The sequence below is a fragment of the Arsenicibacter rosenii genome, assembly GCF_001870735.1.
GTDB classification, from domain to species: domain Bacteria; phylum Bacteroidota; class Bacteroidia; order Cytophagales; family Spirosomataceae; genus Arsenicibacter; species Arsenicibacter rosenii.
The window spans coordinates 1-57,671 of sequence record NZ_MORL01000007.1 but is presented as its reverse complement, the minus strand read 5'-3'; the positions used below and the strand labels follow the sequence as shown (position 1 = coordinate 57,671).

The 57,671-nt window shown below is 53.0% G+C and carries 47 protein-coding genes (1 of these 47 running past the window's edge); 25 read left to right on the top strand and 22 right to left on the bottom strand.

What is annotated here, in order from left to right:
* The 10 genes from BLX24_RS31710 to BLX24_RS14695 form a co-directional block, all read left to right on the top strand.
* Nucleotides 1-1,716: the 3' portion of a sensor histidine kinase gene (locus BLX24_RS31710; protein ID WP_083421993.1), read on the top strand. Its footprint begins 480 nt before the window's first position; the window shows 1,716 of its 2,196 coding nt (coding positions 481-2,196); its start codon lies beyond the left edge, outside the window; its stop codon occupies nt 1,714-1,716.
* Nucleotides 1,717-1,912: 196 nt separating this feature from the next.
* Nucleotides 1,913-3,199, top strand: coding sequence for an adenylosuccinate synthase (locus tag BLX24_RS14735; RefSeq protein WP_071503926.1), 1,287 nt, complete (start codon nt 1,913-1,915; stop codon nt 3,197-3,199).
* 138 nt (nt 3,200-3,337) lie between these two features.
* On the top strand, nt 3,338-4,192 hold the full coding sequence (locus BLX24_RS14730; RefSeq protein WP_071503925.1) for a fumarylacetoacetate hydrolase family protein: 855 nt from the start codon (nt 3,338-3,340) through the stop codon (nt 4,190-4,192).
* Between the two features lie 52 nt (nt 4,193-4,244).
* Nucleotides 4,245-5,069: an amidohydrolase family protein gene (locus BLX24_RS14725; protein ID WP_071504132.1), complete on the top strand. Its 825-nt coding sequence runs from the start codon at nt 4,245-4,247 to the stop codon at nt 5,067-5,069.
* A 128-nt stretch (nt 5,070-5,197) separates the two neighbouring features.
* Entirely contained in the window at nt 5,198-5,980 is a 783-nt protein-coding gene (locus BLX24_RS14720; RefSeq protein ID WP_071503924.1) for an L-fucose dehydrogenase, read from the top strand.
* A gap of 84 nt (nt 5,981-6,064) precedes the next feature.
* Complete coding sequence (gene fucP, locus BLX24_RS14715; protein WP_071503923.1) at nt 6,065-7,306, top strand: L-fucose:H+ symporter permease; 1,242 nt, start codon at nt 6,065-6,067, stop codon at nt 7,304-7,306.
* A gap of 74 nt (nt 7,307-7,380) precedes the next feature.
* On the top strand, nt 7,381-7,707 hold the full coding sequence (locus tag BLX24_RS14710) for an L-rhamnose mutarotase (RefSeq protein ID WP_071503922.1): 327 nt from the start codon (nt 7,381-7,383) through the stop codon (nt 7,705-7,707).
* Between the two features lie 151 nt (nt 7,708-7,858).
* The gene (locus BLX24_RS14705) at nt 7,859-8,329 is read left to right on the top strand and encodes a hypothetical protein (protein ID WP_071503921.1); all 471 of its coding nucleotides are present in this window, start codon (nt 7,859-7,861) and stop codon (nt 8,327-8,329) included.
* 23 nt (nt 8,330-8,352) lie between these two features.
* Nucleotides 8,353-8,841: a hypothetical protein gene (locus tag BLX24_RS14700; protein WP_071503920.1), complete on the top strand. Its 489-nt coding sequence runs from the start codon at nt 8,353-8,355 to the stop codon at nt 8,839-8,841.
* The gene (locus tag BLX24_RS14695; RefSeq protein ID WP_071503919.1) at nt 8,838-9,038 is read left to right on the top strand and encodes a helix-turn-helix transcriptional regulator; all 201 of its coding nucleotides are present in this window, start codon (nt 8,838-8,840) and stop codon (nt 9,036-9,038) included. The genes BLX24_RS14700 and BLX24_RS14695 overlap by 4 nt, the downstream gene beginning before the upstream one ends.
* Before the next feature lie 97 nt (nt 9,039-9,135).
* On the opposite strand, the gene BLX24_RS14690 is transcribed toward BLX24_RS14695, so the two are convergent.
* The 3 genes from BLX24_RS14690 to BLX24_RS14680 form a co-directional block, all read right to left on the bottom strand.
* Nucleotides 9,136-9,735, bottom strand: coding sequence for a DUF6624 domain-containing protein (locus BLX24_RS14690; RefSeq protein ID WP_071503918.1), 600 nt, complete (start codon nt 9,733-9,735; stop codon nt 9,136-9,138).
* Nucleotides 9,736-9,935: 200 nt separating this feature from the next.
* A complete protein-coding gene (locus tag BLX24_RS14685) occupies nt 9,936-12,962 on the bottom strand; it encodes a histidine kinase (RefSeq protein WP_071503917.1) in 3,027 nt (1,008 codons plus the stop codon).
* A 7-nt stretch (nt 12,963-12,969) separates the two neighbouring features.
* Nucleotides 12,970-13,746, bottom strand: a complete 777-nt coding sequence (locus BLX24_RS14680; RefSeq protein WP_071503916.1) for a LytR/AlgR family response regulator transcription factor — start codon at nt 13,744-13,746, stop codon at nt 12,970-12,972.
* A gap of 334 nt (nt 13,747-14,080) precedes the next feature.
* Between BLX24_RS14680 and BLX24_RS14675 the strand changes: the two genes are divergently transcribed.
* The 3 genes from BLX24_RS14675 (at nt 14,081) to BLX24_RS14665 (ending at nt 16,882) form a co-directional block, all read left to right on the top strand.
* Nucleotides 14,081-14,464: a globin domain-containing protein gene (locus tag BLX24_RS14675; RefSeq protein ID WP_229201808.1), complete on the top strand. Its 384-nt coding sequence runs from the start codon at nt 14,081-14,083 to the stop codon at nt 14,462-14,464.
* A 108-nt stretch (nt 14,465-14,572) separates the two neighbouring features.
* Complete coding sequence (locus tag BLX24_RS14670) at nt 14,573-15,658, top strand: GRAS family protein (protein WP_071503915.1); 1,086 nt, start codon at nt 14,573-14,575, stop codon at nt 15,656-15,658.
* Between the two features lie 72 nt (nt 15,659-15,730).
* On the top strand, nt 15,731-16,882 hold the full coding sequence (locus BLX24_RS14665) for a pyridoxal phosphate-dependent aminotransferase (RefSeq protein WP_071503914.1): 1,152 nt from the start codon (nt 15,731-15,733) through the stop codon (nt 16,880-16,882).
* A gap of 50 nt (nt 16,883-16,932) precedes the next feature.
* Here the strand turns inward: BLX24_RS14665 and BLX24_RS14660 are convergent, their stop codons facing one another.
* The 7 genes from BLX24_RS14660 to BLX24_RS14630 form a co-directional block, all read right to left on the bottom strand.
* Nucleotides 16,933-19,653, bottom strand: a complete 2,721-nt coding sequence (locus tag BLX24_RS14660) for a beta strand repeat-containing protein (protein WP_071503913.1) — start codon at nt 19,651-19,653, stop codon at nt 16,933-16,935.
* 275 nt (nt 19,654-19,928) lie between these two features.
* Nucleotides 19,929-20,453, bottom strand: a complete 525-nt coding sequence (locus BLX24_RS14655) for a phage tail protein (RefSeq protein WP_071503912.1) — start codon at nt 20,451-20,453, stop codon at nt 19,929-19,931.
* Nucleotides 20,454-20,518: 65 nt separating this feature from the next.
* Nucleotides 20,519-21,139 (bottom strand): leucine-rich repeat domain-containing protein, encoded by a 621-nt coding sequence (locus tag BLX24_RS14650; RefSeq protein WP_071503911.1) that lies wholly within the window; start codon nt 21,137-21,139, stop codon nt 20,519-20,521.
* 317 nt (nt 21,140-21,456) lie between these two features.
* On the bottom strand, nt 21,457-22,650 hold the full coding sequence (locus tag BLX24_RS14645; RefSeq protein ID WP_071503910.1) for a glycoside hydrolase family 88 protein: 1,194 nt from the start codon (nt 22,648-22,650) through the stop codon (nt 21,457-21,459).
* A 97-nt stretch (nt 22,651-22,747) separates the two neighbouring features.
* Nucleotides 22,748-23,929 carry an alginate lyase family protein gene (locus BLX24_RS14640; RefSeq protein ID WP_229201807.1) on the bottom strand — a complete coding sequence of 394 codons (1,182 nt, stop codon included), beginning with the start codon at nt 23,927-23,929 and terminating at the stop codon, nt 22,748-22,750.
* 129 nt (nt 23,930-24,058) lie between these two features.
* On the bottom strand, nt 24,059-25,795 hold the full coding sequence (locus tag BLX24_RS14635; RefSeq protein WP_071503908.1) for a DUF11 domain-containing protein: 1,737 nt from the start codon (nt 25,793-25,795) through the stop codon (nt 24,059-24,061).
* A 295-nt stretch (nt 25,796-26,090) separates the two neighbouring features.
* Nucleotides 26,091-26,585 (bottom strand): DUF4385 domain-containing protein, encoded by a 495-nt coding sequence (locus BLX24_RS14630; protein WP_071503907.1) that lies wholly within the window; start codon nt 26,583-26,585, stop codon nt 26,091-26,093.
* Nucleotides 26,586-26,699: 114 nt separating this feature from the next.
* Here BLX24_RS14630 and BLX24_RS14625 point away from each other — a divergent pair, with 114 nt between their 5' ends.
* Complete coding sequence (locus BLX24_RS14625; RefSeq protein WP_177225844.1) at nt 26,700-28,886, top strand: S9 family peptidase; 2,187 nt, start codon at nt 26,700-26,702, stop codon at nt 28,884-28,886.
* Between the two features lie 71 nt (nt 28,887-28,957).
* On the opposite strand, the gene BLX24_RS14620 is transcribed toward BLX24_RS14625, so the two are convergent.
* The 6 genes from BLX24_RS14620 to BLX24_RS14595 all read right to left on the bottom strand — a co-directional run bounded on the left by BLX24_RS14620 (nt 28,958) and on the right by BLX24_RS14595 (nt 37,129).
* The gene (locus BLX24_RS14620) at nt 28,958-29,290 is read right to left on the bottom strand and encodes a TonB-dependent receptor plug domain-containing protein (protein ID WP_143092688.1); all 333 of its coding nucleotides are present in this window, start codon (nt 29,288-29,290) and stop codon (nt 28,958-28,960) included.
* Nucleotides 29,291-29,493: 203 nt separating this feature from the next.
* Nucleotides 29,494-31,038, bottom strand: a complete 1,545-nt coding sequence (locus tag BLX24_RS14615) for an alpha-N-arabinofuranosidase (protein ID WP_071503905.1) — start codon at nt 31,036-31,038, stop codon at nt 29,494-29,496.
* Between the two features lie 92 nt (nt 31,039-31,130).
* Nucleotides 31,131-31,913, bottom strand: coding sequence for an SDR family NAD(P)-dependent oxidoreductase (locus BLX24_RS14610; RefSeq protein WP_071503904.1), 783 nt, complete (start codon nt 31,911-31,913; stop codon nt 31,131-31,133).
* A gap of 160 nt (nt 31,914-32,073) precedes the next feature.
* A complete protein-coding gene (locus BLX24_RS14605; protein WP_374755008.1) occupies nt 32,074-34,140 on the bottom strand; it encodes an alpha-glucuronidase family glycosyl hydrolase in 2,067 nt (688 codons plus the stop codon).
* 75 nt (nt 34,141-34,215) lie between these two features.
* Nucleotides 34,216-35,430: a mannonate dehydratase gene (uxuA, locus tag BLX24_RS14600; protein WP_229201817.1), complete on the bottom strand. Its 1,215-nt coding sequence runs from the start codon at nt 35,428-35,430 to the stop codon at nt 34,216-34,218.
* Between the two features lie 58 nt (nt 35,431-35,488).
* A complete protein-coding gene (locus BLX24_RS14595; RefSeq protein WP_071503902.1) occupies nt 35,489-37,129 on the bottom strand; it encodes a sodium:solute symporter in 1,641 nt (546 codons plus the stop codon).
* 1,014 nt (nt 37,130-38,143) lie between these two features.
* Between BLX24_RS14595 and BLX24_RS14590 the strand changes: the two genes are divergently transcribed.
* The 3 genes from BLX24_RS14590 (at nt 38,144) to BLX24_RS14580 (ending at nt 41,304) form a co-directional block, all read left to right on the top strand.
* Nucleotides 38,144-39,169 carry a LacI family DNA-binding transcriptional regulator gene (locus BLX24_RS14590; protein WP_071503901.1) on the top strand — a complete coding sequence of 342 codons (1,026 nt, stop codon included), beginning with the start codon at nt 38,144-38,146 and terminating at the stop codon, nt 39,167-39,169.
* 77 nt (nt 39,170-39,246) lie between these two features.
* On the top strand, nt 39,247-39,933 hold the full coding sequence (locus BLX24_RS14585) for a response regulator transcription factor (RefSeq protein WP_071503900.1): 687 nt from the start codon (nt 39,247-39,249) through the stop codon (nt 39,931-39,933).
* A gap of 3 nt (nt 39,934-39,936) precedes the next feature.
* Entirely contained in the window at nt 39,937-41,304 is a 1,368-nt protein-coding gene (locus BLX24_RS14580) for an ATP-binding protein (protein ID WP_071503899.1), read from the top strand.
* 4 nt (nt 41,305-41,308) lie between these two features.
* Here BLX24_RS14580 and BLX24_RS14575 read toward each other — a convergent pair whose 3' ends face one another.
* Nucleotides 41,309-42,400, bottom strand: coding sequence for an aldose epimerase family protein (locus BLX24_RS14575; protein WP_229201806.1), 1,092 nt, complete (start codon nt 42,398-42,400; stop codon nt 41,309-41,311).
* Between the two features lie 178 nt (nt 42,401-42,578).
* Here BLX24_RS14575 and BLX24_RS14570 point away from each other — a divergent pair, with 178 nt between their 5' ends.
* From BLX24_RS14570 to BLX24_RS14560, 3 genes are all read left to right on the top strand, one after another.
* Nucleotides 42,579-43,835 (top strand): TolC family protein, encoded by a 1,257-nt coding sequence (locus tag BLX24_RS14570; RefSeq protein WP_071503898.1) that lies wholly within the window; start codon nt 42,579-42,581, stop codon nt 43,833-43,835.
* A gap of 21 nt (nt 43,836-43,856) precedes the next feature.
* Entirely contained in the window at nt 43,857-44,942 is a 1,086-nt protein-coding gene (locus BLX24_RS14565) for an efflux RND transporter periplasmic adaptor subunit (RefSeq protein ID WP_071503897.1), read from the top strand.
* Between the two features lie 111 nt (nt 44,943-45,053).
* Nucleotides 45,054-48,173, top strand: a complete 3,120-nt coding sequence (locus BLX24_RS14560; RefSeq protein WP_071503896.1) for an efflux RND transporter permease subunit — start codon at nt 45,054-45,056, stop codon at nt 48,171-48,173.
* A 422-nt stretch (nt 48,174-48,595) separates the two neighbouring features.
* Here BLX24_RS14560 and BLX24_RS14555 read toward each other — a convergent pair whose 3' ends face one another.
* From BLX24_RS14555 to BLX24_RS14545, 3 genes are all read right to left on the bottom strand, one after another.
* Entirely contained in the window at nt 48,596-50,467 is a 1,872-nt protein-coding gene (locus BLX24_RS14555) for an alpha-amylase family glycosyl hydrolase (RefSeq protein ID WP_071503895.1), read from the bottom strand.
* A gap of 119 nt (nt 50,468-50,586) precedes the next feature.
* Nucleotides 50,587-51,402: a peptidoglycan-binding domain-containing protein gene (locus BLX24_RS14550; protein ID WP_071504127.1), complete on the bottom strand. Its 816-nt coding sequence runs from the start codon at nt 51,400-51,402 to the stop codon at nt 50,587-50,589.
* A 71-nt stretch (nt 51,403-51,473) separates the two neighbouring features.
* Complete coding sequence (locus BLX24_RS14545; protein ID WP_071504126.1) at nt 51,474-52,013, bottom strand: transposase; 540 nt, start codon at nt 52,011-52,013, stop codon at nt 51,474-51,476.
* 223 nt (nt 52,014-52,236) lie between these two features.
* On the opposite strand from BLX24_RS14545, the gene BLX24_RS14540 reads away from it, so the two are divergent.
* The 4 genes from BLX24_RS14540 to BLX24_RS14525 all read left to right on the top strand — a co-directional run bounded on the left by BLX24_RS14540 (nt 52,237) and on the right by BLX24_RS14525 (nt 54,563).
* Nucleotides 52,237-53,346, top strand: coding sequence for a D-TA family PLP-dependent enzyme (locus BLX24_RS14540; RefSeq protein WP_071503894.1), 1,110 nt, complete (start codon nt 52,237-52,239; stop codon nt 53,344-53,346).
* Nucleotides 53,347-53,417: 71 nt separating this feature from the next.
* Nucleotides 53,418-53,765 carry a hypothetical protein gene (locus BLX24_RS14535; RefSeq protein ID WP_229201805.1) on the top strand — a complete coding sequence of 116 codons (348 nt, stop codon included), beginning with the start codon at nt 53,418-53,420 and terminating at the stop codon, nt 53,763-53,765.
* Between the two features lie 14 nt (nt 53,766-53,779).
* Nucleotides 53,780-54,172: a DoxX family membrane protein gene (locus tag BLX24_RS14530; RefSeq protein WP_071503893.1), complete on the top strand. Its 393-nt coding sequence runs from the start codon at nt 53,780-53,782 to the stop codon at nt 54,170-54,172.
* A 76-nt stretch (nt 54,173-54,248) separates the two neighbouring features.
* Nucleotides 54,249-54,563, top strand: coding sequence for a GNAT family N-acetyltransferase (locus BLX24_RS14525; protein WP_071503892.1), 315 nt, complete (start codon nt 54,249-54,251; stop codon nt 54,561-54,563).
* Here the strand turns inward: BLX24_RS14525 and BLX24_RS14520 are convergent.
* Nucleotides 54,560-55,573: a threonine aldolase family protein gene (locus tag BLX24_RS14520; RefSeq protein WP_071503891.1), complete on the bottom strand. Its 1,014-nt coding sequence runs from the start codon at nt 55,571-55,573 to the stop codon at nt 54,560-54,562. The two genes, BLX24_RS14525 and BLX24_RS14520, sit on opposite strands and share 4 nt — an antisense overlap.
* Before the next feature lie 107 nt (nt 55,574-55,680).
* On the opposite strand from BLX24_RS14520, the gene BLX24_RS14515 reads away from it, so the two are divergent.
* A complete protein-coding gene (locus tag BLX24_RS14515; protein WP_071504124.1) occupies nt 55,681-56,457 on the top strand; it encodes an MBL fold metallo-hydrolase in 777 nt (258 codons plus the stop codon).
* A gap of 39 nt (nt 56,458-56,496) precedes the next feature.
* Here the strand turns inward: BLX24_RS14515 and BLX24_RS14510 are convergent, their stop codons facing one another.
* Nucleotides 56,497-57,567 (bottom strand): DUF4249 domain-containing protein, encoded by a 1,071-nt coding sequence (locus BLX24_RS14510; protein ID WP_071503890.1) that lies wholly within the window; start codon nt 57,565-57,567, stop codon nt 56,497-56,499.
* Nucleotides 57,568-57,671 lie beyond the last annotated feature (104 nt).

Genomic DNA, 57,671 nt, shown 5'->3' with positions numbered 1-57,671 from the left:
GAACCGTTCAGAATCTGGGTGGAGCCAAAGCAGTATACGCTCATTAACCGGGTAGTCAATGCTTCTGTCAACGCAGCAATCGGCGCAGGTCTGGCCGGTATTTTTGCGATTCTTGCCTTGTTACATTTCATGTTTTTCCGGGCAAACCCAAGGCAGAAGGTGAACGCCATGCTCAGCCTTTCTTCCTTTAGCCTGGCTGTTATGTTTGGCGCATCCGTATTTGAATACCTCAATGCAAACCTCAGACAACAATCGCTTATCGATCTGATTCAGGTTGCCGGACTACACATCGGGGCAGGTTGCCTGCTGACAGCAGTATATACCTATCTGAACCGGTCAAAAGGCTTGATATTTCTGCTTTCGATCACGCTGCTAACTGTCAATTTCGTATTTCAATGGCAAATCGGAAGTCCTCCGGAAGGGTTGGTCGGCGTTACATCCACTTTTTTTGGGTTTGACTATATACGGACCAGCTGGCTGGGTAAAAAGCGCGGACAACCGGGCGACAAATTACCGTGGAACTCTTTACGCTTTTCGCTTCTGGCGCTACTATTCGTCACAATATTGGCAATACTAAACGGCATTCTGACAGCACTTTATGACTGGCAATTCGAGAATCTGGTATTCTTACTGGCAGTTCTTATTCTCCTGTTTTTTTTCCTGCTGAGCGTGCCCATCGGATTATCCTTTTCGCTGGTGCAGGATTATACCCGTACGCATACCTCGCTACGGAAAAATCTCGACGAAGTCAAACGGCTTTCGGAGCGCTCACTGGCCCAGGAACAGGAGAAACAGCAGATTCTGGCCGCCCAGAACGAAACCCTCGAACGGCTGGTGCAGGAACGAACGGCGGCCCTGAATGAATCGATCGAAACCCTGAAAGCGACTCAGGATCAGTTGGTCCAAAAAGAAAAAATGGCCTCTCTCGGCGAACTGACTGCCGGGATTGCCCACGAAATCCAGAACCCGCTCAACTTCGTCAACAACTTCTCGGAAGTATCGGCCGACCTTGTTGCCGAAATCGAAGACGAACGGCAGCGCCCCGCCGACGACCGCGACGAGGGGCTCGTCGACGAGATTCTGGGCGATCTGCGGCAGAACCTCGAAAAGATTACCCACCATGGCAAACGGGCCAGCTCAATTGTGAAAGGCATGCTCGAACACTCCCGCACCTCGTCGGGCGAGAAGCAACCGACCGATCTCAACGCCCTCAGCGACGAATACCTGCGGCTGGCGTATCATGGCTACCGGGCCGCCCACAAAACCTTTAACTGCCAGCTCGTGACCGACTTCGACCCTGCCCTGCCGCCGGTCAATCTGGCCACGCAGGACATTGGCCGCGTTGTACTGAATTTGCTCAACAACGCCTTTTATGCCCTTGATCAAAAGCAACAAACTGCCCCGAAAGGCTTCCAGCCAACGGTCTGGTTATCGACCAGTGGCGGCATGAGCGGAGGGAGCGCTGCCGGTCGTTCCGCCACGAACGCCCCCGGTTTTGTCACGCTGGTGATCCGTGACAACGGTCCCGGCATTCCCGAAGACATTATCGGTAAGGTATTCCAGCCGTTTTTCACCACCAAACCCACCGGCGAAGGCACAGGGCTGGGTCTGTCGCTTTCGTTCGACATCATCACCAAAGCCCATCAGGGCGACTTCTTCGTGGACAGCACACCGGGCGAAGGCACTACGTTTACGATAAAGTTACCTGTCATGTAACACGGAATGATATTCCGTGTTACGCAGCGCCTGTAAACCAATCAGTGTATCAGAGGCGCCCTTCCGGCGAAACAGGACGCCTTATTTTACCATACGGAATATCATTCCGTACTACAGATTTTGGTTCCATAAGCGGCAACTTAGCGTATCTTTGTGTGAATTTTATCGGGAGTATCACCAATAAGTTAACAATCTAATGGTTGATGTATTATTAGGCCTCCAATGGGGCGACGAGGGGAAAGGCAAGATTGTGGATGTTTTGGCGCCACAATATCAGGTAGTTGCCCGCTTTCAGGGCGGCCCGAATGCCGGTCACACCCTCGAATTTGATGGTTTCAAACACGTTTTACACCAAATTCCATCGGGTATTTTCCGGAATGAGACCCTCAATATTATCGGTAACGGCGTTGTATTAGACCCAATCGTGTTCCGCCGCGAAATCGACGGATTGGCCAAATACAACCTCAACATCCACCAGAATCTGGTCATTTCTAAAAAAGCATCAATCATTCTGCCAACCCACCGTCTGCTCGACGCCGCTTTTGAGCAGTCGAAAGGCGAAGCAAAAATCGGTTCTACCCTGCGCGGTATCGGCCCGACCTATCAGGACAAAGTGGCCCGCCTCGGCCTCCGCGTCGGCGATATCCTGTCGGCCAATTTCCGCAAAAAATACGATACGCTGGTTTCACTGCACAAAACCACGCTTGATCATTACCAGTTCGATTACCAGTCGGTATTGCCTCAGGCCGAAGACGATTTTTTCGCCGCCATTGAGTTCATGAAGCAGTTCCAGCTGACCGACAGCGAATATGCCGTAAACGGTGCTCTGAAAAATGAGCAGCGTGTACTGGCCGAAGGTGCCCAGGGCTCTCTGCTCGACATTGATTTCGGTTCGTATCCGTTCGTAACCAGCTCTAACACCATGACCGCCGGTGCCTGTACGGGCCTTGGCGTAGCCCCACGTCAGATCGGTGAGGTATACGGTATTTTCAAAGCCTACTGCACCCGTGTCGGCAGCGGGCCGTTCCCGACAGAACTGCACGACGAAACCGGCGAAGCCATCCGCAAGGAAGGCCGCGAGTTTGGTGCCACAACCGGCCGGCCACGCCGCTGCGGCTGGCTCGACCTGCCCGCGCTGAAGTATGCGATCATGATCAACGGGGTGTCGCAACTGATTATGATGAAGGTCGATGTGCTGAACATCTTCGATACTATCAAAGTCTGTACGCACTACATCCTGCCCGACGGCACAGTAACCGAGCAATTCCCGTATGATCTCTGCGACGTAGACGTAACGCCGGTATATAAAGAATTTAAAGGCTGGAACACGTCACTCGACGGTATCCGCGCCTTCGACGACATTCCGGCTAAGCTGGCTGCCTATGTTAGCTACCTGGAAGGCGAGCTGAACCTGCCGATCAGTTTCATCTCGACCGGGCCCGACCGTGAGGCTATCATCCATCGTCAGGCTGTCGCGCTGTAAGTCATCAATTTCCTTTCTGGTTAAAGGGATGTGTTCGCGTCAGGTGACCACATCCCTTTTTTTTAGGGTCTCCGGCTAAAAGGGAATTATAAATCTGCTTTTTGTCTCTTTCCTTACTAATAAATTAACTCTCAAATTATGAAACTTCTTCGCTTCGGCACCCCCGAAAACGAAAAACCCGCTGTTGAACTATCAGAAGGCAAGCGTATCGACGTATCGGCGTTTGGTCAGGATTATGACGAAACGTTTTTCGCTACCGGCGGTCTCGACAAGCTGGCTCAGTGGCTGGACGCCAATGCCGCTTCATGTCCGGAAGTGCCCGCCGATGCGCGGCTGGCTTCGTGTGTAAAACGGCCGTCGAAAATCGTTTGTGTAGGCCTGAACTACGCCAAACACGCGGCTGAAACCAACGCGCCTACCCCCGCTGAACCGATTCTGTTCTTTAAATCGACAACGGCCCTGTCTGGTCCTAACGATAATGTAGTGATTCCGAAACGGTCGGAAAAAACAGACTGGGAAGTTGAACTGGCCATCATCATCGGCAAAAAAGCGACCTACGTCGAAAAAGACGAGGCGTTTGACTACATCGCCGGGTATGCTACCCATAACGATTACAGCGAACGGGCGTTCCAGATTGAGCGTGGCGGTCAGTGGGTAAAAGGCAAGAGCTGCGATACATTCGCTCCGCTGGGGCCCTACCTCGTTACGAAAGACGAAGTGGCTAACCCGAACAGCCTGCGCCTGTGGCTGTCGGTCAACGGCGAAATGTTGCAGGACTCGAATACGGACGACATGATTTTCGACGTACCGACCCTGGTCAGCTACATCAGCCAGTTTATGACCCTGCTGCCGGGCGATGTCATCACGACCGGTACGCCGGCCGGTGTAGGGCTCGGCCTCAATCCGCAGCGCTTCCTGAAACCGGGCGATGTGGTTGAACTCGGAATCGATCAGCTGGGCAGCCAGCGTCAGGTAGCCGTTGCCTATAGCTAATTACATGCATCCGGTACGGCCTTCGGAGCCGTACCGTTTTCTTCTTTTTCCCATGACCATTGACGCACATCAGCACTTTTGGCTCTACAATCCGGAACGTGATGCCTGGATTACCGAAGAAATGTCGGTGATCCGGCGCGATTTTTTACCGGCCGACCTGGAGCCGGTTCTGGCCGAAAACGGTGTCGACGGCTGCGTGGCCGTACAGGCCGATCAGTCAGAGGCCGAGACCATGTTTCTTCTGTCGATGGCCGACGCCTACCCGATTGTGCAGGGCGTTGTCGGCTGGGTCGATCTGCGGGCCGATAACCTCTACGACAAGCTGGAGTATTTTTCGCAGTATGAACTGCTGAAAGGTTTCCGCCACGTAGCACAGGCTGAAGCCGACGATTTTCTGGCGCGGCCGGAGATCATCAAAGGCATTCGTCAGCTGACTGCCTTCGACTTCACCTACGACATTCTGATTTACCCGACACAGCTCAAAGCCGCCCTGCATCTGGTGCGGGAGCTGCCCGACGTAAAGTTTGTGGTCGATCACATTGCCAAGCCCTATATCAAGGACCAGAAAATCAACACCTGGTCGAACTACATGGCCGAAATCGCGAAACAACCCAACGTTTACTGCAAGGTATCCGGCATGGTAACGGAAGCCAGCTGGCAGGGCTGGACAACCAACGACTTTTTCCCGTACCTCGACGTAGTATTCGAAAACTTCGGCCCTGACCGGATCATGTACGGCTCCGACTGGCCGGTTTGTCTGGTGGCGGGCAGTTACGGACAGGTGAAAAACATCGTGGAAGAGTACGTAGCGCCGTGGGGAACCGAGGTCCGCGATAAGGTTTTCGGCCACAACGCTGTGCAGTTTTATACTCTTTGATCACCCTGACAGTCATTCTGTTTTCGCTAAAGCCATTTCCGCTAAACTTCGTGTTCTCCGTGCAATACCTCTGTGAGCGCCGTGGTTAATGCAAACGGCTTTTTCAGAAAACATAACCCATTTAACGCATGAATCTGAACCTACAGGATAAAATCATCATTGTGACCGGTGGTGCCAAGGGCATCGGCGAAGGCATCTCAACCGCACTCGCTGCCGAAGGAGCCATTCCGGTTATCGTTGGCCGGAACGCCGCCGACAACCAGGTAGCGGTCGACAAAATCGTGGCAGCGGGCGGCAAAGCCTTTGCCATCGAGGCCGAACTGACCCAACCCGAAGCGTGTAAAAAAGCCGTTGACGAAACGCTGGCCCAATTCGGCCGCATCGACGGACTAGTCAACAACGCCGGTGTCAACGACGGTGTCGGGCTGGAAAACGGCAGCTACGAAGCCTTCATGGCCTCGCTGCACAAAAACGTGGTACATTATTACCTGATGGCCCACTATGCGCTGCCGGCGCTGAAAGAAAGCAAAGGCTCGATAGTGAATGTAGGCTCGAAAGTGGCCGAAACCGGCCAGGGCAACACCTCAGCCTATGCTGCGGCCAACGGTGGCCGCAACGCCCTCACCCGCGAATGGGCCGTTGAGCTCCTGCCCTATGGCATCCGGGTAAACGCGCTGATTGTGGCCGAGTGCTGGACGCCGCTCTATGCCAACTGGATCAAAACGCTCCCGAATCCGGACGAAAAGCTGAAGGATATTGTCAGCAAGATTCCGCTTGAAAAACGCATGACCACGGCCGAAGAAATCGCCAACATGATTGTATTCCTGCTGTCGGATAAATCAAGCCACACAACGGGTCAGCTGATCCATGTCGATGGTGGCTATACGCATCTCGACCGGTCAATTACCTAGTTTTCGTTTTCTGTTGCCGCGCCGGTTCACCTCCGTGCGGCAACCCATTCACAAAGCCCGTTAACCTTCTTATCAACGTACTCTATGGCCTCGATTTCACCGTCGGCATCCGCCAAAGCAACCTCCGCACCACAGGGGAATACCACCCTTGCGTTTGCGCTGGTTACCAGTTTATTTTTTCTGTGGGGTTTCGCCATCAGTATGCTCGACGTACTGAACAAAAAATTCCAGCTTGTTCTCAACCTGTCTAAGTCAGAATCGGCCTGGGTACAGGTTGTTACGTTTGGCGCGTATTTTATCATGGCCCTGCCGGCCGGCTACATGATGAAGCGGTTCGGCTATAAGCGCGGCATCATCATGGGGCTGCTGCTTTACGCCGCCGGTGGTCTGCTGGTGTATCCGGCCGGCGAAGCCCAGTCGTGGACATTTTTCCTGATTGCGCTTTTTATTCTGGCCTGTGGTCTGGCGTTCCTCGAAACCGCTGCCAACCCGTATGCTTCCGTGCTGGGCTCGCCCGAAACATCGGAGCAGCGGCTAAACCTGGCCCAGTCGTTCAATGGTCTGGGCGCCATTACGGGTCCGGTAATCGGTGGCTGGCTGATGTTTGCCGGTAGCAGCAATACGTCGGCCGAGGCGGGCTGGGATACGATCCAGCTTCCGTATATCATCGTCGGGATCATCGTACTGGTCGTTGCCGTTATTTTCTACCGCACACCGCTGCCCGAAATTCAGGAAGAAGCGCTGGTTACCGACGCCCATGCGCACTCGGGCAAAACGCTTTTCCAGCACACTCATTTTGTACTGGGTGTGTTTTCGCAGTTTCTTAATGTGGGAGCACAGGGCTGTATCTGGGGCTTTTTCATTAACTACGCCACCGAAACCGCCCGCATTTCGGATCAGGAAGCGGCGTATCTGCAAGGCATTGCCATGGCCTTCTTCATGGTGGGTCGTTTTGTCGGTACGTTTTTCATGCGTTTTACCCGCGCCAACGTGCTGCTCGGCATTTATTCAGTGATCATGGTGGCGCTGTTGTTTGTCGTGTACCTGCACCTTGGTCAGATTTCGCTGTATGCGCTGATGGCCTTCTTCTTCTTCCAGAGCATCACGTTCCCGACCATCTTTGCGCTGGGCGTGAAAGATCTGGGCCAGTTTACGAAGCAAGGGTCATCGTACATCATCATGGGCATTGTGGGGGGCGCTGTCTTCCCGCCGATCATGGGTATGATTGCCGACAGCAGTAACACTGCCACTTCATTCCTGCTCCCTGCCGCCTGCTTCGCCTTCATCGCCTGGTACGGGTTTAAGGGGTCACAAGTTAAAAATTGAGTGGTTGGGTGATTGAGCGATTGAGTGAACAGCAATTGCTCAATCACCCAATCACTCATTCACTCAATAGCTATATGCGTTATTGTCTTGCGCTTGATCTGAAGGATGATCCGGCATTGATTGCTGAATATGAGCGCTATCACGAAAAAATATGGCCGGAGATCGACGAGAGCATCCGGTCGGCGGGGATTACCAACATGGAAATCTACCGCATCGGGCCACGGTTGTTTATGATCATGGAAACCGACGACACGTTTTCTTTCGACCGGAAAGCGGCAGCCGACGCCGCCAACCCGAAAGTGCAGGAATGGGAAGCCCTGATGTGGCGTTACCAACAGGCCCTGCCGATGGCGAAGCCCGGCGAAAAATGGCTCCTCATGGACCGCATTTTTGCCCTGTAAGCTCTCTTGTTGCTTCATTGTTACCAAAACCGGACAGCTGTCCGGTTTTTTTATGCCGTTTACTCAAAAGGCACACGAAAAAAAAGACCACTTCGTTTGACTATATGTAAAGCAAGCTTTACTTTTGGACAAACAAACTTATACTAATCGCATGAACACAACACTCTTATTCCCCTATTACTTCCGGTTTATCGGCTGGGGCCTCATCCTTGCTTTTTTGGGTACCTGGGCCTATCTGGAGCTAAATCCGGATTCCGGCGTTGAGGATTATCTCACGGTCCATATCAGCAATAACTGGTTATCGGATTTTTATGACACCACCAGCCTTAATTTTACGGACGAAATCATGTGCATTGCCCTGATCACCGGCCTGCTGTTTGTTGGTTTCTCCCGCGAGAAGCTTGAAGACGAGATGATTAATCAGTTACGCCTGAAAGCCTTACAGGCCAGTGTGTACCTGAACTACGCCTTACTGATGCTGGCCATCGTACTGATTTACGGACTGGAATTTTACAACGTACTGATGTACAATATGTTCACCGTACTGCTCTTCTTTATCCTGTATTTCCAGCTCACCTTACGTAAAAACCGGCGCAGTGTCCGACGCGTACTGGCTTTTTAACCTTGCTACCAACAGTAAACATCATGAACACGAACCTCTTATTTCCTCATCGCTACCGTCTGATTGGCTGGCTTATTTTTCTTCCGTCGGCGGTATTAGGCCTTTTCTACACCTATGCTGAGTTTAAATTTGCGTTTCTCACGCTTCAGGCTCCTGACAAAAAATCATCAGTCTATGGGCTCTATCAATTCTTTTTTGATAATCTTTTCGGGAATACCAATTTTACGGATGAGGTAGCCGCCATCGGAATCATTACCGGCCTTTTATTCATTGCCTTTGCGCGGGAGAAACACGAAGACGAAATGATTCAGCACCTGCGGCTGGAATCGTTACAGTGGAGTGTCTACGCCAATTACATCATCCTGAGTCTGGCCATTATTCTGATTCATGGCAGTCCGTTTCTATCGGTCATGATTTATAACATGTTCACGATTCTGCTGGTGTTTGTGATCCGGTTCAGGCTTTTACTGTATAAAAACAGCCGTGAGCTGGAGAAGGAGGTTGGCGTATGAAGAACCGCATCAAAGTTGCCCGGGCCGAAAACAACTGGTCGCAGGCCGATTTAGCCGAACGCATCGGGGTGAGCCGGCAAACGATCAACTCCATCGAAACCGGCCGCTACGTTCCCTCCACGATCCTTGCCCTGAAAATGGCGCAGGAGTTCGGCAAACCGGTTGAGGAGCTGTTTATGCTGGAAGAAGGTGAATAGATAAGCCGTTGACCATCCGGATTTAGCTTACCCCACGACTGCATCAGAAACAACTATGTTTTCGGATATAGTCGTGGGATAAATCCATTTTTAAACCTCATGCCAGCCAACCCACAGACCGGCGCCACTCGTCGGCTTCCTGCCGCCGTTTGGCAGCATCGGCGGGCGGCGACTGGTTTTCGCGCGCGGCCTGTTTCCTGATCAGAGCCGTTTGCTCGTCGAGGGAGTTCAGGCCGATGGCCTGGCGCCGGTTGTTGACGCTGGCGAGGTCATCATACAGGTTGGGGCTTAACCTGCCGTTTTCGTCCCAGTCAAACTGGGTTCCGTAGCGTTGCGGTTTGCCTTCGAGCGCCGCAATCCGGTCGGTGAGATAGGCAAGGTGGATGGGATTAGCCTGCTGCGCCAGCACGGCCTGTTCGAGCAGGGCGCAGCACTTTTTCATAAAGACCGGTTGCCCGATGGCGTGCTGCATTACCAGCCACGCCGCCTCACTCGCTTCCTTCCCGACAGCGTCTACAGTCGGGAAGCCGATGCGGTCGATGATGTCGTCCAAGACGGCCGCATTGTGGTTATGCAGCTGCGCCATGTCCGGGTGATAGCCCTCACCCAGCTGCCCGGTCCGGATCAGCTGGTCCCGCATCGCCAGATCGGCGTCTTTTAAGGCAATGATTTGTTGAGGGATGGAGGTTTGAGGCATAGAGAGGGGCTGATAATAGTGGTCTAAACGCTGCTGATGTACCGCTTTCAGACCCCAATTTAGCTTTTTAACCAATTCATAAGTCGGTCATGAAGCAGTAAACAAGTCAGTTCAGGCAGGAACTAAACAGCGCCGCGTCGGTAGATCAGGGCGATTCCCCGTTCAGGCGGCCAGGCGCAACGGGCGGTTCGGCAAGAGGTCTACAAAAACGGGACCATGACGGTAAAGGTATCGGGTCCGTCGAGGATCCGGACGGGCTTATCGCTGAGGTAACCGTAGAGCGTTTTCAGGCTGTCGAGGCCCTGCTTGTTGGAGGTCTCGACAAAGTGTTTTTTCTGTAAACTGTTTTCGACGCACAGGTAGTCGCCGTCGGCATAGACGCGGATATAGAGCGGCTTTTCGTCTTCGATGGTGTTGTGCTTGATGGCGTTTTCGAGCAGGTTTTGCAAGGTCACCGGCACCACGCCCCGCGTGAGGCACCCGGCCGGCACGTCGAGGGTAATGTGCAGCCCGTCCTCAAAACGAGACTGCTGCAGGTCAATGTAGTGGCGCACAAAACTGAGCTCGTGCTCCACACTCACCGTTTCCTTTTCCTTATTCTGGAGAATGTAGCGGTAAATCGCCGAGAGTTTCTGCAAAAACCGGGAAGCCTGCCGTGGTTCGTTCACAATCAGGCTGTTGAGCGAGGTCAGGCTGTTGAACAGGAAATGCGGGTTGAGATGATTAATCAGGTTCTGGTATTGTATGTCGGTTTTGTCCCGTTCCAGGCGGGTGGCCTGCATCTGGAGATGATGCAGTTTGGCCGTCTGCTGCGTGCGGTAATGCAGAAATGCCAGCGTCAGACCTGCTACGGCGAGCAGGAGCAGCAGCTTAAACCAGGTCTTTTTGTAGAACTCCGTATCGACCACGATTTTCAGCGTAGCTTCGGCCGTCCCGGTATCATCATCAATGGCTTTCACCCGAAATGTATACGTACCACCGGGAATCTTGGTATATCCCGCCATGGTTTTGCGCCCCGCTTCCCGCCAGTTGTCATCGTAGCCGTCAAGTTTAAACCGGTATTTATGGATGGGGTGCGGCGTTATGACCGAATAGTCGATGGTGAACGTGTTTTCGTCAACGCTCAGCGCCATCTCTTTTGTCCGGTTGCCCACCATGTAACTCGTATCAGGCGGCGACACGCTGTTGATCAGCACCTGCGGCGCGGGCATGGGCTTCCCATAACGGCCGGGCATAAACGCCACGAGATACCCCTTCAGCGAGGCCAGAATGTTGCCGTCCGGGAGCTTGATCAGGTTATTGGCGTACTGGTATTCGCTTTCGTTGATCTGTAACGTAAACGAGCGGGCGTGCTTTTTCTGCGGCGAAAACACCCAGAACCGGTTATAGAACGGCACCCACACCTGCCCCGCCTCATCGATACTCCCCATTCCGTAGTTGTTGGGGTCCACTCCCTCCTTTGCTCCCCACAACCGGAACGTATCCGACGCCGGTATGTACCGGGCCAGGCCTGCCCCGTCGGCCGGCAGCCAGAAGGCATTTTGCCGGTCGATCATAAACGACCGGCAGCGCTTGTAATAATCAGGCAGCGGGTTGCGGGTGTGCAGTTCAAACCGGTTGCGGGACGTGTTGAGCCGGTAAAAACCATTCGGGAAACCATTCAGCCAGTAGGTCCCCTGCCGGTCAGCGGCGGCCCAGGTAATGTGAAAGTGTTCGGCCGGCTTCGGAATCGGGATTTTCTCCCAGGTATGGCGTTGCAGGTCATACCGGAGCCCGGCCATAAACGTGCCGTAGAGCCACAGGTATGGTCCCTGCACATCCATGTACGACAACCACGTATCACCATCCGGTTTCAGCATGCTTTCAGGAATGCGAAAGGGCGAAAACGTCTTTCGGGTCATGTCGAACGTGACAATCTGCCGCCAGAACCGGATAAACAGCCGGTTCCGGACGGGGTCACGGATAACCTGCGGCAGGTTGGGGGTATAGTTGTTTTCTTCCTGCACCGGCAGCAGATACCGTTCAAACTGATTGGTGATCCGGTTGAACCGCATCAGGTATTTGGGCGTCGTCAGCCACCAGGTATCCCCGTCGGCGGCCATCGACGAAATACCGAAATAGTCGTTGATGGTCGGATCGAAGCGTTTGAGGTCGTAAATGGTATAAAACGTCCGTTCGGGATTCGTAATCGACAGTCCGTTCATGGTCGCCAGCCAGATTGAGCCGTCGGGGTGTTGCCAGGCATCCCAGAAAAAATTAGCGGCTACAGACGTCTTTACGGCCTCATCGTGAAAAAACTCCGTAGCCTTACCTGTTCCGCCCTCAATAAAAAACAGGGTAAACGACCACGAACTTACCCAGAAATTATGGTTCCGGTCGATGAAAATCGTCCCGACCGGAAACGGCTCACGGTTGCGGGTAGCGGTCAGCCGGATTGCCTGCTGCAGGCGGCGTGTTCTGGCGTCAAACACCCTGATGGCCTGTGCCTCATTGTCCGAAAAAATCAGTCTGGAGCCATCCATCGCCAGAGCCGATGTGCTGTGCTTTGTAAAAACCGGCAGCGCTCCGGGATTATGCCGGTGGCTGTAGAACGTGTTTGTACCGGTATCGAGGTAGTGGAGGCCTTCGGGGGTAGTCATCCAGAGCCCGTTGCGGTACGGGTCTTCGAGCAATCCGTTGCGGGTAATGTGGGCCGTCAGCATTTTCGGATCGGTCGATGAAACCGGATACAGGTCATACCGGCCGGTCTTTACCCGGTAGCACACCAGACCAATGCCACCGTCGGAAAACCAGACATCGCCCCGCCGGTCGCAAACAATACTGTAACAAACGCTGAGCCGCCGGCCGTTTACCGAATCAATCCGGGTAATCTGCTGCGTTGCCGGATCAACGTAATTGATACCACGGCGGGTGCCGATCCAGATGTAGCCCCGCTTATCTTCACAGAGTGAATGAACCCGGTTGTTGCTGAGTGACTGTTTGCCGGTCAGGCCGCTTTTAAATACGGTAAAATGGGTGCCGTCGAAGCGGTTCAGGCCGTCGATTGTACCCAGCCAGAGAAACCCGTTCCGGTCGCGGAGAATGGCGCCCATCAGGTTATGCGATAAGCCCTGCTGCTCCTGAATGTGTTCAAACTCCAGCGGCAGCGTGTTCGGCTGCGCGCAGAGGCTGCCACCTGTCAGCAACCATAACAGGGTAATCCCGATAAAGGCGAGGGCCGTTCTCATAGGCGGTCTACCGGTCTAACCAGCGCTTAAAGGCCGGGGCTTTCTGCCGGCTGATGTCCACATCAACAGCTTGATGGGGGGATCGCAGGCGCAGCACCAGTTTGGCGTTTTCAAGACTTTTCACGCTCTGTATGGCATCAATGTTGACAATAAACTGGCGGTTAGCACGGTAGAACTGCGCCGGATCAAGTAATTCCTCGATCTGTTCCATCGTTTCGTAGTCCAGTGTGTAGCGTTCATTGGCCTTCGTAACCATAAAATTGACCAGCTCATACTGAAAAAACGCAATATCGGCCGTTTTTACCGGCACCCACCCGCTCCGCGAATTTCCCAGAAAATTTTCCTTATAGACCGCCTTCGCCGCCGCGCCCGGATGCTGAAGCGCCTGCATCAGTTTCTGCAAATCGACCGACAATCCCGCTTTCTGTTTATGGATGCTCCGGGCTTTGGCAATTGCCTTTTCCAGATCATCAGGATCAACCGGTTTCAGCAGGTAATCGATGCCATTGACCTTAAAGGCCTGAATGGCGTATTCGTTATACGAGGTGACGAAGATGATCGGACAGTTCAGCGTAAACTTTTCGAAGATTTCAAAGCTGACCCCATCTGCCAGCTGAATATCGGCAAACACAACATCGGGTTCGGCGTTTTCGCCAAACCAGCGCAAGGCGGTTTTTACACTGGGCAGTGTTTCAACAATGCAGATATCGGCATCAATTTCAGCGATCTTAAAGGCAAACTCTTTGGCAACGAGTTTTTCATCTTCAATCAGAATAGCGTTCATAGCCTACCAGACAGCGAGTGATGGAGAATGATTTTCGTAAACCTTCACATAAAGATGCGATTCTGCAAAAAAAGTAAGTTGAACGGTATCAAATCACGAAAGAGGCAGCTTAAACACCGGTTAAATGGCATGCCACTCAGCGGACAACTTTACCATTGAGCCCGTTTCCGGCATCCGTTCAATGGAAAGTTGCTACCAGTCGGCCCGAAAAATTTGGCCACCCTACCGGTATATGTCAATTTTATCAATTAAGGAGAGAGGAGACGTTATGGTTTTTGAATGCCCTATGATGACCGGAGAGCAAATACAATTAGTAAAAACAACGTGGAGACTGTTGCGGGAGATTGACCCGGTTCTGTTGGGTGATGTGTTTTACGGCCGGCTGTTTATCGACAATCCGGCCTTGCAGTCCCTGTTTAAATCTCCGATGGATGAACAGTATAAAAAGCTGATCGATACGATCAGTGTGGTAGTCGCACGGCTGGAAAACCTGCCTGAGCTGATACCCGATATTCAGGCACTGGCACAGCGGCATGTGCAGTATGGAGTGAAGCCCGAACAGTATGATCTGGTGGGTGCAGCCCTGCTCTGGACCCTCGAAAAAGGCCTTGGCCGTGACTGGACACCCGCTGCCGCCGAAGCCTGGAGCCGCTGCTACCATACCCTGGCTCAAACGATGATCAATAGCCCTGCCTCTGTCGATTCACCGGCGGTTTAACTACGCTTCGACGGAAATTACCGGCAACTCAACCTTTAAATTTTGGAGGCCGCCTCTCTGCCGCCTTAGCTTTGGTCAATAATCAACAACAACCCCGACACTAAATCAATGGAAGCGATTGACACAAATGCCCTGCTGCAACTCCGGAACCTGGCCAATCGGATGCCGGATGCGCTGACCGAAACCGACCAACAGGTACTGGAGGCGATCTACTACGAATCGGTTGAAGACCTCGACAATCCGGTATCCCTCTTTGCCTATACCCTGGCCAAAGCCATGCGGAAACAGGTTGCCGGCGGGCAATCGCAGGAGCACATTTACCTGCAACGGTTTGATATTCCGCAAATCCGGCTGTTCGAATTGCTGATTCAACAATTCCCGCTGGCCAACCTCAGTCAGCATTGCACCAATACTTTGCTGATCGATGCCCTGGCCGATTGCGAATATCCGGTTCTCATGGATATCGGTATCGGCACCGGCTTTCAGGTGGCTACCATCATCGGCGGACTGGCCGCGAAAACCGGCAGTCAGGTAAAACAACTCCATGTAGCAGGGATCGAACCGTTTGCCGATGCGCTGGTTGCTGCTGCGCAAAACATTCAGCAAGCGGCCACCCGGGCGCCGTTTGCCGTTACGCTGACCACCCGGACTGACTTTATCGAAAACCTGTCGATAAACGACCTCCGGCAGATGCTGCCGGCAGAACACGACGGGATTTTTGCCAATGCGTCGTTTGCGCTGCATCATATTCAAGGTGCCGCGCAGCGAAAAGTGGTATTTGAGACGCTGAAAGCCTTACCGGTGCAGGCGCTTGTGCTGAGTGAGCCAAACTCGAACCACTATACCGCCGATTATGCCGAACGGTTTACTAACTGCGTGCAACATTACGGCGCCCTGTTCCGGATTATTGATACCTTACCGATAACGGCTACCGAAAAGACGGCCCTGAAGCTGTTCTTCAGCCGTGAGATCGATGATGTTCTGGGGAATGCCGAAACGGTGCGGGTCGAAAAGCATTATGCCACGGAGCAATGGGTAGCCCTGTTTGCCGAAACCGGCTTTCAGCTCCGGAAACGCGATGCCTCATTTTCTTACACCACGCTGAACGGCACACAGCTGGAAACGTATCTACCCGACCGTTACGCTACTGTCTTCAACGGTGAAGAAATCACCAGCCTGTTCTGGGCAGAGTAAACGTGTCATTCTCTTTTTTTCTGCCATCCTGCATCCGTCTTATCTTCTTAAACCAATCAATTAAACACAGACATGACTATCATTACCAAACAGGCTGCTACGGGCGAGCCTCAGCTTACCTATGCCTCAATTGAACCATTGCTGTGGGAAAACGGCCTTGCACCCGAACCAATGCGTTTGCACTGCAACGAGCTTCCATTCGATATTCCGCAGGCCATTAAGCAGCAGATTGCCGAAAAAATGGCACAGCTCGCCTGGAACCGCTACCCGGATTTCTACAATACGGAACTGACGGCCCTGCTGGCAGCCCATAGCAAGGTTCATCCCGATCAGGTTGTTCCGGGTAATGGTTCGTCTCAACTGATTCAGCAACTTATCGGGTGTTTTTCGAAAATCATGTCTCTTGCCATTATCGAGAAACCTACCTTTACTTTCTACCATCAGGTTTGCGATAACGAGCAGCTGGCCTACCAGGAATGGGAACTGACCCGCGAAGGTAAACACGATCTGAGTACGTTCCCGCAACTGGCCGAACCGGCATTGATCATCCTGACTTCACCTAATAACCCGACCGGCACAACCTTACCGCTCAGCGATCTGCAATGCCTGCTGGACCAGCATCCTGAATCGATTTTCATCGTCGACGAAGCCTACGCCGAATTTGGCGGCGACACGGCACAGGAGCTGATTGAGCAATATCCAAACCTGATTGTCCTGAAAACCCTGTCGAAAGGCTATGGGATGCCAGGCATCCGGTTCGGGTATGCGCTGGGCAGTAAGCCGGTTATGCAACTGCTGAAAAAACACACCGTACCGTTTACCATCAATATCTTCACCGAACTGATTGTCCGCGAACTCCTGACCAATCCGGCATTTGGTCTGGCCTTGCAGCAAAACCGGGAACGGGTCAAAAACCTCCGCGATTTTGTTCATTACCTGCTGAACGATCTGGCTGTCAGGGGCGACTTCACGGTTCATGCTTCAGCCGCGAACTTCCTGCTGCTCCGTTTTCAGGACCCCGGCCTGCTCGAACACGTCCGCACTATGCTGGCAGCCCGCCGGATACTGGTAGGCTACCCGATGCCGATGTGTCTGCGGCTAACGATTGGTGACGAAGCACAGATGAATCTGGTCGTGCGGCTCATTAAACAGGCTATTGATACCCGCAACGGTGCAGGCATCCCCGGAGACCACAAACAAATCGTCCGGAATAACCCGCGCTAAGGCGGCTACTCCGGACGACGTACCCTTGTTATACCCTGTCAGCTCCCCGATCAAGGGCAGGCGGTACCGGTAACTACGTAGGTAATGGTATCCATGCTCTCCTGACCGCAGGCATTGGTTGCTTTGGCGGTTAAGGTATACGTCCCCGGCTGTCTGACCCCTGTGGCATTCAGTGAATAGGTTCCTGTACGCCGGTAAACCGTACTGAACACATACCCGTTAGGCCCCGAAAAGACAAAGGCCGAGCCGGTACCCTGCCCCTGAAGATTGACCGAACAATTTCCCGGGCCCAAAACGCTCGTCATCGTCACCGATATGGCTTTCGAAACAGGGTCGGCACAGCTCACGGATACGGTTATACTCCCCTCACCGACACAACCATTCTGCGTACCAGTCACCGAATATACCGTCGTTGTCGCCGGCGAAACGGTCACACTGGCCGCCGTTGTATTCAGGGGTGCACCCCATAAATAGCTTGCGGCACCGGAGGCCGTCAGAACGGCGCTCTGTCCGCCGGTTAACGCTGTTGAGGAGGCACTGACGGTGACCGTGGGCGACGTGTTTACCGTGACAGTAGCCGTTGCCGTTGCTGAACAAACGCCGTTGCTGACCGTCACGGAGTAAGCCGTTGTGCTGACCGGACTAACTATGTTGGCCCTGCCGGTAAAGCCATCTGACCAAAGGTAGGAAGTCCCCGCTCCCGTCGTCAGGGTGGTGCTCCGCCCCGAACAGATCGTCAGGTTGCCGCCGATGGTAGCTGTCACGGCCGGGCTGACCGAGACAGTGACCGTCGTAGTCGTGAAACAGCCCGTTGCCGTGTTGCTCAAGGTTACGGAATAGGCTGTCGTACTGACAGGGCTCACCACATTAACTGCGTTGTTTGTGCCGTTGGACCATTGGTAGGCATTACCGCCCGTACCTGATGCCGTCAGGGTCGTACTGCCCCCCACACAGATTGACAGGTTGCCACTGATACTGAGTGCGGGCACAGCCGTATTGCTGCTGACCGTGACTGCTGCGGTTGTCGAACAACCGCCTTCAAGGGCCGTCACCGAATAAACACCCGATGTACTGACGACGCGGGTAGCATTTGTACTGTTATCATTCCAGGTAAAGGTGCTGCTGCCGGAAGCCACTGCCGTCAGCGTAAGGCTTGTCTGGTTGCAGGTAAGCGTTGGCGAGCCGGAAGCGGTAATACTGACGGAGGTTACGCTCCGTACCGTTACAGACGTACTGATTGCCGAAGACGAGCAAACGCCATCATTGACGGTCAGGCTGATAACGGTACTACTGGTTGGCACAAAGCTGGTCGAGCCCGTGTTACTGCCGGTTGACCAGGTATACAATACAGGCGGAGGCGCGGCCAGACTTGCTACGCGCGCGCCCGGCGCACCGGCCGTCCCATTGGCGGTCAGCATAACACTTTGACCAGGACACACCGTTAAACCAGGCACTGCGCTGACGGTCGCATCCGGCAGCGAACGGCGGACGGCCGTTACGCTGGTGGTCGACCAGCATCCGCCCGCCGTAACAGCGGTTACGGTATAGGGCTGGCCCAGGCTAACACTGATGGCAGCGGTATTTTCGGTTGTGCTCCAGCGGTAGGTTCCTCCGCTACCGGCCCCCGAAGCACTCAGCGAAATGGTGCTCCCCAGGCAGAACGTCAGCGAAGGGGTAGCCGTAATCACTGCCGTCGGGTTGCCATTAACAGTCAGGCTAACGGTAGTGGTGCTGGCCGGACTTCCACCCGAACCAGCGACGGTCACCGTAAAGGTTTTGACACCGGTTGTGGTTGTACTGACCGAAGCCACACTGCTGCTGCCACCCGCCGTAATCAGGGCACCGGCCGGAGCGGTCCATGTGTAGCTGAAAGGCGTAACCCCACCTGAAGCCGTTACCGATAGTGAGGCCGTACCGCCGATACAAACGGTTGTGGGGTTAGCGCGCGTAGTCAGCGTAACGGGTAAAATACAGGTTGATACCGTACCGGTAACGCCCACCGTTTGCGGGCTTGCCCCTGACGAGCTGAGCGTAACACTCCCCGAAATTGACGTGGCCGGTGCCGAGGCCGACGCACGGACGTAAACCGTTGTGACCGAAACCGTGCCGCTCGTTTGCGGGAAGCTAAGCGAGCTACCGAATCCGGCGCTGGCATTGGTCGAAATCTCAAAATTAACCGGCGCATTAGCAATCAGACTGGCCGTCAGATCACTACCTGCCACGGTAAACGACTGGGTATTAACAGACGCCGTGCCCTGGCATGCCGTAATGGTACCGGTGGCCGTCCCGGCCGTGATAGCAGGGCTCCCACCACAGGAACTACCAAGTGTTGTTTGCGTACCTGTCCCGTCAAATTTAATCATCGGTCCGCAAGGCACTCCCGCATCAACCCAGGACCCCGTGCCCAATGCCGGCGGATTAGGCGAAGACGCAAATGTATTATACCACGCCAGGACCGTGTATGCTTTGGAACCTGTTCCTGACCAGTTTGGGTCTGCCTGCATTTCCCAACGGTTATTACTGGTACTCCAGATTACCCGGAAAGGAATATTCCCGTTACCGGATGCCCCTTCAAAAGTGTTTCGGCAACCGACGGTGCCCGTTTGTGTTAATACATCAGCGGTACCGCTACCCGAACAGCCGGTATCTTTCCAGTTAATCGTCTGGGCATAAGCCAGTTGAGATAAGCCAACCAGCCATAACATCACAATTACGCGGCATGACAGCCACAGCAGCCGGTTATAAGTCAGACTTAATGATACATTGATCATAAACAATGGTGTTATTTACAACATAAACAGGCATCTGGCTGGTCACAGAGTATACGGACCTACTTATTCGCGATGCCTTGAATGAGAAAAGAGAGAAACAGAATGCGTACGACAAGCCGGTTCAGTTGCCCATGAACCGGTAATGGTGTTTTGAATCAACCGGAAAGCGCAGGTCATAGCCTCGCCAGTACGGAAAAAAAAAGCCGGTCAGGAACCGGATACACCAACTCCTGACCGACTGTCAGTGATATTCAGTAAACGTCATTTACTTCATATCAAGGTCTTTGAGGCCAGATTCCCTGTATAGCAATACAAAAGTTCAGGGCAATATATGGCGGGATATTGCTGAATGGTGTTGCGCTGCCGGTCATCCCAACGCCCTGAGGCGACATTTGCACCAGCGTTCCCGATGTACGATACTCAGGGTCGAGGCCACCGGTGTTGGCAGGCAGCGCATCTTTCGGGCCGGCTACGTTACCGGCAGGGCCTTCCGCGTAGGCATTCAGCGCATGTGTGTGTGCCGGCAGGTTATTCACTACCAGCGTTGACGTTTCAGAGCCGCCTTTTTGCGCCCATACATAGTTTGACAAGCCGGGCCCCTGTCCCATGCCAATGGGCGTACGCCCCCGCAGATCAGGCAGGTTAAATACGGTCCTGCCGTCACCGCCATAGGTATTCCCTATCAGCGCAAACAATGGCTGATTTTGTGAAATACTCAGTTGCTGGCCATTACAGAGCCCCCAACCCTGAGGCGCATAGTTAAAGCCGAAAATGCAAATCTGGCCAATAAATGGTTCCATCGTCGTAAAATGTCAGGAGTTAAGGATGAGAAAAATATATAATCAGTTTTGTACTGATCCAGGCGTTACATACGCTGACACCGGATACCCAGACGCTGCTCTACCCGGATAATTTCACGGTCGGGCAGGCCGTCATTGGGCAGGCATACCAGCTTTTTAAGCTGTTTTGCGTGAGCAGAGGTAAGACCCTCCAGCGATGTCAGGGCATTATAGCACACATACAGTTCGCGCAGTCGGGTCAGACTCCGGAGAGGAGCTAAAGTCTGAAGCCTGTTGATGTGGGCGTACAGTAATTCCAGTTGGTTGAGCGATTCGATGCCTGCCAGACTGGTCAACAGATTATTATTAACAAAAAGGCTTTTCAGGTTGGTGAGTGTACTTAATTCGGGTACGCCCTCAAGACGATGATTCATCACAACCAGAGTCTCCAGATTCGTCAGGCCGGTTAATCCGCTGCAATCCGTTAACTCAAACGTCATGTTAGGATACGGGGCCCGGGGACCGGCAAAACGCAGGGCCGGCGACTGCCAGATTTTGCATAAATCCTCGTCGGCAGGCGATTCGTTATGATTAAAAACAACTTGTTGAAAAGCCGCTCTCCACAATGGTGTCAGATTGATCCACCAGGTATATCGCCTGGCAACTGTATCAGCATGGGGTGGGCATGAGGGTAGACTATTCATCATTTAGTTAACTTATGTTGTGGCTTGGTCTCAAAAATGAGATTTTTAATCATTAAATCAAAGAATTACTTCACATAATGACATATTTTTTTAAAAAAATATATTTATAGTATTTAATTTTCTTATTTATATATATAAATTCAATTTTTCCGGTTTACTTTTTTCATAATCAACAATATTTTATTTAATCATTCCGGACAAAAAGCTACGGAGGTAACTGCGTCATTTCCGGACGTTTTCATAAACGAAAACAGGCTGACTTTTCTTAAGTCAGCCTGTTTTCGTTTATGCTGTTTCTTTAGTTTTGCCTTCCTTCAACCTCATTTTATCTCTAGCTTCTGTTTCCTCAGCAACGCCTCCAGATAATAATAATCAGCATACGACAGCGGCACATCTACTTCACTGTTAGCCGGTTTAGAGCCCGTACTGTGCAGCAGAATGAACCCGTGGCTCCCTCCTGCCGGAGACACATAATGTTTGGCCAGATTGTCTAGTATCCGGTCGGCCTTTGAACGGTACCATGCTCCCTGTTTGCTAAACGTTGACAATTCGTACAACGCCGACGCCATTACTGTGGCCGCCGACACGTCGCGGGGCTCGTTCGGGATCTGCGGTGCATCAAAGTCCCAGTACGGAATCAGGTCGGCGGGTAACCGGGGATGCCGCAGCATGTAAGCAGCTATTTTATCCGCCTGCTCCAGAAACGCCTTGTCGCGGGTTTCGCGGTAACACATCGTATACCCATACAACGCCCAGGCCTGCCCGCGCGCCCACGCCGACTCGTGACTGTAACCCTGATGGGTATTTTTCTGAATTACCTTACCTGTCAGCGTATCATAATCCACGACATGATAACTGCTCATATCGGGCCGGAAATGGTTTTTCATTGTCGTCTGCGCGTGTTTCACCGCAATATCGGCAAAGGTTTTATCGCCCGTCAGCCGGGTGGCAGCAAAGAGCAGTTCCAGGTTCATCATGTTGTCGATGATAACGGGGCACTGCCAGACCTCCTTGTGGTGGTCCCACGACCGGATGATGCCGGCCGCCGGTTTATAGCGCTTAATGAGCGTCCGCGCCGACTGAATAATCACGTCACGGTACGCCGGATCGTTGGTGAGCCGGTAGCCGTTACCGAAGCTGCAATAAATTTTAAAACCCATGTCGTGGGTACCGGCATTCAGTTTTTCGTTTTCGATCTTTGCGGTATACGTCCGCGCCTGCTTCATCCATTCGGGATCGTGGGTATATTCGTAGAGGTACCACAGTTGGCCGGGGAAAAAGCCGCTGGTCCAGTCGCGGGCGGGAACGAGTTGCAGCGCCCCCGTCGGGTTAAGCGTACGCGGCGATACCGGTACCACCCTGGCGTTGGCCGGTGTGGCCGCCGGTATATCGGCCAGCATCACCCTGGCCTGTTTTCCGGCCAGGTCAAACTGGCTTTTAATCAACGCCTTTTGGCACAAGCCGTTCCCGCTGAGGCCCATCAGAGCGAGGAGGGTAAGTGTATACGTTTTCATGTGTGTTGGGTTATATCGTATTTATTTTCCCGCTTTACCCCCTGGTTCGGGAGAGGACCTGTTTCTGAAAGATCATTTGCGGGCTGCTGATTACCAATCATAACCAGATGACCGGGTTCCGAACGGGCAGGTTCCGAAGCACTTCCTCCACCTGAGGGGCGTGTTCCAGCTGCTGCCAGGTATTCAGCCAGGCCGGCTCCTGAAACTCCGCGGCTCCCAGCACCAGAAACGGATGCGCCACCGGCCAGTCGTTCCAGTACATAACATCCGGTTTCAAGGGCCATTTTGATTTGTCAGCCACAAACGGGTAGAGGTAGCCGATGCCCTTCCGGATCGACCGGCCATCGGCAGTCTGGTAGTGCCAGAGATTATCGGCAGGCGTCGACAGAATCTGACAAATCATGGTCATGGCGTCGAGGTTAAACAAGGCGTAACCATAGGGCTTGGTGCGGCGCATTTCCAACGGGAAACTGCCATCGGCTGCCATCTGATTGGGTAACAGAACGGTTTTGTACCGCTCCCGGCAAAAATCCATCAGCGCACTATTGCCGGTCAGCCGGGCAAACGATGCCACCTGCATCACCCAGCAGGTACCGTGGTTGTTTTTGGCCTCCATTTCGTCTTTGCTGTAAGAATGCGTCGTCAGCCAGTTCAGATAATCAGCAAACCACTGCCGGATAGCCGCCACCTGCCGTATATCGGCCGACTTTGCCTTTTCCATCACCAGTACCCCCTGCGCCACTTCTATCAGGTGAATGGTGTCAATAATGCCAATGCCGCGGCCGGTAAACCGCCCTTTGATTGCCTGGGCATATAGCAGGGACGGGTTCATCCGGGTGGCAGTATCCACAAACCAGGCATTCAGGTGGCGAAACGCCTGCCGTACATAGCGTTCATCGCCGGTCAGCTTCCAGGCCGATGCCAGTGCGCCCACAATCCGGCTGAAACGGATCATGGCCTGCCGGTGGGCCACAAAATTATCCGGATTGGTCAGACCGTCGCGCTGGATATAGGGGCCGTTCAGGTTTGTCGAGTCAGGCCACCAGTAATCGCCCTCCGAAAAAAAGTCATGTTTACCTCCCGCCGACCGCGAACTGGTTTGAGCGGTTACCGTAACAGGCTGCTGCTGCATTGCCCATGCGGCTTCGGTGAGTATATGTTGTTGCAGCGTTTGGGCGACGCTGCCGGGCTGCGCATATGTACGGCACAGGCAACCGATAATCATCAGCAAGGATGGCAACAGATCTCTACGGATAAACGGGCGATTGAGGGCAAACACGGTACGTTGGTTTTAAGGAGAAAAGAACAGTCTTCTGCTCTACATACTCATACGGGCATGACCAGCCGGCATAAAAAAAGCCTGGCAAGGTGCCAGGCTTTTTCAAACTACATATAGTATGGACGACTATTATCTCCTTCTTGTTTTCTTGATAATGAACGGTACACAAAGGTTTGCCGGACAGCATTCACCTGCAAATACAATGATCGGGCAGCAGCCTTCGGCCGGACAGGTTCCGACGGTTGTCAGGTAAGTATATGTACCTGGCTCTCTGATCGTATAGGTACGGCCCTCCGCTACCTTAACTCCGTTCCGGAACCACTGTACACTGGTGACACTCGACGGCGTTGATACCTCATATTCATCACCGGAACATATCGGAATCGGTACGGTTACACAAGCGGTAGCCAAATCATCTTCCAGATAAGAACCATTGTTCGGAATCGAATTCGGATCCCTCTGATCAACTCTGGTTATCTCAGCTTTATTAAAGAGTGGTCCGTAAGCCAGTACTCTTGCCTGCAGAATCAGCGATGTGGATGTGTTCGCCGACAGGCTGCTGACTTTCCACTGCGCAATGCCATTGACAACCGTAACATTCGGTGTTGCACTGACAAACTGCAAACCGGCGGGCAGCGTATCGGTCACCACCACATTTGTTGCGGTATTCGGTCCCTTGTTGGTCAGCGTCAGGGAGAAGCTTACAATGCTATTCAGCGTAACCGGTCCGGTAGACAGCGCCCTTTTAGCCAGTGCAAGGTCGGTTGTTACCGGCGGGCATAACTGTTGCGGACATAGCTCCAGGTTATCATAAACTGTACCCGTTGGCACCGTTATGAGCGAGAAGGTGCTTGCTCCGGTAATGGCTACTTTATTCATGATCGTAACCGGAATCGGATCCGATGATCTACGCCAATCGACCGTAAAACAAGGGGCCGTACTGCTGCCGATATAGTCAAACTGAATACACGAAACCGTTGTCCAGTCCGTTGAAACAGCCTTTGCAACAGTTGCACTCGCAGGCGGGCTGAACTTCACATTCAGCGAAAGAATTCCCGCAGTTCCTGACACCGCCGATCCATTCAAATCCTGCGGGGTATATCCGTTATTCGACGCCGGTGCGTTGCTTGAGTAATTTTCTTCCAGTACAATCTGCGGGTTTGTCAGCATCGCAGCACTGTAGTTAAACCGGAAGTTGGCATCGCCTAACAGGAACGTACTTGAGGTCGGCGATGTCGATTTCACCTGCACCCGCATGGTTACTTTCTTTGTCACACAGTCGAATGATTTCAGGTTGAGCCGTACGCCGTAACTGTCGCTACAGTATTGATTAGGACATACATTCTGATTGTTGAACGTAACCGGCCTGACATCACTGGTTGTATAAGAAAATGACGTTGCGTTGGCCACAATCACTTCATTCATACCCGTTGCCGGAAACGTAGTATCCCACCGCAGATCGAAACAGGTAACCAGTTGTCTCAGCGTAAACTCAATGCAGGCAACCGTCATGTATGAAGTTCCGACACGGGTTGGATTTGGTCGCCCGCCATAAATGTTGTTCAACACAACCCTCCCTGTTGTCGGGCCTTCAGTTGACCCGTTCAGGTTCTGACTACCGTAGGCACTCTGGTTGGCCGGTGCGTTTCCCGAAAAGTTTTCCTCCGAAACGATTCTGGGATTCGTTAAGATAGTCGACGGGTAGGTAAACCGGAAATTTCCATCTCCCATCAGAAACGTGGAGTTTGCATCCGTAGCTTTCACTTCTACCCGGATAACGGCTTTCATGGTGGCGCAATCCAGCGATTTTACAGAAAAGCGCACATCAAATTTACCATTCTGCGCAAAACCAGTATAACCTACCAAGGTTAGCAAACTAAGTAATAATAATCGTAAACTTGTTTTCATGGTCACAACATTAAATGCCTACGGTGTTCTTTTTCAGAATTTTCATACTTGATCTTTGGACGTACAACCCAACCGATTGGTATCAATTAAGCGACCATTTTTTCATTTATTAATATGCCTTTCACCAATGGTACAATTAGTTCACTCACTTATCACTTTCACATAATAAAACTGCCTTTTTTTCGCATTAATGAATTTTCTGGCATAATCAGCTTTCCAGCTTTGGTACAGTTGTTGCGAAATCAGGAAACGCTTATCCCAGCGTTTTCTGCCAATACTTCTTTTGTTGCCTGTACGCCTCGTCTTCCCTGACTTTCAGATACATACCATAAAAAATACGGGCACTTTCAGCCTTAACCGGATCTTCGTCACGCGGTAGCTGCTCCCGTCCATGTGCACCGCTCCGGCCTTTCTGATCATCCGGAACCGGTCCGTCGTATTTCTGCCCTGTCCGGTGGTTGGCATACCGGCGCGCACGTGTATAGCCCATCTGCAGAAACTTACGGGCCATATCCATACCGATGAAATCCCCGTTCTTTTTGTACTCCAGAAATAATCCGTAAATCGTTTCAGCCGATTTACGGGCGATATCCGGCGTCTTAAACCGCCAGTGGGGCAGAATTTCAGATTTATACGGCTCCACCAGCAACACCCCCTGCTCGCCCTTACCGACCCGGTACAGCTCAGGTTGTTTACGGAAATCGGTATGCTTAAAATCAAGACTATAGTCAAACGGCTCTTTTCCCATCTTTTTATTAGTAATCCGGTTACTCTTCTCTTAACCTGAGCGCAGCGCAACACGCACAAACTATTTATTTACTAACTTGTCCCCCTTATTCGTCTTAATCAGATCACTTCACCAATGCGCAAGCTGCTTTTAGTAGGTGCTTTACTAGTTGCCTACCTTTCGGGTTCGGCCCAGTCGGGGCAAGGAATCCGCTGGTCTGCCGACGGGAACGCGTATACACAGGTCCGTAATGCCGGCCTCGTGAAAGTCGACGTTGCTACGGGCCAGGAAACTCCGCTCATCACGCGTGACCAACTCAAAAAACCCGGCACTGATACGCCGCTTCAGATTGCCGGTTATTCTTTTTCGGCCGACGACAATACGGCGCTCATTTTCACCAACACCGCCCGCGTATGGCGCTACAACACCCGTGGTGACTATTGGGTCCTCGACCGTAAATCAGGACAACTGCGCCAGCTGGGCCAGGGAAAACCGGCTCAGTCCCTGATGTTTGCCAAACTTTCACCGGATGGCACCAAAGTCGCCTATGTGAGTGAACATAATATCTTTGTGGAAGATGTGGTGTCCGGCCAGATTACGCCGCTGACCACCGATGGTACCCGTAAACGCATCAACGGGACGTTTGACTGGGCCTACGAAGAAGAATTTGACTGCCGCGACGGTTTCCGGTGGAGCCCCGACAGCAAGCAGATTGCCTACTGGCAGGTCGACGCCAGCGGCATCCGCGATTACCTGATGCTGAACACCACCGACTCGATTTATTCGTATACCATTCCGGTGGAATACCCGAAAGTCGGCGAGAGCCCGTCTCCGGCCAAAATCGGCGTCGTGAGCGTAACCGGCGGCCCCACCAGCTGGATTCAGCTGCCCGGCGATCCGCAGCAGCATTACATCACCCGTATGGAGTGGTTCCCGGCCGTCAATGACATCATTCTGGAACAACTCGACCGCAAACAGCAGGTCAGTAAGGTGTTTGTCTGCCAGCCCGCCACCAACTCGGTAAAGGCCGTATACGGCGATCTCGACAAAGCCTGGCTAGACGGTAAGCACCGCTGGGGTACCGGCGATCCGTCGGGCTGGGAATGGCTCGAAGGGGGTAAAAGTTTCCTGTGGGTGTCGGAAAAAGACAACTGGCGCCACCTCTACAAAGTGACGCTGACCCGCGACGGCATGAAGGAAGTGCTGCTGACACCCGGTCAATACGAAATCGGGACCATCAGCCACATCGACGAAGCGACCAACTACGTGTATTTCATCGCCTCGCCCGACAGCCCGATTCAGCGTTATCTGTACCGCGTGAAGATGGACGGCAAGGGTAAACTCGAAAAGGTAACCCCGGCCGGCCTGAACGGAACTCACGGCTACAATATTTCGCCGAACGGCAAGTGGGCCATCCATACCTTTACCAGCCATACCGTACCGAATGCACGGGAATGGGTAAAGCTTCCTGAACACAAAGCAATCAAGGAAACCGAAAGTCTGGCGGCAACGATGAAACCGGTAGCCAACCGCAACATCCAGTTCTTTAAACTGACAACCGACGACGGGGTAACGCTCGACGGCTGGATGGTAAAACCAGTACCGTTCGACAGCACGAAAAAATACCCGGTTGTTTTTCACGTATACGGCGAACCGGCTGGCTCAACGGTCAACGATGTGTATTCGACCGGTTTCAACAATCTCTTCAACGGGGATATGGCTAAATCGGGGTATGTGTATGTGGCGCTCGACAACCGGGGCACACCAAACCTGAAAGGCACGACCTGGCGCAAGTCGATTTACCGGCAGATCGGCCGCCTCAACATCCGCGATCAGGCGATGGGCGCCAGGAAACTGTTTCAGCAACATGCCTGGATCGATACAAGCCGTGTGGCCGTCTGGGGCTGGAGTGGCGGCGGCTCAACGACCCTGCACCTGCTGTTCCAGTATCCGGATATTTACAAAACCGGTATCTCGATTGCCGCCGTTGGCAACCAGCTGTTTTACGACAACATTTATCAGGAGCGCTACATGGGCATTCCGCAGGAAAACCGCGAAGATTTCGTCCTGGGCTCCCCGATCACGTATGCCAAAAACCTGCGCGGCAACCTGCTGTATATTCACGGCACCGGCGACGATAACGTGCATTATTCCAATGCCGAAGTACTAATCAATGAGCTGATTAAACACAACAAGCAGTTCCAGGTGATGCCATACCCGAACCGCTCGCACAGCATTTCGGAAGGGCCTGGCACCAACCTGCATTTACGGACGCTGTATACCAACTACCTGTTGCAGCACTGCCCTCCGGGTGCCCGTTAATCGGGGTGTTATATCATAAAAAAAGGGGCTGGCCATTGTCAGTCCCTTTTTTATATCGGATCATAGCTGTTTTATTTTCCCGGATCTTTTTTGACGACAGCCGTTTTTTTCAGCGTTACAAATACGACCCCGTTTGCAGCTTCAGGACCATAGGCAAGCACCAGGGCTGGTTCGTTTTTACGGACATCGACACGCTCGATCGTATTCGGATCAATCGCCTTGTTCTTCTTTACCTCATCCATCGTCATCACCTTACCATCGACTACCATCAGATACGCTGGCATCGGCGCAGACTGTACACTGGCTCCAGCCACAGGCTCCGGTGTAGTTTTAGTGTTATTCGGGCTACACCCGGCCAGTGCCCCTATTAGGGTCACGGCTAAAAGAGCGTGTACGTTTTTCATACGGTGATTGGTTAACTATGTGTGATCGGTATGCCTGTAAAGATAAATAGATTCGCGAATAAGATCTTTATCAATATTGCACCAAACCCGGTTCCCGTATCAAAATCGAGTAAAACGGGCTGAAGCCCTGCCTGCCTGACTATAGGTCAGGCAGGGCCAGTGCTCCGACTTTGCAATGGAACGGAATGCCATTCCGTTCTACATTAATTCAGTTCCAGAACCGCTACTGAGGCGGCAGGCAGCGTTACGGTCAGCTGATCGCCCTTGAGGGTTGCGCCGGTAAACGGAGCCGGTTTAATTTTAGCCGGATTCTCAAACGTGTTATGATCCCGGACATCGCCCGACGCCAGGATACGGCCGGTAACGCCCGTCGCCTTCACCGATCCCAGCGACAGTGTGATCTGCTGCGGCTGCTTCGGATCAATGTTGGTCAGCGAAATATGGACACGGCCGTTTTTGTCCTTTGAGGCCGAGGCCGAAATGGCCGGCAGTTTAATATCGCCCAGCACATAGTCGTTGGTTTTCACCTCAACCGGCAACATCAGCGCGTCCTGATGCACGTTATACATCTCCAGTACATGATACGTCGGCGTCAGAATCATCTTTTCTTCGTTGGTCAGAATCACCGACTGAAGTACGTTGATTGCCTGGGCGAGGTTGGCCATTTTCACCCGCTCACAATGCTTGTGGAAAATATTGAGCGTTGCCCCGGCCAGTACGGCGTCGCGCATGGTGTTCTGCTGATACAGAAACCCGGGATTGGTGTTGGGCTCGACGTTGTACCAGCCGCCCCATTCATCAACCACCATCGCCACTTTTTTCTGCGGATCATACTTGTCCATGATCGCAATGTGTTTGGTCAGGTAATCGTCCATCAGCAGGGCCTGCTTCATGATTTTGGCATATTCTTCGTCGGAATACTGCGTGGCGGAGCCTTTTTTACCATCATCCCAGGTCAGTACCGAGTAGTGGTGGAGTGCAATCCCTTCCATCAGACTCGTCGGGATATCGCGCATCATCACCTCGGTCCAGTGGTAATCGTTTGAACTGGCCCCCGACGCCACCCGGAACAGCTTCCGCGTTGGCGAGTAGTTGTACATAAACGTAGCATACTGGCGGTAGATGTTAGCGTAGTACTCCGGCTTCATATTACCGCCGCACCCCCAGGCTTCGTTCCCTACACCCCAGATCTGCACATCCCACGGTTTTTCGCGGCCGTTTTGCCGGCGCAGGTTCGACATCGGACTCTCCTTTCCGAAGTTGACATACTGCACCCAGTCGGCAAGCTCCTGCACGGTACCGCTGCCCACGTTTCCGGCCAGATACGGCTCGGTACCAATGAGTTCGCACATATTCAGGAAGTCGTGCGTCCCGAAGCTATTGTTCTCCGTAACCCCGCCCCACCACGCATTCACAATCGACGGACGCTTTTCTTTCGGGCCAATGCCGTCTTTCCAGTGATATGTATCGGCAAAACAACCACCCGGCCAGCGCAGGTTAGGAATTTTGAGCTTCTTCAACGCATCGACCACATCATTCCGCACACCGGCCGTGTTAGGAATCCGCGTATTGTTCTCTCCGACGTAAAAACCGCCGTAGATACAGCGGCCCAGGTGCTCGGCGAAATGGCCGTAAATGTGCCGGTTTATGGTGTGCTTCGCCTCTTCGGCCTTGAGCGTCACCTGATTCTGGGCGATGCTCAGACCACTGCTCAGCGCCAGCCCCAGGAGTAAAAGTGTTTTTTTCATGGTAACATGTATTTATCTGACAACCACTGAGTTTATATAAGTTTTGCACGGAGTTATTCATGCCGGATAGTGTGTAACTCCGTGGTTAAGTTTTAAAAACCAATCGAATTACCTCCATCTACCGGCAGCGAGGCGCCGGTGATGTACCGGGCGGCTTCTGAGGCCAGAAACACAGCCGCGTAGCCAATGTCGGCAGGCTTACCAAACTTCGCCATCGGTGTCCGGCGCATGGCCCGGTCACGGCGGTCAGGATCGCTGTTGAACGCTGTACGGCTCATGGCCGTTTCGATAAAGCCCGGCGCAATGGCGTTTACCCGCACATTTTTACCCGACCACTCCGACGCCAGAATTTTAACCATTCCCTCGACCGCCGATTTCGACGCACCATAGGCCGCCACCCGGTCGATCCCGTAATAGGCCGCCATCGAGGAAATCATGATGATCGACCCGCTCTGCCGTTCCACCATCCGGCGGGCACAGGTACGGGTCAGGGCAAAAACCGCGTTCAGGTTGGTTTGAATAATGCGGTTGAAGTCGTCGTCTGAGACCTCCAGGGCGGGCTTTTTCATGTTGATACCGGCATTGTTAACCAGAATATGGATCGGTCCGTGGGTAGCTTCAATGGTTTCAACCAGCGCCTCCAGTCCGCCAAGGTCGGTTACGTCGTTGGTCAGGTAAAAGGCATGTTCGCCGGTCTGATTCAGTTCGGCAACGGCTTCCTGTAGCGGCGGTTCGCGCCGGCCGGTGATGACTACGCGCGCGCCGGCCTGCACCATGCAATGGGCAATGGCCAGGCCGATGCCGGTGCCGCCACCGGTAATTAGTGCCAGTTTACCGGTGAGTGAAAACGGGGTGTCTATTGTTATGTCTTCCATGTTGTTTTAGTTTTGGGCGACCATGTAATATTTCAGCAACCACGCGGGGATTGGGTGACCACGGCATGCATCAGATTGGGCGACCACGGAATGCATCAGATTGGGCGACCACGTGGGGATTGGGCGACCACGTGGGGTCGCCCGTACGGGGCGGGGCGAATCAGCGCATTTGATAGATGTCGACAAGGCGCTTAACGTCTTCCAGTGTCCGGTCGGGTTGCCTGAAGGGCGCGGGTATCGGTCGTTTGGCAAACGTCTGGAAATAGAGCACACAGGCATCGCGCCACCAGATGGCTTCGCGGTGCTGGGTGGCCAGACGACCGGCCACGTCGGCATAAAGTTCGGGATCAATTGCCGGTTTGGCCTGTGCCCATTGCTGCTGCATCCAGCCAACCGCATCCGCTCCGGTGTAGTAGCGGGTGCAGATTTCGTCCCACAAGGTCCGGCCGGTCGGCAGTTTCTTCGTCCAGGCCACATGGTGGAACCACAGCAGATACGGCAACGGACAGCTCTCCGGATTATTCCATTGCGCCTGCACTTCCGGTTTGTACTGACTCAGGGCGTTGCTGCCACTGGCTGTCCGGTCGAAGCCAACCCCGATGGAGTCCGCACGATGGTAGTAGGTATGTCGCCAGTCGGGGCGGGGCGCGCGGTCCAGCCACGGCTCGGGGCCGTAATGGATGCCATAGCCCATGATGTGATGCAGCCCCAGCGGATTCGTGTAGTCGACGTAGATTTCGCGCGACCGCAGCATCATATCAGTAATAGCTTGTGCAGCCTTGGGTTCGGTGGTCAGCGTCATATTCACCCATTCACGGGCAAGCGTTTCCGACGCCAGGGTATGATCCCAGGTCAGCCGGCCAAACGCATACCAGTTTGCCTGCCCCATCGGGTTGCCCGTCCAGTTGCGGTCAGAACCCGTGTTGGCTACCCCTGCCATGGCCGACAGGGTATAGTTCCCCACCGACCCATCGATGACCTTCGCCACGGTTGAGCCTTTGCCCTTCTGCCACGTATCCGAATCCAGGCATTCCTTAAACAGCGGTGCTTCAAAGACCGAATGGGTCGCAAAGCCTAGGTACTCCTGCGTAATCTGGAACTCCATAGCCAGCGGAGTACGGTCCATTGCGCCGAACAAAGGCGAAAAGGGCTCCCGTACCTGAAAATCAATCGGACCGTTTTTTACCTGAACAATTACTTTTTTATGAAACTGACCATCGAGTGGTTTAAACTCTTCGTAGGCCGCCTTGAAGCGGTCACCTTTGGGGTCAGCCTTGTACACAAACGACCGCCATAATACAATGCCATCGTGATCGCCCAGGGCTTCGGCCAGCATATTGGCGCCGTCGGCATGCGTCCGGCCGTAGTCCTGCGGGCCGGGTTCGCCCTCGGAATTGGCCTTCACCAGAAACCCGCCGAAGTCCGGAATCAGCTTGTAGATTTCGGCGACTTTATCGGTCCACCATGCTTTTACCTGCGGATCGAGCGGATCAGACGTTTTCAACCCGCCAACTACTTTAGGCGCCGGGAAATACACCGACAGGTAGACACGAATGCCGTACGCACGGAATACATTTGCAATGGCTGCTACCTTTTGCAGGTACTCAGCGGTCATGAACCGCGCACTGGCATTAACGTTGTTCAGCACCGAGCCATTGATGCCCAGCGACGCATTGGCCCGCGCATAATCGCGGTAGCGCGGATCGACCGTTTCGGGCAGTTCATACCACTTCCAGAGTGTGCCGCCGGCATACCCTCGCTCGATGGTACCGTTTACGTTATCCCAGTGGTTCAGCATGCGGTAACGGACTTTCGGGCTACTGCTCTGCGGCAAATTCCTCAGCGGCTGACGGGTCTGCAAATGCCGCAGCAACGCAAACGCCCCGTACAGAACGCCTGCCTCGGTTTTGGCCGAAATAACCACGTTGCCACCCTGCTGCGTCAACTGATACCCTTCGGCATTGGGCAACGCCACCGCCTGCGAAACGGTCAGTACAATGCCGCCGGTTTTACTCCCCGACGATACCACCGGCACCGGTTTGCCCAATAAGCCCTGTAAACCAGCCTGCAATTCACCGGCCGCCGATGCGAGTATACCACTCCGGCCCGTAACCTGAATAAATCCGGCCTGCGACGCATAGGCTGTCCGCAATCCGGCGTCTTTGATCAGATCATATTTAAGCCAGAGCCGGTAGCCGTCGTCGGCATTGGCCGCGACTGACCACATCAATCCTGCGAGCAGGCAAAGCCAGCTGCCCACCCGTTGTACGTATGTTCGCATAAACTATAGGAGTTTCGTAAATTATGGGTTCAGAGAACGGGTAATACCCAGCTCCAGCCCGCGTAGCTCGGCCAGGCCGCGCAGCCGCCCGATGGCCGAATAACCGGGATAGGTTTTCTTTGTCAGGTCGTCCATCATCTGATGCCCATGGTCGGGGCGCATCGGAATCGACGTGACGCCAGCACCTGCTGCTGCCCGCCGGTTCTGTTCTTCCACAATGGCCTTCACGACGGCATACATGTCTACATCGCCGGCCAGGTGATCGGCCTCAAAAAAGGACTCATACCAGCCACTGCGGCCGGTGGGTTCCCGTTTCGTGGTCCGGAGATGGATAAAGTGAATCCGGCTGCCGAAGCGCTGAATCATACCCGCCAGATCGTTATCCGGCCGGATGCCGAGTGAGCCGGTACAGAAGGTAATGCCGTTGGCGGTCAGTTCACAGGCGGCCATCAACTGCGCCAGATCGGCCTCCGTACTGACCACACGCGGCAGACCCAGCAAGGGCATCGGCGGATCATCGGGGTGAATACACAGATTAATGCCCGCTTCGGCTGCTACCGGTGCTACCTCCCGTATGAAGTAGTACAGGTTTTCGCGCAGCCGGGCATCGCCGATTCCGGCGTATTCATCCAGCAGACTCTGAAAGGTTTCCAGGTCAAAGGCCTCTTCGGAACCGGGTAAGCCCAGCAGTACCGTATTACGCAGGCCCTCAATATCGGCGGGTGTCATCGCCGCGAACCGGGCCCGTGCGGCCTCCTGAACGGCCGGTTCATAGTCGGCTCCGGCATTGGGCCGTTTCAGAATACACAGATCGAAAACAGCAAAGTCTTCCCACACAAACCGGAGCGCCCGCGAGCCGTCCGGCATCACATAGTTCAGGTTCGTCCGCGACCAGTCGAGCACCGGCATGAAGTTGTAACAGACAGTGGTAATGCCACAGGCGGCCAGATTCCGCAGCGATGTTTTGTAGTTGTCGATACAGCGCGTACGTCCCGGCCGTGCTTTTTTGATGTCCTCGTGAACGGGCAGGCTTTCGACAACCGCCCAGTGTAAGGGCGTAAACCGGTCGTTCCCGGCTTCAATCAGGCCAATTCGCTCCTGAATGGCCTCCACCGGCCATACGGCTCCGACCGGAATCTGATGCAGGGCCGTTACCACGCCCGTACAGCCAGCCTGCCGGATATCCATAAGTGAGACGGGATCGTTCGGCCCGAACCACCGCATGGTCTGTACCATCATATGGGTAATAAAAAAATGCGGTCAGAGTTCCCCACCCTGACCGCAGTATGAAAAGCTAGAAGAAAATAATCCAGAGTACGAGAAGCATGATACCCAGAATGACCGATGCCACGAGGTTTTGCCGGCGACGGGCCGGGTTCTCAATCTTGTAGTCCTCGCTCATGTCAACGTTACCGGCATATTTGAAGGTAAGGCCGTTTAGTTTTTCCTGCGATGGCTTCTCCGTCATCACACTGACTACAATCAGCAGGAAAACCGAAATCACAAAGAGGATAATCGCAAAGTGCATGAAGTTCATCTCAACCATGGTCTTGATGAAGGGGTTGGTAAACGGATTGGACTTGTGAATCACCTCCAGTACGAAACGGAGCAGACCCAGTACAAAACCTGTCCAGAGCACCACGGTAGCACCTTTGGCGTTGGCGCGCGGCCACAACAGACCTACCAGGAACACACAGGCAATCGGCGGGCTGATATACCCCTGTACACTTTGCAGATACACATACAGCTGATCCGACAGCACCGTCACGAGCGGCACCCATAACAAGCTGACAGCCACCAGCACTATCGTTGACACCCGGCCAAAGTTCACCAGTTGTTTTTCCGATGCCTGCGGACGGAATTTCTGGTATACGTCAAGTGTCATCAGCGTTGAGGCCGAGTTGAAGCATGCGGCCAGAGAGGCCATCAGGGCAGCCAGCAGGGAGGCCACCACCAGACCACGGAAACCGGTTGGCAGCAGGTACTTCACCATTACCGGATACACATCGTTTGGTTTCAGCTCCTGACCCGGCAATAACAAACCTTTCTGATGCAGGGCATAGGCAATCAGACCTGGCAGCACGAGAATAAACACCGGCAGAATTTTCAGGAAACCGGCCATCACCGTACCCGACTTGGCATGGTCGATGTTTTTGGCCGCCAGCACCCGCTGCACGATACTCTGGTCGGTACACCAGTACCAGATCCCGACAATGTAGGGGGCTATAATGACCCCCGTCCATGGAAATTCAGGGTCTGACATGGGCTTGAACATGTTGAAGTGCTCGGCCGGTACGTTGCGCACCAGTTCGTCCCAGCCACCGACTTTATCGAGACCGATCCACGTCAGGGCAATCGCCCCGATGAGCAGGATAAAGGTCTGAATGAGTTCGGTATAGATTACCGCGCTCATCCCACCGGCAATGGTGTAAATCCCCGTAACCACTACCAGCAGAATCGACGACGTGTAGATGTCCCAACCCATTACTTCTTTCAGCAGGATACCCGCGGCAAAAAGGTGGACCGAAATTTTGGTCAGAATGTATGCCACAATAGACACGGAACTGAGGTACCAGCGACTGGCTGAGTTGTACCGGCGTTCGAGGAACTCAGGCATCGTGAAGACCCCCGATTTAAGGTAAAACGGAACGAAAACCCAGCCCAGAATCAGAAGACAGACGCTTGCTGACCATTCGAAGTTACCCGTTGCCAGACCAGAGGCATACCCCGTACCCGACAAACCGATAAAGTGCTCGGTCGAAATGTTAGACGCAAACAGCGAAGCGCCCACGGCAAACCAGCCCACATGCCGGCCGGCCAGAAAATACTCGGTACTACTCCGCTCCTGCCGGGCGAAGTAAAAACCGATCGCAAATACGATCAGAAAGTAAACAGCAATGATCGCATAATCCAGAAAACCGAATTCCAGGTTCATACTATAGTAAGGTTGGGTTTGATGATAACGTCAGCCAGACGAACGGCAAAGATGGCATTTTTTCAGAAATGGTAAAGCGGTTGGTTGTTGTTCCGGCCGGGCCGGTGATTTATAATCAAAACAGCGCTCCCGTCAAGCGACAGGAGGCTGTCGAACAACTTACTTATGGTAATACCTATCAAATGAATACAGTATAGGAATATAAAAAACATGCATTTCTACTGTTTATTACGAATCATTTATTCCGTACAGGTTCATTTCTTTCGGTGATAATACGTTTAAAACACTGCTCCCCGTCCATCTCCAGACTGACACGCAGCATGGAACAGGACGGGGGTAGTCGTCACTCAACCTTGTTTTTCAAGACCAGTTCCTCACACGTGCGTTTCACCTATCTTCGGGCCAGATAATAAGTTAACACGGGTGGCTCTGATTCCGGGGTTAAATTTCAGGGATAAAATCTACTCTTGCAACCGATTGCACAAAAATTTATGCCATTTTTTGTCGATAAAGTATAAATCTATGGTTTTCCCTGGTTTCACATACCCGCGTGTTTCCGCGCAAATACCACAAAAGCCGGGCCGGTCGCTGAGGGCCTTGCAGCTGAGGCAATGTAACACCTGCCTGACGCAGCACGTGCTGCCAGTGTTTCTGAGCCGCCGCCTGCTACTTTTCCTGACAGACCCGTCACTCCTCCGGTGTCATTTTCTGAAAATCAGACACCGGCGCAACAGTCCGTTTGACCGAGGCCATTAGTAAAGCCGCAAGCCGTGATAACAGTTACTTTCTTCAGGTGTGTTTTATGCTTAAGAAGCAGGATTTCAGAATTTTCGAAAGAAATTTTATCACTTATTTAGGGAAAGTTTGAAAAGTAATTTTGAAATTGCAATCGGTTGCACAAATTTTTGTTTTACCGGTTACCCGAATAGCCGATCTGCAATCGGCTTTCGTAGTAACTGTACCTGATCATGGCTGTAGTCATACCCATTGCGGCCATTTTGACATTTATTGACCATGGAAAAAGAGGTTACTATTTACGATATAGCTAAACAGCTTAATCTTTCACCGGCTACCGTTAGCCGGGCACTCAATGACCATCCATCCATCAACAGCAATACGAAGGAGCTGATTACCGCAAAAGCCGCCGAACTCGGCTATCGCTCCAACGCATTTGCCAGTAATCTGCGGCGCCAACGGACCAATACCATTGGCGTAATTGTCCCGCGGTTAAACAGCCACTTTGTTTCGAGTGTCCTGTCGGGCATGGAAAAAGTAGCGAATGAACGTGGGTATAACCTCATTATCAGCCAGTCACAGGAATCGGTAAAAAAAGAAAAAGCAAGTGCTAAAACCATGTTCAACGGACGGGTCGACGGGTTACTGGTATCGCTTGCCTATGATACGGAAGAACTGGATCACCTGGATGTCTTCATCAAAAAAGGCATTCCGCTGTTGTTTTTCGACCGGGTCAGTACCCATACCAAAGCAACGAGTGTGGTCATTGACAATGTCAAGGCAGGCTACGACGCCACAGCTCACCTCATCGAACAAGGCTGTCAGCGGATCATGCATGTGACGGGCAACCTTAAACGCAATGTGTATACCGACCGCCTGAAAGGATATAAACTTGCCCTGATTGACCATAACCTGCCCTACGACGAATCACTGCTGATGATTACGGATATGAGCCGTGAAGCCGGCATTGACGTAGCTCAGCAGATCAGCAACATGTATAACAAACCCGATGGCTTGTTCATTACCAACGACTTATGCGCCGTCAGTTGCATGGCAGCCCTTAAGAAGGAAAGCTTCCGGATTCCGCAGGATATTGCCGTGGTCGGCTTCAATGACGATCCGGTGGCACAGGTGATCGAACCTAACCTGACGACGATCCACTATCCCGGCGAAGAAATGGGTGAAATTGCGGCCCAAAGCCTGATAAATCACCTGAACGGCTTGGTTAATATCCAGACAACCAATACCATTGTCCTGCATTTCGAGCTGGTTGTCCGGGAGTCATCTGTACGCACTACGGGGTAATCTAAGCTTTTTCTAATCGGCAGCCGGAGACGAAAACGCATGGTTCAGAGTTAATCTATTGTCAACTTGCTGCCAATATGAAGAAAATACTGATCATTGAAGATGACCGGCGCATTGCCCAGAATATCAGTCGTGGTCTGCTGGATGAAGGTTACGAAACGGACATTGTCTATGAAGGCACCAACGGCCGGCAGATCGCTCTGCAACAGGATTTCGACCTGGTGCTGCTCGATATAAACCTGCCCGGACTGAGTGGTTTTGAGATTTGCCGCAGCCTGCGTCAGGAAAAACCGGCCCTGCCCATCATCATGCTGACGGCTATGGGCGAGGTCGAAGACAAAATTGAAGGCCTACAGCTCGGCGCTGACGACTATATCGTTAAACCCTTTGATTTCAGAGAATTAAGCGCCCGCATAACTACCTGTCTGCGGCGGGCGGATCTGCTCAGGAAAAACGACAGCGATGATATTTTGCGCATTGCCGACCTGACTGTCAACGTATCCACAAAAGTGGTTAAACGCCAGAACCGGTATATCGACCTGACAGCCAAAGAGTTTGCTCTGCTCGAATGCCTGCTCCGGAACCGTGGCCGTGTCATCTCCAAAATGGACCTGGCCGAGCAGGTCTGGAATCTTAATTTTGACCCGGGTACCAATGTGGTGGAGGTCTATATCAACTACCTCCGCAAAAAGGTCGATAAGGATTTTACCCAAAAGCTTATCCACACCCGTCCGGGATTGGGATACATGATAAAGGACGAGTAAGCCATGAAGATAAAAAACCGGATTGCCCTGCAATTCTCTCTGATTGTAGCGTCGATTCTTTTCTTTTTTTCTCTCATCATCTATCTGACCTCATCCACCTATCGGCAGGAAGAATTCTATGAACGGCTTAAGAAAAAAGCCCGTACCACCGTCCGGTTCCTGGTTGAAGTAAAGGAGGTTGATACAAAGCTGCTGAAGATCATTGACCGCAACACCATGACAGCCCTGATTGCGGAAAAGGTACTGATCTTTAATGAACGTAACCAGCTTATTTACAGCAGTGTCGATGACCAGGTAATCCGGTTTAAGCCGTCGCTGCTCGAGCAGGTCCGGGAAGAGGGCGAAATTGAGACCTATTCGGATGAAAACGAACTGGTCGGGATTCTTTATACCGACAATGGTCAGAAGCTGGTGGTGCTGGCCTCGGCCGTCGATCAGTTTGGCCGCAGTAAACTGCGTAACCTGCGCAAAACACTGGCGTGGGGGCTGGTTATTGGTATCGGGCTTACGGTCGGTCTGGGAATTTTCTTTGCCGGACAGTCACTGCAACCCATCAACGTGATTAATCAGCAGGTTCAGACCATCACCGCGAATAACCTCCGGCAACGGCTTCCGGAAGGCGATCAGAAGGACGAAATTGATCAGCTGGCGATGAATTTCAACGTGGTGCTCGACCGGCTGGAACAAGCCTTTGAACAGCAGCGGAGTTTTGTCTCCCACGCCTCTCATGAATTACGCACGCCGCTGGCTGCACTCAAGTCGGAGCTACAGCTTGGCCTGCGAAAACCACTCAATCAGGCCGAACATGAGCTGATGATGCATAACCTCATGGAAGATACCGAGCGGCTTATCAACATTACCAACAGCCTGCTCTTTCTGGCCCGGATTCAGAATGACCTTGAGCCGTCGGCGCTCACCACCGTGCGGCTCGAAGAGCTTATTTTCGACGCACGCGACGAATTACTGAACATTCACCCTGATTATCAGATCCACATTGACTTTCAGAACCTGCCCGACTCTGAGGATGAAACGAGTGTAAAAGGAAAACCCGACCTGTTACGCCGGGTTCTGCTGAATCTGATGGATAATGCCTGCAAGTATAGCAGGGACCATACCGCCCGTGTCAGTATTTCGACCAACGCCACCAACTGCCAGGTTGCCGTGAGCGATCAGGGCATTGGTATCCCTCCTGATGAACTGGGCAGCATTTTCAGTCCGTTTGCCCGGGCCTCTAATTCGCTCAGTTACGATGGTTTCGGCATGGGCTTGTCAATCTGCCGCCGGATCGTTGAACTGCATTACGGTAAACTGACCGTTACGAGCCGGCTCCACTACGGCAGCACATTTTTCATGAGTATCCCCCACTTATAGGCAGCTATTTAGCCGAAAACCGGTAGAGGGTCGTCGATTTGTAGGTCTCGCCGGGGCGCAGGGTCGTGGTCGGGAAGTCCGGCTTATTCGGCGAATCCGGAAAATGCTGGGTTTCCAGACACAGTCCGTACCGGCGCGTAAACGGAACGCCTTCGCGTCCCTGTAGTTTGCCGTTCAGGTGATTGCCGGTATACAGCTGCACTGCCGGTTCGGTCGTCAGCATTTCCATGTAGCGGCCGCTCCGGGGTTCATACAAGGTGGCACCGAGGCGCAGGGCCGTTGGTTTTTCGGCAAACACCCAGCAGTGATCATACCCGTTTCCGAACCGGATCTGTTCTTCCGCCGTATCGTTGATACGCTCCCCGACTACGGTTGGTTTCCGGAAATCGAATACCGTTCCCGCCACCGGCCGCCGCTCGCCGGTCGGAATCTGCGTATTGTCGGTCGGCAGAAAATGATCGGCATTGATGCTCAGTACGTGGTTCATCGCATCGTGTTTCATACCCGACAGGTTGAAATAGGCGTGGTTGGTCAGATTCAGTACCGTAGGCTTATCGGTGGTCGCCTTGTAATCGATCCGCAAGCCGTTGTCTTTCTGCAAGGTATAGGTTACGTCGACCGAAAGAGTTCCCGGATAGCCTTCTTCCCCGTCGGGTGAGGTATAATGCAGCGTGACCGCCGGTTCGGCGCCGTCTTTTGTGGTGGCCGTCCACAGCTTTTTATCGAAGCCAGTCAGACCGCCATGCAGGTGGTTTACGCCGTTGTTGACCGCCAGTTTATATTCCTGACCATCGAGGGTAAACCGGCCCCTGGCAATCCGGTTGCCAAACCGCCCGACAACCGGCCCCATGTTTGGCGTTCCTTTCAGGTAATCGGCAAAGGTCGGCACACCCAGTGTAACATTTTCAAATTTGCCCTGCTTGTCAGGGGCTGTGCACGAGACAAGATAAGCGCCGTAGTTGGTAACCTGTACTTCCATACCGGCGGCATTCCGCAGCGTAAACAGATAGGCTTCCCGACCATCGGGCATCGTTCCGAAAACGGCTTTCTGCACACCGGGTTTCGGTGCGGCATCCGCTTCTCCGTGAGTTGACATCAACATATAACTGATTAATAAAACCCAATAATAGACCTTTTTCATGGAGCCAGAGGTTAGGACGAGGAAATCAACAGAAAAATAGTGTCCCGATGACGTATTTAATTTTTTTCTAAAGTGCTTTTAAGGGTCATCTAAGGTGCAAGAGGCAGTTTTGTGGTGTATTTACTCACTGAACATGCGCTTTATTCTTGTTCTTATTGGCTTATTCATTACACTGACCGGCACGGCACAGGATACGCTGCGGCTATCCATGCGGCAGGCAGACAGTCTTTTTCTGCGAACGAATGTGTTATTACTGGCCGAACGCTTCCGGATTGAAGCGGCTCAGGCGGAGGTTATCCAGGCTAGCCTGCTCCAGAACCCTACTGTCTCGTTTGAGCTGAGTGCATTTAACAGTGCCTCAAGAACCAAAGTGCTTGACGTTGGCCGGCAAGGGCAGAAAATCGTCAGTGCGGAGCAGCTGTTGTTTACGGGCGGCAAACGAAATAAACGCATTGCCCTGGCACAGGAATCGGCGCGGCTCACCGAATATGAGTTTACTGACCTGCTGCGGGGCCTGCGCTTCGAACTCCGGAGCCGGTTCTACGACACTTATTTTCAGCAGCAAACCATTAACCGGTATACGCAGCAGATCCAGACCATTCAGCAGACCGTGGATGCGTTTGAAAAACAGTATGAACGCAACAACGTATCGCTCCGCGAACTGCTCCGGCTGAAAGCGCTCCTGTTCCAGCTGCGCAACGACCGGACCGACATTCTGTTTCAGCTCGCCGAAAACCAGCAATCGCTGCGGACCCTGCTGGGCACAGAGTTTCCGGTTGTCCCGGTTGTCAATGAAGCGGGTTTACTGAGCTACAGCATCAACGGGCTCTCGGCCGACAGCTTACGGGATACAGCCCTCCGGCAACGTTCTGACCTGAAAGCCACGCAATCGCTGACAAAACAGGCCGAACTGAATTATAACCTCCAGAAGGCCCTGGCCAAGCCGGATGTGCGGCTGGCGGGCACCTACGACCAGGCAGGCAGCTACATCCCGCATTACGTCGGTGTCGGGCTGGCCGTTGACCTGCCGGTGTTTAACCGCAACCAGGGAGCAATCAAGTCGGCGCGCAGCCAGATCAGCTACCAGCAACAGTACGAAAAGCAAAAACAGCTGCAGATCGCGAATGAAGTCAGCACCGCCTTCGATAAAGTGGTAACGGTGGAACGCATGATGCAATCGGTGGAAGGGCGTTTTACGGATCAGTTCGAGCAACTGAATCTGGGCATTACGCTCAATTTCGGCAAGGGAAATATCTCGTTGCTGGAGTTTGTCGACCTCATTGAAACCTACAACGAAAGCATACGGGAACTCAACCGCCTGAAAGCCGACCGGATCGGGGCGTATGAGGCATTAACCTATGCCGTCGGACAGGATTTATTCAGCCGGTAAGAATCAACCAGACAAAATATCATGAAAAACACACTGATTTACAGCCTGATTGCCGCCATTGCGGTACTGGCTGCGTCCTGTCATACGCCGAACGAAACCGAAGAAGCCAAGGCGTTTATGCTTTCCGATACCATGATGCACCGTATCCGGATCGACAGTGTCGTATCAGAGCCGGTTCGTTCGGAGCTCACCCTGGTGGGCAAGGTCGCGGCCGACGAAAATAAGGTCATTAAGGTATTCCCGCTGGTGGGTGGGGTCGTGGAGGAAGTTGGCGTGGAACTGGGCGACTATGTCCGTAAAGGCCAGAAACTGGCACTGATCCGGTCGGGCGAGGTAGCCGACTTTGAGCGCCAGATGATTCAGGCTCAGTCGGATCTGTTGCTGGCCCAGAAAAACCAGCGGGTGGCCGAAGACCTGTATGAAAGCAAACTAACCGCCCAACGTGAAGTAGTGGCCGCTCAGAAGGAAGTCGAAAAAGCACAGGCCGAGCTCAACCGCGTAAAAGAGGTTTTCCGGATTTACGGCCTCGGCCAGTCGTCGACATACACCGTTAAAGCCCCGATCGACGGGTTTGTGATTGAAAAGAACGTAAACCGGAACATGCAGCTGCGTTCCGACAATGCGGATAATCTGTTCACCATCGGGCAGATCAGCGATGTGTGGGTACAGGCTAACGTTAATGAAAGCGATATTGGCCGGGTGAAGCTGGGTATGTCGGCCGCTATTCAGACACTCAGCTACCCCGACCACCTTTTCTACGGCCACGTCGACAAAATTTTCAGCGTACTTGACCCGAATACCAAGGCCATGACCGTCCGTATTCGCCTGCAGAATCAGGCCATGAAGCTGAAACCGGAGATGCATGCCACGGTAAAACTGCGTTTCGACGAAGGACAAACCATGGCTACGGTTCCGTCGGAAGCGGTTATTTTCGACCAGTCGAAGCATTACGTACTGGTTTTCAAGGACCGATCCAACATCCAGACCCGGGAAGTGATCATCCATAAGGCGCTGGGCGACATTACGTATATACGCTCCGGCATCGAACCCGGCGACCGCGTCATCTCCCGCAACCAGCTTCTGGTTTATAATGCACTTGGCAATTAATCAGCGAATGAGTCATTGAGTTATTGAGCGGACAAGCTGTAGTGAGTCCGTTCGCAGCTGGTCATTTCCTCCCGACACTCAATCACTCATTCGCTCACTCACTCATTTTTTATGAATAAACTCATAAAATCCATCGTCGGCTTTTCGCTGAAGAACCGGTTTTTTGTCTTTTTTGTCACGGCAGGGCTGATTATTGCCGGGGTGTTCAGCTACCTGAATACGCCGCTGGAAGCCTTTCCTGACGTGACGAATACCCAGATTATTATCGTTACCAAATGGAACGGCCGGAGCGCCGAAGAGGTTGAACGGTTTGTGACGGTTCCGATCGAAGTGGCGATGAATTCGGTGCAGCGGAAAACCAACGTCCGCTCAACCACCATGTTCGGTCTGTCGGTCATCAAGATTATTTTCGACGATGATGTGGAGGACTTTTTCGCCCGGCAGCAGGTTAACAACCAACTCAGGACGGTGTCGCTGCCTGAGGGTGCTGATCCGGACGTGCAGCCTCCCTACGGACCTACCGGCGAAATCTACCGCTATACGCTCAAAAGCAGCCATCTGAACAGCCGCGACCTGCTGACGCTCCAGAACTGGGTCATCGACCGGCAGCTTCGGTCGGTCCCCGGCGTCGCCGACATTGTGGCCTTCGGCGGTCAGGATAAAATTTACGAAGTACGGGTCAATCCAACCCAGCTGGCTAAATACGACCTGACACCGCTTGAGGTGTATCAGGCCGTTACCCGCAGCAACATCAACGTCGGCGGTGATGTTATCGAGCGCAACGGACAGGCCTATGTCGTGCGCGGGGTCGGGTTGCTGACCTCAACAGAAGACATCGGCAACATCCTCATTGAAGAGCTGAACGGCAACCCCGTACTGGTCCGGAACGTGGCCGATGTGGCCGAATCGAGCCTGCCACGGGTAGGACAGGTAGGCCTCGGCAAACAGGACGACATGGTTGAAGGCATTATTGTGATGCGCAAGGGCGAAAACCCGAGCGAGGTGCTGACGCGGGTAAAGGAAAAAATCACGGAACTCAACGAGAAGGTCCTGCCATCGGATGTAAGAATGGAAACGTTTTACGACCGCGATAACCTGATTCAGTTCTGTACGCAAACCGTGCTGCACAACCTGACCGAAGGCATTGTGCTGGTAACGGTGATTGTCTTTCTGTTCATGGCCGACTGGCGGACCACCCTGATTGTATCGATCATCATTCCGCTGGCGCTGCTCTTTGCCTTCATGTGCTTACGGCTACGGGGCATGTCGGCCAACCTGCTGTCGATGGGGGCCGTCGATTTCGGCATCATCATCGACGGAGCCGTCGTCATGGTCGAAGGCATATTTGTCTCGCTCGACCAGCTGGCCCACCGCGTCGGGATGAAGAAGTTCAACCATATGGCGAAGCTGGGCCTGATCCGCAAAACCGGCGGGGAACTGGGCAAGGCCGTATTCTTCTCGAAACTGATCATCATCACCGCCCTCCTGCCGATCTTCTCGTTCCAGAAAGTAGAAGGCAAAATGTTCAGTCCGCTGGCGTGGACGCTGGGTTTCGCCTTGCTGGGGGCGCTCCTCTTTACACTTACACTGGTGCCGGTGCTTTGCTCGATACTGCTGAAAAAGAACGTGCGGGAGCGCAACAATCCGGTCGTCAATTTCTTCCAGAAATCGGTTTCGGGCGGATTCGACTGGACGTTTAAAAACCGGAAGGTCAGTTTATTCATGGCTACCCTTGCCCTGGGCATCACGTTTATGTCGTCGACGTTTCTGGGTACAGAATTTCTGCCGCAGCTCAACGAAGGTGCCCTCTGGGTGACGGCCGAGTTGCCGATGAGTATGTCGCTGCCGAAAAGTGTCGACATGGCCCGCACCATCCGTGAGGATCTGCAGACGTTCCCCGAAGTGAAACAGGTGCTGTCGCAGGTAGGCCGTTCCAACGATGGTACCGACCCCAACGGCTTCTATTTCTGCCAGTTCCAGGTCGATTTGCTGCCTAAATCCGAATGGAAACGCAAGATCACCGTCGATCAGCTGACCGATGAGATGGACAAAAAGCTGAAAAACTATTCGGGCATTCTGTACAACTACTCGCAGCCGATTATCGACAACGTGGCCGAAGCGGTAGCGGGCTACAAGGCCAACAACGGGATTAAAATCTTCGGTCCGGATATTTACCAGCTGGAGAAATACTCAAAACAGGTGATGGAAGCCGTCCAGCCGGTCAACGGTATCCGCGACCTGGGGATTATCCGGAATGTGGGTCAGCCCGAAATGAGTGTGCTGTTCCATGACCATAAAATGGCGCTCTACGGCGTGACGACCGCCGATGCACAGGCCGTCATTGAAATGGCGATTGGCGGCAAAACAGCGTCGATTCTGTACGAAGGCGAACGGCGGTTCGACATCCGGCTCCGTTATGCCGAAGAATACCGCAAAACAGAGGACGATATCATGCGGCTGATGGTGCCTACGCTACACGGCAACAAAATCCCGCTGAGCGAAATTGCCACTATCCGCAAGATTACCGGACCAGCCTTTATTTACCGCGATCTCAACAAACGGTTTATCGGGGTCAAATTCTCGGTACGCGGCCGCGATCTGGGCAGCACCATTGCGGAAGCCCAGCAACGGGTCCGCGAGAAAATTCAGCTGCCGAAGGAGTACACCATCGAGTGGGTCGGCGAGTTTGAGAACCAGGTGCGGGCCACGAAGCGGTTAGGCCAGGTAGTACCAATCAGTCTGGCAGGGATTTTCGTACTGCTGTTCATCATGTTCGGGAACGCCAAAGATGCCGGGCTGGTACTGCTGAACGTGCCGTTTGCGCTCATGGGTGGCATCCTGGCCCTGCACACCACCGGTATGAACTTCGGCATTTCGGCGGGGGTAGGCTTTATTGCGCTCTTTGGAATTTGTGTGCAGAACGGGGTGATTCTGGTATCGGTCTTCAACCAGAACCGGAAAGAACGGATGCCGATCGATGAAGCCATCCGGCGGGGTGTACAAAGCCGCATCCGGCCCGTAGTCATGACCGCGCTCATGGCCGCCATCGGGTTGCTGCCAGCCGCCATTTCGACGGGCATCGGCTCAGAAACGCAGAAGCCGCTGGCCATTGTTGTCATCGGAGGACTTATTACCGCCACGATTCTGACCCTGCTGGTTTTTCCGATCATTTACCGGATTTTCTACCGCAACGCACATACCGTGCAGACCGCCAGAGAACCGGTTATGTAATTCTAATCATTTTATAATCTAATTCGTATGCAACTTTGCTGCATATAGCCGTTATTCATATAACACTCAAGTTATGTACCCTTATGACCTGGTTAGATTATACAAAAATGATCCTTGACAAAGTCCGTTTTGACAGACGGCTGGTTCTGAAAGAACTACGAAAACTACTGGCGTACCTGTCTCCGACAGAGCGCTCACAACTGGTAATCTGGTGCCGGAAAACGTTAACGATCCGCATCTCGCTCCGCCGACCGCGACGATTTGCATATCTGTACGTTTCACGATAAATGCAATGTGTTGAGACGCAAAATATTGCGTCTCAATTTTTTATACCTGCGTTTTTTTGAATGCAATAGAGCGGCAGCACAACGTACTGCCGCTCTTGTTTTCACTGTCCAAATGAGACGCAAAATATTGCGTCTCTACCGGGCAATTTCCAGAACGAAAAACTTCTTTGGCCCGACCGTCAGCTTATCAAGTGCCACACGCTCTTTGGTTATCACGTCGACAGCCGTTGCAGCGCCTTTCAACTGTTCCGCAAAACGCTTGATATCCAGCCCTTTTTCCTTCTCGCCGGTATTCGAAACAACCATAACCTTGCTGGTGTCGGTATACCGGAAATAAACGTACATGCCATCGTCGTACGGCATAAACTGCATGAACTTACCCTGCGTCAGGGCCGGCGATGTTTTCCGGTATTGTGCCAGCGTCTTCATAAAGTCATACAGCTCGTTTTCCCGCTGATTCCGGCCGGTTTTCAGAAATTTGTTTTCCTTATCTTCTTTCCAGCCACCGACAAAATCCTTCCGGACCTCAGCATCGGTCGGATCCTTGAAGTTTTTTACCCCCAGCTCAGTACCGTAATAAATCTGCGGGATTCCACGGATGGTCATCAGCCAGGTCAGGCCCATTTTATACTTATCAATGTCTTCGCCGATGACCGACAGGAAGCGGTGTTCATCGTGGTTGTCGAGGTAGGTAACCAGCAGGTCGGGGCGTTTGTAGAGGTAATCCTGTACCAGCAGGTTATAGAGCCGGTTGACCCCGTCGCTCCAGCCGTATTTCTGGTTCAGGGCATCTTTCACGGCCACAAAAAACTGATTATCCAGCGTCGACGGCAGGTTACAGGCAAACGGCAGCCCATTGATGTTGTTGCGCACAAAAGCCGCCTGATTCGCCACCGTAGTTGCCAGTGATTCGCCAAAAAGCAACATATCGGGGTATTCGCTGAGCAGTGCCGCGTTGCAGCGGTTCATAAACGCCATGTCGTTGTACATATACGTATCAATCCGCCAGGCGTCGATATTGAAGTAAGCCACAGTCCAGATTGCATGCTGGATCAGAAACTTCGCCACAAATTCATTTTTCTGGTTCAGGTCCGGCAGAAACGGCATAAACCAGCCATCCGACATAATCCGGCGGTCGTAGGCCGACGCATGTGGATCAAGTACGGCGGGTTCTTTAAAGGACGTTTGCGTAAAGGTATCCCATTGATTCAGCCACGCCTTAAACGGCATATCCTTCAGGATCCAGTGATTGATACCGACGTGATTGTATACAGCATCCTGAATCACCTTCAGCCCCCGTTTATGCGCTTCATCGATCATGGTTTTGTAGGCAGCATTTCCCCCGAACCGCCGGTCAACGTTGTAATGATCGGTAAAGCCGTATCCGTGGTAGGCGCTGCGCTGCGTGCCCCCTTCGTCCGTAGTCGGCTGGTCATTTTCGATGACCGGATTGAGCCATAACGCCGTTACGCCGAGATCTGTAAAATAATCCAGATGGTTTGTAACGCCCTGCAAATCGCCGCCGTGCCGTAGCCAGGGGCTGGTACGATCCATAAGCGGGTCGGCCATATCGGCAAATTTATCGTTCGAAGGGTCACCGTTGGCAAAACGGTCGGGCATCAGCAGGTAGATAAAATCAGCCGGTGACACGCCTTTGGGCCGGTACGGATTTTTCGGCAGTAGCTCATAGGTCTGTGTGATCTGTTTTCTACCGTCTGAGAATTGAAACTCCAGTTTACCCGCTTTGGTCTCCGGTTTAATTTCCAGATCAGCAAAGACGTAATTCGGGTTTTCAACCTTGTGTACTTTCTTCAGTACCACGCCTTTGTAGGCCTTTAGCGTCAATGTGTGTCCGGCGAGCTTATCGCCATAAAACAGTATCTGCAATTCCGGTGATTTCATACCCACCCACCAGTTGGTCGGGTTCATGCGTTTGACCAGTGATTGTTGGGCATTGGCCGCCGACAGGGCCATGACCAGTAACAGAGACGTAATTAATTTTTTCATGGTTCATCAATAGGTATCCTGTAGAGACGCAACATATTGCGTCTTAATTTATTTGTACACAAGACGCAACATATTGCGTCTCTACAAAATGGCGTAATATAACACAATATTGTGCAATATTATGCGCTTAACCCATCGATTGAAAACACATCAATAACCCCTTTCCGGAAATTCCGGACCCGCGCAAAAACGCCCGTGCCGTTGCTTGATCCCTTTACGTCGGTATTACCCTCCAGGGTTTCAAACACATCCCCGTCAATGTCCGTAATGATACCGGTATGGAACCAGTCAGAGGTAGCGGCCATCCGGATCAGAAATACATCACCGGCCTTTACCTTTTCAGGGGCTTTCCGGACGGCGGCGTTATCAATCAGCACACCTTTCTGTTTCCCCGCCATGGCCACCACATCGCAGCTCAGCGTCTGGGGCATCAGGCTGGTAAATGACTTGCCATGGGCCGTCGACGCGATATCCAGCACCGACTGCACAAATCCCATACACCACTTAAACGGAGACCCGTCGAAGCCATCGCAATAGCTCCGGACCCAGGGGCCCAGGTTCTGCGCATCATCGGCCTGTAACTCAATAGCCTTAAGCGTCAGGTGGTTTTGTGCAATCTGGAGCACTTGTTTACGAAAGTCCGGCTGTTTGGCCGGGATGGTAAAGGCTTTTTTCAGCGGGCTCGACAGCACGGTGAATACCTCTTCGGTGACAATCCCTGTAACCGGCAAACCTGCCGCTTTCTGGAAATTCTTCACCGCTTTTTCGGTAGCGCTGCCGTAATCACTGTCGACCGTTGTGGCCAGTGTAGCATTCGGAAAACGGGGCACCGACAGGTTCAGCCACTCCTGAATTTGTTTGACCGCTTTTCCCTTGTTGCCTTTCTGGCAGGTTCCGGCAAATTTCAGTTCTTGCTGGTAGGCTGTTTTGATCATGGTTACGGGCATTTGTTTAGCATCCTACAGAGACGCAGCATTTGTATCTCCACAAATGCAAAATACCATGACTACATGAACAAATTGATGTCATTTTTATAATCCGTATACCATTTTGCCGGATTTTGTATAATGTATTGCCGGATGTGTTTCAGTTCTTCTTCATTCCGGACGACACGCTCGTAATAGCGGGCTTGCCAGCCGAACTCAATATTGTTACTAGCGGCAAATTTGGTCACGCCGATCTTATATCCGCGAATAACTGATGCCAGATTCTGTCTTTGTGGTCCAAACGTATTTTGCCCCCATTGGCGGTCGTCCTCTTTTTGAAACCAAAGCAGGCCATGCACATGGTTTGGCATTACCTGAAACGTATCCGGTATCACGAATGGAAAATGCTCAGGAATGGCCAGCCAGCAATCAATTGCCTGCTGCCCGATAGGTGTTGGTACTAAGCAGGCTTCATGGTTTTGTCCGGCAATATCACCGAAATAGTGGAGTTTCTCACGGGTACAGATCGTAACAAAATAGCAGCCATTTGACCCATAGTCATACGTGGTCAATCTGGCAGCATCGATACAGTATTTACCTTTAAACAGCCCATCGTACATGATTTTTTTAATATATCCAGACGCTGTTTTTTTCATTTGTCACCCCGTAGAGACGCAACATCTTGCGTCTCCAGCCACCGTCAGGTAAACAACCCATCATTAACGCAATACCCACCAACCGTTTCCATCGTATGTTCCTGTGCCCTTCAATTATCGATCTATGAATTGGAATTTTGAGACGCAACATCTTGCGTCTCTACGGGGGTTTGGTTTCTTTTGGGCTATGAATACATCCTTAACGGACTGGTACGCGGTCCGGAATCCCGAACTGGCGACCTCGCCTACCCTGCTGATCTATCCTGACCGGGTGCTGTATAACATCCGCGAGGCCATCCGGATGGCTGGTGATGCAGACCGGATGCGCCCGCACGTGAAAACCCATAAAATGCGGACAGTGTCGGATATGATGCTGGCCGAAGGCATTACCCGTTTCAAATGTGCCACCATTGCCGAAGCCGAGATGCTCGCGCAGGCCGGTGCGCCGGATGTGCTGCTGGCCTATGCCGCTGTCGGACCAACGATTGACCGGTTACACCAGTTACAGGAAGCCTATGCCGATACAGAGTTCTCCTGTCTGATCGACCATCCTGACGCGGCTAAAGCACTTGCAGAGGCATTTACCGACCGGACGCTTGCGGTCTACGTCGACCTGAACGTGGGCATGAACCGGACGGGTATCAAACCCGGAAAAGCCTTCGATCTGATCCGGTATGCCCAAACCCTGCCGGGTATCCGGGTGGTTGGGCTGCATGCCTACGACGGCCATCTGCGCGATACCGATCTGGCCGAACGTATCCGCAAGGCAGACGAGGCGTTTGCGCCGGTCGATACCCTGCGCCGGCAGGTCCTTGAGCACCTGGGCCTTGATCTGCTTGTTGTAGCCGGTGGCACCCCAACCTTCCCGTGCCATACCCGCCGCACCGGCGTTATGACCAGCCCGGGCACGTTTGTCTTCTGGGATGCCGGTTATGCCGCGATCACTCCTGATCAGCCGTTTGACTGGGCCGCCGTAGTGATGACCCGTGTTATATCCATTATTGATGAGCAGACGCTTTGCCTGGATCTGGGCCACAAAGCCATTGCCGCCGAAAACCCGCTGCCCCGTATTGTGTTTCTGAACGAACCCGACGCTCAGCCCATCGGCCAGAGCGAAGAACACATGGTTGTCCGGATGGCAGACACAAGTACATGCAAACCGGGCGATGTCTGGTACGGCATTCCGATTCATATCTGCCCGACTGTCGCGCTGTATAATTCCGTGTTTGTTGTCGAAAACGGCCAGGTGATCGGTACCTGGGAGGTAACCGCCCGGGGACGTAAACTGACAATCTGACGCCGTGTCGTTCCGGGTTCAAAACTTTCGGGCCTGCCGGGGGTTACTATTTAAAAATACGACACAACGTTATGAACCCGAAACAAACGCAATATGATGCCGCCGATGATCAGAATCAGGGCGTTATCAGTACCATGGCCCGGAACAGCGAAAGCCATGACACCGAACTGGTCAGTACCCGTATTCCGCGGATGGATCCCAATATTGTCACCAACCAAAGCGGAGCCGCCGTTGAAGATGGCGGGGAAGAATACGAAGACCTGACCGTAACAGAAGATGATGATCCGGCAACGGCAGGAGATGAAGAATATGAAGACCTGACGGCTGTTGAAGAAGAAACGGATCTGACCGAACATGACCACCATCAGGATGATAATTATTCGCTGGGTGGCCACGTGACACGGTCGGGTGGTGTATAACAACCAACGTATATATGCTTACTTTTTCTGCCAGCCAGCTCGCTCAGCTTGTCATCCGCTTCGGAATGGGGGTTAACATGCTCATGCATGGCCTGACACGCCTTCCCAACCTGTCCGGCTTTGTCGGCAAAATGGCGCCGGGGTTCAATGATACGGTATTGCCGGAACCCGTTACCGTGGCGTTTCTGTATGTACTGCCTTTTCTTGAGCTTGCCAGTGGTCTGCTTATTCTGCTTGGTGGCCGGTTGTTGAAATGGGGGTATGCCCTTGGCGGCCTGATCATTGTTTCGCTGCTTTTTGGGACCACTCTGAAACAGGACTGGCAGACGGCCGGTACGCAGGTCATCTATCTGATTGCCTTTTATCTGGCCCTGCGCGGACTGGACGACTCCCGCCGGGTAGTTTAACGTAAAAGCCCTGGCTGAATCTGTCAGCCAGGGCTTTTACGGTTTATCAAATAAACACTATACTATTTACCAGCACATGAACCTGACAGATTACCCCGTTGAGTATCATCCGGAGCGCCGCCGGTTTGAACTAACGATTGACGGCCACCTATCGATTCTGGAATTCCGCCAGCTGAAAAACAACGCACTGGCCCTGACCCATACTGAGGTTGACCCCGCACTCGAAGGCAAAGGTGTCGGCTCTTATCTGGTCAAGAGCGCTTTTGAGTACATCGACCAGCAACACTGGACTATTTTTCCGTATTGCCCGTTTGTAGTGACCTACCTCCGTCGGCATCCGGCCTGGTACCGGCTGGTATCACCCGATTTCGAAGAACCCGAAGAATTTTAGCCGATCTGCTGCTCAAAGGCGGCCAGATGCTCATCCGTAAAATCGAGGTGCGTAACGAACCGTACCAGGTGTTTACCAAATGTCACGGCCCTGATGTCTTTCCGGGTCAGTTCCTGCACATAGTCCGTTGCCAGTATCGTCTCCGGCAATTCTACGATGACGATATTGGTATCAACGGGCATCACATCAACAATTTCAGGCCGCTGCGCCATAATCGCCCCGATTTTCCGGGCACGGGCATGGTCAAGCTTCAGGCGTTCGATGTTATGGTCGAGCGCGTAGATACCGGCCGCCGCCAGATAACCGGCCTGCCGCCAGCCACCGCCCATCATCTTCCGGAACCGGCGTGCCTGCGCAATAAAGGCTGTTTTCCCCAGCAGCAGCGACCCGACCGGACACCCCAGCCCCTTCGACAGGCAGATGCTGACCGAGTCGAACAGCTGCCCATACGCCACAGGACTTTCGCCGGTTTCGATCAGGGCGTTAAACAATCGGGCGCCATCAAGATGAAGGGCCAGTCCGTGTTCATCACATACCTGTTTAATCGCGGCAATTTCGGGGATGGTGTAATAGCAGCCGCCACCTTTGTTCATGGTATTTTCGAGGCTTACGAGCCGTGACAGCGGCCGGTGCGGATCGGCAGGGTTGTTGATGGCGTCGCGTACCAGTGCCGGCGTCAGCTTACCCCGTTCGCCGGGCAGCAGCGCCACCGAAGCAAAGGCATTGACCGCAATGCCGCCCCCTTCGTACAGATAAATATGTGAAAGCTGGTCGCAGATCACTTCATCGCCCGGGCGAACATGGGTGCGGATCGCCAGCTGATTGGTCATCGTCCCCGACGTACAGTACAGGGCGGCTTCCATACCAAACATCGCGGCCGCTTTCGCTTCGAGAGCCAGTACCGTCGGGTCATCGCCAAAAACATCGTCGCCGACGTCGGCCGTAAACATAGCCTCCAGCATGGCCGGAGACGGTTTTGTAATGGTATCGCTTCGTAAATCGATCAGCATAGGAAAAGCAAGGGTACAGCCTCCTCAGGTTGTTTGTTGTGAACTACAAATGTCTGATTTTTTTCCAGGGGAACAACGAGACAAAATTCGCCGTTTTCAGGTCAGCTATGCAATTATTTATTACCTCCCTCAACTCAGGCAGCAACGGCAACTGCTATTACGTCGGCAATGAACAGGAAGCGGTGCTGATTGATGCCGGTATCTCCTGCCGCGAAACCGAACGCCGGATGCTTCGCCTGGGCTTGTCCCTCCGTAGTGTTAAGGCCATTTTTGTCTCACACGAGCACAGCGACCATATGCTGGGGTTGCCCAAACTAGCGCAGAAATACCAGCTGCCGGTTTATATTACCCGACCGACGATGACCAATTCGCGGGTATCGCTGAGCGGTTTGACCCTGCGCTCTTTTGATCCGTATCAGCCGGTGCAGATTGGTGCTCTCAGCATCACAGGCTTTCCTAAGTACCACGATGCCGCTGATCCGCATAGCTTTATGGTCTCAGGCAACGGGGTCAATATCGGCATTTTTACTGATATCGGAGCCGTTTGCGAGCATGTCATTACCCATTTCAAACAGTGCCATGCCGCATTTCTGGAAGCCAATTACGACGAAGATATGCTGGAACAGGGCCGCTACCCGCTCTTTCTGAAACGGCGGATCCGGGGCGGAAACGGTCATTTGTCGAACCAGCAGGCCCTTTCGCTCTTGCTGGCGCACAAACCGGCCTATATGAGCCATCTTCTGCTGGCACACATGTCGAAAGACAACAACTGCCCGCAACTGACAACCGATCTTTTTACGCCCCACATGGGCAACACGGAGCTGGTGATTGCCTCCCGCCACGAAGAAACACCGCTCTTCCGTATCCTGACGCATCAGCACTAACCCCGTCAATATCCGGTAGCCGCAGCATTATATCATCAATCAATTGTCCCACCAGCGGGGTTTGATGGCGGTCCGGTACGTACTTTCCACACAGGCAGCGCAACCCGCTAAGGCATCGATCCGGATTTTTTTGCCCACCGGATCGCCGACGGCATCTTTAATGCGGTCAATTTTTAGCGACCGGACCGTCACACCCGCCGCGCCGAAGTAGCCGTATGCCTGTTCATCGGGATGGCTCGTGCAGCGGATATTGCCGCCCAGCGAGACCGGTGCAGCATCGAAAATGCCCCCCGTGTTGCTAACCAGCTTGTCGGCCGTGTTAAAAAACTGAAAGGCGCCCTTACTGATCCGCTGCTGCTCCACCTCGACATAATAGGTTGTTAACGACGTAAACGGCGCACTCATGATGTACTGACGGCTGATCTGCTTGCCGTTGATGCGGGCGTCTGAACGCAGGGACAGACAATTGGTGTAGCATTGGTTGATATCCCAGCAGGCTGAGCAGCAGGCGACACCGGTGTAATACCCGTCAATGCCTGCATCCGGACTCACCCGGCACGACGAAATGGCTTCGTAGTTTTTCCATTGCCAGCGGTAGTAATCGCCGGTGGTTTCGGGGTCCTGTGTGTCGATATACACATCCCACTGATTCCGTTTGTCGTTGGTCGGTTCGGTCGGGTGGTACGTATATTCGTAATAAATGGCCTGAATCGGCGGGGATGCCTTAAGTGGTTCGGGGGCCGATTCATATACGTGCCCGTCGGTTGTTTTCACGGTCAGTTTATAACTCCGGCCGGCTACTCCCCGAATGCCGTTCGTGCGGGTCTGGTAAACTCCGGGGCTCAGTTGCTGAAGAACGTCTGTCGTACCGGCATCGTCCGTGATGGACACACTTGCATTGTAGACCAGATAGTTCAGGCTGGCAAAGGTGTAGTCCGTTGTGTAGCTCAGCCTGATCACATACGGTCCCGGCTGATCCGTAATCATTCCTTCCACAATCAGTCGTTTCCCGATCGACGGCATGTCGGGCGAGTAGGACTTAACGCACGCCCCTACCCAGAACGCGCAGATAATCACTAACCAGCTGTTCGGCCAAATCCTGTAGCGCATAGTGTGTTAAGAGCGTATTATACACTCTTAACTTCTACAAGGCCGGATGTGGCAAAGCCTACTTCTTTTTTTAATCTAATCCAAGTTGCGAGATAGTTAATCTT

What these genes read in the sequence shown, in the direction of transcription:
- BLX24_RS14735 (WP_071503926.1), top strand. Translation starts at nt 1,913, where the DNA reads ATGGTTGATGTATTATTAGGCCTCCAATGGGGCGACGAGGGGAAAGGC.
- BLX24_RS14730 (WP_071503925.1), top strand. Translation starts at nt 3,338, where the DNA reads ATGAAACTTCTTCGCTTCGGCACCCCCGAAAACGAAAAACCCGCTGTT.
- BLX24_RS14725 (WP_071504132.1), top strand. Translation starts at nt 4,245, where the DNA reads ATGACCATTGACGCACATCAGCACTTTTGGCTCTACAATCCGGAACGT.
- BLX24_RS14720 (WP_071503924.1), top strand. Translation starts at nt 5,198, where the DNA reads ATGAATCTGAACCTACAGGATAAAATCATCATTGTGACCGGTGGTGCC.
- fucP (WP_071503923.1), top strand. Translation starts at nt 6,065, where the DNA reads ATGGCCTCGATTTCACCGTCGGCATCCGCCAAAGCAACCTCCGCACCA.
- BLX24_RS14710 (WP_071503922.1), top strand. Translation starts at nt 7,381, where the DNA reads ATGCGTTATTGTCTTGCGCTTGATCTGAAGGATGATCCGGCATTGATT.
- BLX24_RS14705 (WP_071503921.1), top strand. Translation starts at nt 7,859, where the DNA reads ATGAACACAACACTCTTATTCCCCTATTACTTCCGGTTTATCGGCTGG.
- BLX24_RS14700 (WP_071503920.1), top strand. Translation starts at nt 8,353, where the DNA reads ATGAACACGAACCTCTTATTTCCTCATCGCTACCGTCTGATTGGCTGG.
- BLX24_RS14695 (WP_071503919.1), top strand. Translation starts at nt 8,838, where the DNA reads ATGAAGAACCGCATCAAAGTTGCCCGGGCCGAAAACAACTGGTCGCAG.
- BLX24_RS14690 (WP_071503918.1), bottom strand. Translation starts at nt 9,735, where the DNA reads ATGCCTCAAACCTCCATCCCTCAACAAATCATTGCCTTAAAAGACGCC.
- BLX24_RS14685 (WP_071503917.1), bottom strand. Translation starts at nt 12,962, where the DNA reads ATGAGAACGGCCCTCGCCTTTATCGGGATTACCCTGTTATGGTTGCTG.
- BLX24_RS14680 (WP_071503916.1), bottom strand. Translation starts at nt 13,746, where the DNA reads ATGAACGCTATTCTGATTGAAGATGAAAAACTCGTTGCCAAAGAGTTT.
- BLX24_RS14670 (WP_071503915.1), top strand. Translation starts at nt 14,573, where the DNA reads ATGGAAGCGATTGACACAAATGCCCTGCTGCAACTCCGGAACCTGGCC.
- BLX24_RS14665 (WP_071503914.1), top strand. Translation starts at nt 15,731, where the DNA reads ATGACTATCATTACCAAACAGGCTGCTACGGGCGAGCCTCAGCTTACC.
- BLX24_RS14660 (WP_071503913.1), bottom strand. Translation starts at nt 19,653, where the DNA reads ATGATCAATGTATCATTAAGTCTGACTTATAACCGGCTGCTGTGGCTG.
- BLX24_RS14655 (WP_071503912.1), bottom strand. Translation starts at nt 20,453, where the DNA reads ATGGAACCATTTATTGGCCAGATTTGCATTTTCGGCTTTAACTATGCG.
- BLX24_RS14650 (WP_071503911.1), bottom strand. Translation starts at nt 21,139, where the DNA reads ATGATGAATAGTCTACCCTCATGCCCACCCCATGCTGATACAGTTGCC.
- BLX24_RS14645 (WP_071503910.1), bottom strand. Translation starts at nt 22,650, where the DNA reads ATGAAAACGTATACACTTACCCTCCTCGCTCTGATGGGCCTCAGCGGG.
- BLX24_RS14630 (WP_071503907.1), bottom strand. Translation starts at nt 26,585, where the DNA reads ATGGGAAAAGAGCCGTTTGACTATAGTCTTGATTTTAAGCATACCGAT.
- BLX24_RS14625 (WP_177225844.1), top strand. Translation starts at nt 26,700, where the DNA reads ATGCGCAAGCTGCTTTTAGTAGGTGCTTTACTAGTTGCCTACCTTTCG.
- BLX24_RS14620 (WP_143092688.1), bottom strand. Translation starts at nt 29,290, where the DNA reads ATGAAAAACGTACACGCTCTTTTAGCCGTGACCCTAATAGGGGCACTG.
- BLX24_RS14615 (WP_071503905.1), bottom strand. Translation starts at nt 31,038, where the DNA reads ATGAAAAAAACACTTTTACTCCTGGGGCTGGCGCTGAGCAGTGGTCTG.
- BLX24_RS14610 (WP_071503904.1), bottom strand. Translation starts at nt 31,913, where the DNA reads ATGGAAGACATAACAATAGACACCCCGTTTTCACTCACCGGTAAACTG.
- BLX24_RS14605 (WP_374755008.1), bottom strand. Translation starts at nt 34,140, where the DNA reads ATGTGGTCAGTCGCGGCCAATGCCGACGACGGCTACCGGCTCTGGCTT.
- uxuA (WP_229201817.1), bottom strand. Translation starts at nt 35,430, where the DNA reads ATGGTACAGACCATGCGGTGGTTCGGGCCGAACGATCCCGTCTCACTT.
- BLX24_RS14595 (WP_071503902.1), bottom strand. Translation starts at nt 37,129, where the DNA reads ATGAACCTGGAATTCGGTTTTCTGGATTATGCGATCATTGCTGTTTAC.
- BLX24_RS14590 (WP_071503901.1), top strand. Translation starts at nt 38,144, where the DNA reads ATGGAAAAAGAGGTTACTATTTACGATATAGCTAAACAGCTTAATCTT.
- BLX24_RS14585 (WP_071503900.1), top strand. Translation starts at nt 39,247, where the DNA reads ATGAAGAAAATACTGATCATTGAAGATGACCGGCGCATTGCCCAGAAT.
- BLX24_RS14580 (WP_071503899.1), top strand. Translation starts at nt 39,937, where the DNA reads ATGAAGATAAAAAACCGGATTGCCCTGCAATTCTCTCTGATTGTAGCG.
- BLX24_RS14575 (WP_229201806.1), bottom strand. Translation starts at nt 42,400, where the DNA reads ATGTCAACTCACGGAGAAGCGGATGCCGCACCGAAACCCGGTGTGCAG.
- BLX24_RS14570 (WP_071503898.1), top strand. Translation starts at nt 42,579, where the DNA reads ATGCGCTTTATTCTTGTTCTTATTGGCTTATTCATTACACTGACCGGC.
- BLX24_RS14565 (WP_071503897.1), top strand. Translation starts at nt 43,857, where the DNA reads ATGAAAAACACACTGATTTACAGCCTGATTGCCGCCATTGCGGTACTG.
- BLX24_RS14560 (WP_071503896.1), top strand. Translation starts at nt 45,054, where the DNA reads ATGAATAAACTCATAAAATCCATCGTCGGCTTTTCGCTGAAGAACCGG.
- BLX24_RS14555 (WP_071503895.1), bottom strand. Translation starts at nt 50,467, where the DNA reads ATGAAAAAATTAATTACGTCTCTGTTACTGGTCATGGCCCTGTCGGCG.
- BLX24_RS14550 (WP_071504127.1), bottom strand. Translation starts at nt 51,402, where the DNA reads ATGATCAAAACAGCCTACCAGCAAGAACTGAAATTTGCCGGAACCTGC.
- BLX24_RS14545 (WP_071504126.1), bottom strand. Translation starts at nt 52,013, where the DNA reads ATGTACGATGGGCTGTTTAAAGGTAAATACTGTATCGATGCTGCCAGA.
- BLX24_RS14540 (WP_071503894.1), top strand. Translation starts at nt 52,237, where the DNA reads ATGAATACATCCTTAACGGACTGGTACGCGGTCCGGAATCCCGAACTG.
- BLX24_RS14535 (WP_229201805.1), top strand. Translation starts at nt 53,418, where the DNA reads ATGAACCCGAAACAAACGCAATATGATGCCGCCGATGATCAGAATCAG.
- BLX24_RS14530 (WP_071503893.1), top strand. Translation starts at nt 53,780, where the DNA reads ATGCTTACTTTTTCTGCCAGCCAGCTCGCTCAGCTTGTCATCCGCTTC.
- BLX24_RS14525 (WP_071503892.1), top strand. Translation starts at nt 54,249, where the DNA reads ATGAACCTGACAGATTACCCCGTTGAGTATCATCCGGAGCGCCGCCGG.
- BLX24_RS14520 (WP_071503891.1), bottom strand. Translation starts at nt 55,573, where the DNA reads ATGCTGATCGATTTACGAAGCGATACCATTACAAAACCGTCTCCGGCC.
- BLX24_RS14515 (WP_071504124.1), top strand. Translation starts at nt 55,681, where the DNA reads ATGCAATTATTTATTACCTCCCTCAACTCAGGCAGCAACGGCAACTGC.
- BLX24_RS14510 (WP_071503890.1), bottom strand. Translation starts at nt 57,567, where the DNA reads ATGCGCTACAGGATTTGGCCGAACAGCTGGTTAGTGATTATCTGCGCG.